The following is a 57671-nucleotide window of genomic DNA, read 5'->3' as shown; positions in this document are numbered from 1 at the left end:
GCTAAGGAGAAAGCGTGAGGACATCTCCCGTATATTCCTCCGTCTTTGTCAGATGATAGTCTCCTTCCACCCAACTCGTCAGTTGATCATGGTACCAATCACTCCGGAAATGGCCAGATTGTCCTGGTCCAACGACGTGATACGCTTCATTCGTATCCGTCATATCGATAACGAAACGCCAGGAGGCCCCATGGTTGACAAGGCCTTGACGGTTGAACCCGGCAGCTCTTACAGTCACGCGACTGCCACTGACAGGATAAGGATCACCAGGGTTCAAGAAGCGTTCAAGGAAACCGATGCTTGATAAGGGGTGCGTGAATTCCACAGCATGGGCCTCTCCCCATTTCCATTCCGAAGGATCTTTCCCGTACTCTTCTGTCAGCTCTGCAAGCATCTTTTGGAACGCCTCCGAAATGACAACCTCCAATCCGCCGGCTTTCTGTATCCAGCGTGATTCCTCTCCCATTCTTAACAGTTCATCTGTCGTTTGACCAGAACCTGTGAAGAAAGCCTGCATCGAAGCAGGGAGATCCACATTATAAAGTTCCTCTTCAATTTTAGCCATCCAGCGATGAAAGACCAGGGGTTGAGCAAGATCCCTGTCATCCTCCCGATTCCAATTGTCCAACAAGCGGATCACTTCTTTTTCAAGATTTGTCACCACTTTTGTATTTTTCATCAACAAGGGTAAAAACTCTTCCGCCTGCAGGTTCTTTACATCCATTTGCATCGTTTGAAAATCTTCTGTCCTTAATTCATCCTTGCCCTCGAGCATCTCGGTAATCCGTTGATACCTATAGGGCTGGGCCCAGTTATAGCTGATATGGTAAGGATAATCCTCGCTGGTAATCTTGTTGTTGGCTGTGGCAATGGCCCCTTCGTCAGGATTGATTGTCATCGGCAGTTCCTCAAAAGGAATGAATCCCTGCCATTCGTCTTCTGCCTCCCATCCTTTCTGCGGAAGCAAAGCATCATCGGGGTCGTTGTAAATCGGAATCTGGCCATTTGCTTTATAGGCAATCGTGCCATCCTTACTGGCAAAAACAAAATTTTGGGCCGGCACCAGAAAATTCTCCAACCCTTTTTCAAATGACGCCCAATCAGATGCCCGGTTCATCTCGAGCACAGCTTCAAGTTCTTTCGTCGCCTCAAGAGCCGTCCAGCAAAGGGACAAAAGGGTGTCATTTCCAGGTTCAGCTGCAAAGTCACTAATGATGGGCCCATGACGGGTCTCCACCACTTCGATTTCCTCTGTTGATCCGCCTTTGACTTCAATCGTTTCTGTCCATACCTCCGCCTCTTCCCATTCACCTTCATATAAAAATTGCTTTGGATTCTGGGGATTTCTCTTTTCTAAGTAAAGCTGTTGTACATCGGGTCCGACATTCGTTACCCCCCAGGCGATATCTTCGTTATGTCCGAGGATGATCCCTGGAATTCCCGCAAAAATAACTCCCGATACGTTATATCCGGGTGCGTCCAGGTGCATCTGATACCAAATAGACGGCGTAGCCATACTTAAGTGCGGATCATCAGCAAGCATCGGTTTCCCAGAAGCGGTCCGCTCGCCGCTCACTACCCAGTTGTTACTGCCATTGAATTCATTTGGGATCACCGCGTGGGTAAGATTTTTTTCAATATCGACAGGTTCATGGTCAGCAAGCACAGTCGGCGCTTCGTCAGGGTATGTTGGAAACAACTCATAGGCTTCCTCTTCGGAAAAATTCTGAAGCAAAAAATAGTTGAACGCTTGACGTTCCCAGTGGCCGCCAAGGTCAAAGGCCATGTATTTGCCAATGGTCAGAGAATCAAGCGGCGTCCAAGGTTCTGGATCGATCCCCATCATCGCAAATTCTGGCGGCAGGGCTTCCTTCTGGATAAATGTATTCACTCCATCAGCAAATGCCTGTAAACGTGCTACTGCTTCATCGGAATAAATAGCAAGCGATTTCTCAGCTGCTCTTCTCAGGCCGAGTGTCCGGAAGTAACGATCCTGATCGACAGTCACTTCCCCTACCACTTCACTTATGCGCCCGGATGCCTGCCGTCGTGCCAGTTCCATCTGAAAGAGCCGGTCCTGTGCCTGCACATACCCTTGAGCCCGGAACAAATCCAGCTCATTCTCTGCTTGAATATGTGGAACCCCCTGCTCATCCCTCGTCACGTTTACTTGTGCCTGTAGTCCTGTAAGCTGGGTCTCCCCCTCTACTTGCGGAAGACTCCTAGATGTATAAACGTTTACAAATAGACTCGCACTAGCAAGCAGGAAAACAACAATGCCTCCCATCCACCAGACCACTTTTTTCCAACGCGGCTTCGACCTTTTCCCTTGATCTAACCTTTTCGCCGTTTCCATTCCCCCATCCCCCTGACGATTATCTATTTATATTATCTTATTTTCAATAAATAGATTAAATGATTTTCGAAACGGGTATGAACCGTATGTGTTCTTATATGGAGGTGAAAGAATGGAAAAAATGAAAATAAGTGATACATCCATGGAAGCAAGCCGTATCGGTCTTGGCACGTGGGCCATCGGGGGATGGATGTGGGGCGGAACCGATGAAAGAGAATCGATTCGAACGATCCATTCCGCTCTCGATCAAGGCATCAATTTTCTGGATACCGCCCCTGTGTATGGTTTCGGACGTGCAGAAGAAATCGTTGGCAAAGCGGTCGAACAGTACGGAAACAGAGAAGACATCCTACTCGCTACAAAAGCAGGGGTGGATTGGAAGGATGAAACGGTGTTCCGGAATGGAAGTACGAATCGTATCCATCAAGAAGTAGAGAATTCCTTAAAACGACTGAAAACAGATTACATCGATATTTATCAGGTCCACTGGCCGGATCCGGTCACACCAATCCACGAAACGGCGGAAGCTCTCGCTTACCTCTATAAACAAGGAAAAATCCGCGCGATTGGTGTCAGCAACTTCTCGCCAGAACAAATGGATATTTTCAGGGAAGCTGCCCCATTGCACACCCTGCAGCCCCCCTACAACTTGTTCGAACGTGACATCGAGTCGAAAACATTGCCATATGTAGAGGATCACAACATCACAACCATATCTTACGGCTCTTTATGTCGCGGTCTCCTGTCTGGAAAAATGGCGGCAAACCGCGAGTTTGAAGGGGATGACTTAAGAAATAAAGACCCCAAATTCAAACCGCCTCGATTCCAACAATACTTGAATGCCGTGTCAGAACTCGAACAACTGGCCGAAAACCGCTTCGGAAAAAGCGTCTTACAGCTGGCGATCCGCTGGGTTCTTGATCAGCCCGGTTCCGGCATTGCATTGATGGGCGGCCGCCGTCCCGATCAACTCCATCCGGTCGCCGATGTTGACAGCTTCACCATTGATGAAGAAACGAACCACGACATTGACGAAATTTTGTTTAAACATATCCATGACCCTGTTGGTCCGGAATTTATGGCTCCCCCTGACCGCCAGGATGTAGAATGAAGGAATAGGAAGCGGATCCTCACGACCTGGGGGTCCGTTTTTGATGATAGATAAAGAGAGGACGGGTACAATGATAAAGGGGAAAAGTTTAGAACCTTTTATTCTCGTCTATCGTATAAAAGAATGAATCAAACCTCAGGAGGTACGTGCTTATGGATATTCTTATATGGGTGATCATCATCGCCTGTTTCATCGCAAGTTTTGCGAGTGTCATCTTCCCGATCATCCCCGCTCCCCTTGTCCTGTGGATCGGTTTTCTTACTTATGGCTTTTTCATAGATGGCAGGGAGCTGTCCATATTTTTCTGGATCGGTGCTGCTGTTTTGACAGTCCTGCTCATTATATCTGACATTATCGCCAACAGCTATTTTGTGAAAAAGTATGGAGGAAGCAAATGGGGCGAGCGGGCTGCCGCCATCGGAGTCATTGTCGGCTCTTTCATCATTCCGCCCCTCGGCATACTTATTGTTCCCTTTGTACTCGTCATCCTTGTAGAGCTCGTTCAAAAAAGAGCGGCGGAAGAAGCCTTTAAAGCAGCCGTGGGATCCTTTTTCGGATTTCTCAGCGGCACAGTGGCCAAAATCGTCATCCAGGCGATGATGATCATTTGGTTTTTCTTTGAAATATAGAGGATGACGTTGGAAGGAAAAAGCGCTCTGCATTGGGAGCGCTTTTTTCTCTACTTTCCCATTCCTTTCAAGAAATGAAGAAGCATCGTAATGCTTCGGTTGATTTCTGGATCTTTCAAAGCTTTCGCAAGGTCAAGAAATGAGGTGTGGTCTGTTGTTCCTCTTCCTTTCATGGTCTCCAAACCATGATTCAACCTCAAGCTCAATTCTCGTATTCCCCTCATATCGATTTCTCCTAGTAAGAATACAAGTTCCGGTAAATTGCGGAGCAGTGGTTCATACTGATCTTTATCGATTTCTTTCACCACATTCGCTAATGTTTCGTCCTTTGCTTTCACAAATGCGGTCATGGCATCAAGGCTCCCCTCATCATCCAGGGCTTTCAACAGCTCGACCCCTTTTAAAATCGAATCCTTATGGTCAGCTACCGCTTCCTTCACTTCCTGAACATCTTGTTCAACCTGGTCTTCTCTTGACACTTCGTACCTTTTAATCTTTGAAATAGCCTTTGCCATCATCGGCCCCCCTGACTGCCTGGGAATACATAATCTTCCCGCTGCCATTTCTTCTCCACTTTGACTCCTATTTGCGGAACAGGATTTCCCCGTCGATGGTTATTATACGGAATAGGTGATTTCCCTTTTTTCTTCAAGACTTTCATCTTCACAGCCACTTCCTTATAGGCGGGTGTATTGGTATCTTTGTCGACACGATTGTCGGTCAAGTAGTTGATGGCCGATTTCCCGTTGTCGTTTAACGGGAGAAACAATTCCTTGCCGCGGACACGGTCGGTGACGGTGACCACTCCTGTCGCTTCCCCTGATTCGGAAAGGAGCTTAACTTCGGCCCCTTCTTCAATGCCGCGCTCCTTGGCGAGCTCTTTCGAAACCTCAATAAAAGCACTCGGCGTCTTCCGTTTGATGCCGCTCGATTTATACGTCATATTCCCTTCGTGGAAATGCTCAAGCAGGCGGCCATTATTAACATGCAAGTCGTATTCCTCATCGGTGTCATACATCACTTCATATTTCAACGGATACAGTTTCGCTTTGTGATCATCGAAAGGAAAACCTTCCGTGAATAAGAGCGGCTGATCGGTCCCATCCTCGGCGACCGGCCACTGTAGCGAGCCATAGCCTTCCAACCGATCATAATGGACACCTGCAAACAGTGGAGCCAGACTTGCTGCTTCGTGCATAATCTCTGAAGGATGGGTATACCCCCAGTCACGGCCCAGTTCCTTCGCAATCAGCTGAATGATTTCCCAATCCGGCTTTGTCCCCTCCAAAGGGGCAAAACTTTGGTAAAGACGCTGAATGCGCCGCTCCGTATTCGTAAATGTTCCCTCTTTTTCAAGACTTGGAGCAGCAGGCAGAACAACATCGGCATATTCGGCCGTCTTCGTAAAAAATAAATCCTGCACAATAAACAGATCGAGTTTTTCAAAAGCAGCCGTCACGTAATGGATGTTGGCATCGACAATCCCCGTATCTTCTCCCATTACATACATCATAGAAAGGTCGCCCCTGTGAATCGACTCAATCATTTCATGATTATCCATGCCAGGTTCTTTCGGGATCACCGCCCCCCACGCTTTTTCATAACGGGCACGAACCTCATCATCGGTTGTTGGTTCATAACCGGGGAAGAAGTTCGGCATACTGCCAAAATCACTACATCCCTGGACGTTATTGTGCCCCCGCAAGGGATACGCCCCCGTCCCCGGCTTGCCGTAATTCCCTGTAATTAAAAGCAAATTACTGATCGCCGTACTCGTATCACTCCCAAGCATATGCTGGGTGACACCCATTGCCCAGCATACCGCGACCGTTTCTGAATGGGCCACTTCCTTGGCGACCCTTTTCAATTCCTCTTCAGGGATGCCCGTCAGATTGGAAGCATAATCCATTGTGAACGGCTCCAGACTCCTACGGTATTCATCGAATCCATTGACCCATTCCTCCAAGAATGGCTTATCTTCCCATCCTTGATCGAGGATGTATTTCGTTACCGCAGACAACCAGACGAGATCGGTACCAGTCTTCGGTTGATAAAAACGGTCCGCGCGTCTCGCCATCTCATGTTTTCTCAAATCAAACACAAACAATTTCTGCCCGAACAGTTTTTGCGACCGTTTCATTCGTGACGCCAGAACAGGATGAGATTCTGCGGTATTGGATCCGATTATCAGTGCAAGCTTACTTGCGGCGATGTCATCAATCGAACCGGAATCTCCTCCATAGCCGACGGTTCGGAACAATCCTTTCGTTGCGGGTGCCTGGCAATAGCGGGAACAATTATCCACGTTGTTCGTACCGATCACTTGGCGGGCTAATTTCTGCATGACATAGGATTCTTCATTCGTGGCTTTCGACGACGAAATGAATCCCAGATGGTCAGCCCCTTTTTCTTCTTTAATTTCAGTCATGCGATCGGCAACATAGGCAATGGCTTCCTCCCACTCCACTTCCTCAAAATGGTCCCCACGGCGGATCAAGGGATACTGCAGACGCTCATCGCTATTGACATAATCCCAGCCGAACTTCCCTTTTATACAGGTGGAAATTCCATTCGCCGGAGATTCCGCACTCGGTTCGACCTTGAGAATTTCCCGGCCTTTGGTCCAGACATCAAAAGAACAACCGACTCCACAGTAGGTACAGACGGTTTTTTCTTTTTTAATGACATGTTCCCGCATCGCTGCCTCTGAATCAGAGACAGCAAAAAGAGGACCGTACCCCGTCTCCACTTTTTTTGTGAGGTTGATCATCGACTTCAGGAGACCGGGCTCTGTACCAGTCATAAAACCAGCTTGCCCCTCCATGCCTTTTTCCATCATGGCATTACATGGGCAGACCGTGGAGCATTGACCGCAGTTGACACAGGAAGACTCGTCGATGGGGACATCATGATCCCAGATGACCCGCGGTTCCTGACGATCCCAGTCTATCGTGAGGGTTTCATTCACCTGCACGTCCTGGCAGACTTCCACACAACGCCCGCAAAGAATACATTGATCGGGATCATAGCGATAAAACGTACCCGATTCATCTTTCTCATAACTTGTCGGTTGAAAAGACTGGGACTGATGATCCAGTCCGAAGTCAGCCATAGTATTATGAATTTCGCAGGACCCGTTATTATAATCACAAACCGTACAGTACAATTCATGTTTCTCTAAGATGCGTTCAAGGGATTCCTTCTGAGCCTTATGTACATGAGGAAGTTTCGTCTGGACTTTCATCCCAGTCTTGATGGTCGTGCCGCACGCCCTCGTTCGTTCCCCATCGACCTGAACGATACATGTATCGCATGTCTGGATGGGACCGAGAGATTCGTTATAACAAATCTGCGGCACTTGTTCATCTGTTGAATTGATCAACTCCAGCAAATTCTGATCAGGTTCAGCCAAATATTCCTTTCCATTAATGGTCACGACTATGTGTTCATTCACTCGTCATTCCTCCTTCGTTACAGCTATACGACGGGAATGGGTGTAGACATTCATCCGCTTTCCACGCAGGAAACCGACAGCCGTCATATTCAAATCATCCGCAAGCTCCAAGGCTAAGTCTGTTGGTGCTGACTTGGATAACAAGATCCCTACTCCCATCTTCGATATTTTCAAAAGAACTTCCGAGGAAATCCTGCCGGTAAATAGAATCATCTTCCCTTTTCTACTTATATTTTCCTTTAATAAGTATCCATAGAGCTTATCCAGGGCATTATGTCGGCCAATATCTGTATACGCTTTCAAAATTCCTTTCTTACATGCGATTGCTGCTTGATGTACACCGCCCGTCCGCTGGAACATATCTGCATCGGTTTGAAACTCCTCCATCCGCCTGTAACAAAGGTCAGGAGAGAAAATGGTTTCATCCATCACCGTACGGGCAGTCATCGCATCACTCTGAAAGTAAAAAGCCCGGCTAGTTCCACAGCAGGAGCCAAGCCACCTTTTCTGCCCGCTGTGTGCAGGCGGGAGTTTTGTTGTCGTCTCGACATAAGCGAATCCACGGTTCTCATCAACCTCCAGTTGCTTGATTTCATTCACCCGGCGAATGATGCCTTCAGAAGCAAGAAAGCCGGTAACCAACACTTCCATATCCAGAGGCGTACAGACCATCGTCGCAAATTCTTTCTCATTGACGATAACCGTCAACGGATACTCTTCTGCAATCTCATCCTCCACAGAGGTCCATTTACGTTCTTGAAATCTATCCATCTGCCAGGATCTTGTTCTCACCCATTTCCCTCCTTCCCAAAGCTTCCTTTATACATTCCCGCCCCATCGATCAAACAAACACCCATCCACTAAACTGGGACAGGTGCCTGGCACGGACGGTTATTCTTTTATTTCGCTTTTGGATATTCGGATTCCTTCCTTGAGATCCTACAACGAATTAGATTTGAATCTCCTTCCATTTTCAAAAATTATTCACCTCTGCACAACGACTGGCCACATTTCCACTGGGTTCAGCTCATAACGATTATTTTCTCTGTACATAAATTGCTGCATCACCCATTCCCGTCTCACAGTCGCAAAATCATCATAAAAGGTTTGGATATATTCGTTTACCTCTCTTTCTTCGTACGTTTTCCCGTGTTCAAACCATTGCACAAAATAAGCAAGAACCACATTCTTTTTCTTCAACTGACGGGGCATCTGTTTCAATTTCCCATCCACTGTTACAAAATTCCGGGTGATTTTCGCTTGATCTTCCTTGTTCACTTTCAATTGTTCGGCAACCACTCGTTCATCATCTCCAATCCTTAGGATGGCAGTTGACATAAATTCCAATTTCCGCTCATCCAAATGAAAATAAATGGTATTCTTATCTCGTCGTGAAACCACAAGCCCTGTATCTCTCAACTTTTTTAAATGATGGGTGATCGTCGGCGGACGCAGTCCAAGCTTCCCGGCAATGGCCTGTCCGTGAAGGGGTCCTCGCCGAAGTAAAGCGATAATTCGCAGCCTAGTCGGATCACCGACAGCTTTATGAAAAGCCACCATTTTTTCTAATTGCATATCCCCACCCCTAATTCAATTAATATCTAATTAAACATTAATCTAATTAGATGGTCTAGTCAACCCTTTGTTCGAATGGATGGTCTATCCAACTATGAAACTTATTCGGCCTTCCTCTTTCTCTTCTGGCTGATCCCTTCGTATCATCTCTTAAGGATAAAGAAGGCCGCCAAACCTGAGGGTTGACGACCAACATCGACTATTCTTCTACAACATTTCCTTCAGCAGGAATGGGGTGAACTTTCAATATCCTTGCCAGATGCATCGTATTATAGGCAAGCATCTTCACATGTTTTTTAGTAAATTCATTTTTAATGCCATCCGCCTCTAAGTAAGATGGTCCTGGGCCAGCTTCTCCAAGCCAATAGGCATCAACGTTCGGGGGAATAACAAAACCAATATGAGATAAACCAAACAGAATGGAAGAAGCTGCTTTTTTGGCACCATCCTCATTGCCTGTAATGATGACACCGCCAACTTTATTATAAAAGATCCCCTGCCCCTTCTCATTGGTTTCTCCACTGCTTCCATACAGCCTCTCCATTGTTACAGCGGCCAGGCTGCTTTTTTCACCTAGCCATATGGGGCTTGCGATTAAAATGATGTCTGCTTCTTTCACTTTTTCAAAAATGACAGGCCACTCATCTTCTCCCCCTAAATCAGCGCTTATCCCAAAGGGGATATAATAATCCGCTAACCGTATCACTTCCGTTTCCACTTGTTCTTTCTCTAAAAGACTTGTCACTTCCCGACTAAGCCCTTCTGTATTGGATGGCTCCCTTTGGGTCGATTTTTTTAATGAAGTGTTCAGTACGAGTGCTTTGATTTTTTCCATCTTTCTCCCTCCTCGTACTTCCGCTCATTCCCGCATAGACATTTATTCAATCATCAAGTATCAGGACTGTATCATGTCCTTTAAAACAACACGGTCTATGTTTCCTTTCCCAAGCTCCCGCTCTTTAAAGTTTTCCGTATGCAAATAAGAAGTCAACGCTTCAGAAAACTCATGAATCGCAGGTATTCCATCGGCGAAAGCAGGGAGAGGAGCAGTGGCAACAATCGAAAAAGGAGCCATCACTTTTGATTTCATCACCTTCCCTCTCATTTTTATGTCTTCAGGTTTTTTTACAAATCCCTGCTTTAGAGAGCTGATCAGCAGAGCTAGTGAATTTTATGTTTAAATGCAAAAAACACGGGTATTATTCACTACGTAGCAGCTATTAGAAAGGAGAGATGAGAGATGAAACCAACGGTTCGCGAATACACGAATGATGAAACATTAATGAAGGATGTAAAGAGGTTGAAAGACGAAGGAATCGATAATCAGGACATTTATATCCTTGCTCACGATGACGACCGTACAGACCGCATCGCCAAAAACGTGAATGCCAACACTATTGGTTTATCTGAACAGGACACGAAACAGGTAGTCAGCAATCTCTTCAGTAAACAAGGTGATGAATTACGTACAAAATTACAGGAAATGGGCGTCTCCGAACAAGAAGCAGCAGAGTATGAAGAAGATTTAGATGAGGGAAAAGTTCTTCTCCTCGTAACCAATCCTGCGAAAGCAGAACCTTTACTATAAGAAAAAAACAGCGCACAGGTTTTCAACTTGTGTGCTGTTTTTTTATAAGCAGGAGAAATCCGCTGGGATGTGATTAAAAAGGACATTCGATTACGTTCCGCACCACCTCCAAGCCTGCGTGCTATTTTTAAGATGTGCCTAGTATTGCGATGATAACAAGAATGATCCAAAACCACTTTTATCTCCGGAGCCCTTTCAAACGGTCCATAAGGGAGCCTCCCCCAATAAGAGTGCCTATTTAATTTCCCCCCCCCTTTCTCAAATCATCATCCCCAAACATTTCGAAACTGTCTCCTTTTTTCAACAGCTGAACAAAAATAAACAAAAACCCCGTACGATTTTCTCAATCGCACGGGGGTTTGAATTAATGGGTGAGCAATGTTGGTCGCTTTATAAACAATAGGCTGACGACAATACTGCTTAATAGGAAAGCCGGCAGCATGTAGCCACCATTATAAACGAGTGAATACAACCAAACGGGCTGCCCTTCTGGCGCGAATTCACCGTAAAAAGCAATCCCTGCAAAAAAGTGTCCGAAAAACCTCAGCACACTGCCAATCAAACAGCCGACAATGATCCACCTGACCAACCGCTTAGACTCCTTCGATTTGATGGCTTCCCATAGGGGTTTCGCCACAAGCCCAGCTGCCCCGATGACCGTAAAAGCGACGACATAGTCAAGGAAAGCCTGAACAGGTGTCATAATATAGGCGCCTGTGAGAATTTGATAGATTCCTAACAAGAATCCCGTAGTCAGGCCGCCTTTCAATCCCCAGCGAAACGCCATAATGAAGACAGGGACCATTGCAAAAGAGACAGATCCTCCCTGTGCCCACAATTTAAAAGATAAAAATGGGATGATGTCCAGCAGTAACGCAAGGGCGGAAAAGATCGCAATCTCAACTGTGAATAAGACCCGATGATTTCTCATTTCAACATACCTCCTAAAAAAAGACACAAAAAAAGCAACACCTAATAGGGAAGCTTCCTGATGGAGGAATCCCAATTTTGCATTGCACCATCAAAAAAGCCGCCATCCCTACGCCAGTATTAACTGACAGGTTCGAAGGGTCAGAACATATCCGTTCACTCTCAGCCGGAAGGCTCCCCTTGAAGGCTTTATACCGTTTACTTTTCTTGATTTGCTTCCTATTATAATAAACTTTTTGCTAGATTACAAAACCTTTTATTTCCCGGGCAATCTATCATTTAGTATTGGTATACATTTCGAAAAACTCCAAACTTCGCTCCATAATCATTTCCTTATCTTGGTCCAATGTTGCGACATGATAGCTGTTTTCAAGATGAATGAGCTCTTTATGTTCCGAAAATACGGATTCAAAAATGACTTCCGAGTTATATGGGGGAACGACATGGTCCTCATCGGATACGAAAATCAAAATCGGACAGTGAATCTCGTCCAAGCGCTGTTTTACCTTATCCATCAAGGAAACAAGCTCACCGATCGACCTTACTGGCGTACGTTCATAAGCCAGTTCGACGGTCTCTGGATCTTTAATATCGATCCAATAGCTGCGATGAAACGGCCCTCCGCATCTGTCCTGTTTGCTAAAGCGGGAATATCTATGGCCGCATTAATCGGAATGACCCCTGCAATCCTCTTGTATTGACTGGCCATGTAAAGGGCGAGGGTCCCACCCATAGATAAACCGACAACGAACACCTTCTTGCATCGCTCTAAAAGCCACTCGTACGCGCTTTCCACAGACGCTATCCAATCTTGGTAACTTGTGGTTTCCATATCTTCCGGAGTAGTTCCGTGCCCTTTCAACCGGGGACAATAAACGGTATACCCTCCCCTTGCATAGGCTTCTGCTAATGGTTTTATGCTTTGCGTTGTTCCGGTAAAACCGTGCGAGATGAGAATCCCGACTTTATTACCCTCGAACCGGATTTCTTCGGCTCCATTCAGCACCTTTTCCATTCAACCCAGCTCCTTTAGTTTTTTCCTTCCCAAGAAGTTTTTGCAAAACGGTAGTCTCCAACCACTTCCATGGCAACAAGCGTTTGATCCATACATTGGTTCTTACACCCGGACCGATCGGATACCGAAGTTTAGCCAGCTCCTCTTTTTCCATAAGTTCAGTCATCAAGGTAGACACGTCCTGAGGATTTCCGTGGTCCTCTCTATTCAAAGCATTCCATAACCCCTTTATGTAATCAGAATAAGGGGATGCAGGATTATACACAGATTCCGGCAGTTCCAGTCCAGATGACCAAATATTCGTTTGATAAGAACCTGGTTCGATCAAAGCCACATCAATGCCAAATGGTTTCACTTCCAATCGCAGACTCTCAGATAATCCCTCCAGGGCATGTTTGGAAGATACATAGGCAGACAAACCAGGGAAGCCGATCAAGCCACTGACACTGCTGACATTTAAAATCTTCCCTCTAGCCTGCTTACGCATAATTGGCAGAACCGCTTTCGTTACGGCAATCACCCCAAATACATTCGTTTCGAATTGGCGCCGGTATGTGTCAAGAGGCACCTGTTCTAAGAACCCTCCGACAGCATAACCGGCATTGTTCACTAAAACATCCAGACGATTAAGCTCATTCACTTGTTCAGAAAAACGTTCCAACGACTGTTCATCCGTGACATCCAGCTGCCACACTTCAATTCTTTCCTTAACAACTTCCTCTAGTCGATCAAAAGCGAATGCTTTGTCCATATTTCTCATCGTGGCAATCACGTGGAAACCTTTTTCCGCACATTTCACGGCCGTATGATAACCGAAGCCGCTGGATGATCCCGTAATAAGTACGGTTTGTTTCATGGTCAAACTCCCCCTCGTGGTAATCCGTTCCCTTTATCTTTCGCGGTTACACATGGATTTTCCTTTTTCCAACACCTCTCTAGCCCTCTTTTCTAAAACTTTCAATAGATGTTGTCCTAGGATAATCGGAGTATCCGCCTGTACTTTTCGAATGCATGATGTATAGTTTCTGACATATTAATGTTAGAATGGTAAAGGTTATCGACCGAAATTTAAAAGAAAGGAAGTTTCATATTTTATGAGTACCAACATGAAGCTTCAGGCGCTTACCCCCTCCTACGACCCGTGGGAAGCGTACATGGATGTTGAAGAACACGGAAAAATGACGTTATCGAACATTGAATTTACGACGACAACGCTTTGCAACATGCGCTGTGAACACTGCGCCGTCGGTTATACGTTAGGTGCGAAAGATCCAGAAGCATTGCCGATGGACTTGATCCGCCAACGACTTGATGAAATTCCTCATCTTAGGACATTAAGCATCACCGGGGGCGAACCAATGATGTCAAAAAAATCTGTGGAGAATTATGTCGTTCCGCTCCTGAAATATGCGCATGAACGAGGCGTACGCACACAAATCAACTCAAACTTGACGCTTCCTTACGAACGGTACATCCCAATCATTCCTTATTTAGATGTTTTACATATCTCTCATAATTGGGGCACGATTGAGGAATTCATTCATACAGGATTTGCCCGTATGGAACGAAAACCTTCAGAAGAAAACAGGAAAAAGTTTTTTGACCGTATGGTCGAGAATTCCCAACGGCTTTCAGAAGAAGGAGTCATGGTATCAGCCGAAACGATGCTGAACCGGCGCACCTTTCCCTACCTGGAATCCATTCACGACCATGTGAAGGAAATGAAGTGTGCGAGACACGAGATACATCCGATGTACCCTGTAGATTTCGCCAGCAGTCTGGAAACATTAAGCCTTGAGGAAATGCGTGAAGGAATCAACCGTCTCCTTGACCATCGTGACGAAGACATGTGGATGTTATTCGGAACATTGCCTTATTACCCATGCAGTTCCTCTCAAGACGATTTAGACATGCTGAAACGCCTGTACAGCGAAAAAAATGTGACCGTAAGAAATGATCCAGACGGCCGCTCCCGCTTGAATGTTAACATTTTCTCAGGAGATATTATTGTCACTGATTTTGGGGATGAACCAGGCCTTGGAAACATTCAAAATACGAAACTCACGGACGCCTACGAGAACTGGCTTAAGACAGATACAGCCAAAAGCCTCAACTGCCACTGCCCGGCCGTCAAGTGTCTCGGACCGAATGTGCTCGTCAAAAACACATATTATGAGAACGTCGATTTTCAAAAGCGTCAAACGAACATCACCTTATAACAGGATAAGGAGGACGTTATGCCGACCTTTACGTACAAGAACCAAACCATCACTTACGATGTGCAAAGAAGCGAGGTCTCCTTTATCAAAATTTATCTCGATGATTTAAATGGAATAAAGGTTACCGCGTCTCCACAGAAAGACCAAGCTAAAATTCAGGCCTTCGTAGAGAAAAAAGCGGACTGGATTCTCGAAAAATGGCAGCAAACACATGAGAACCTCTATGTGATTGACAGCCTCGGACTTTCAGAAAACCAAAGAATTCCCTACCTCGGCCGCTCATACCAGCTGATCCTAGAAGGATCCGCGGAAGTCACCTTCGCTTTGCAAAAAGGAAAGTTCCGTTTTTCCTATCCAGAAAGCTGGACAGAACAAAAATCAGCCGATCAGCTGCGTACCCAAGCCAAACACTGGCTGTACAAAAAAGCCCATGAGAAATATAAAGCATGGACGGATTTCCAGGTGGAAGCTGAAGAAGACTACACGAGAATCGGGAAGAAGGAACAAGAAGTCATTCATTTGAACTGGCGGCTCATCCATACGTCAAAAGAAAACATGCAACAGAAGATTCAGGATTTATATGAAGAAAAGACAAGCTGACCATTACAAAAGGGAACGTCCAACCGTGGACGTTCCCTTTATTTTTCAAATTTCCATCTTGATTTCCCCAACATTTAAGCAGCCACCCGTGTACACTCATTCCATTCATCAAAGCAGCTGTGCTTATCCTAACTGGCGTTTAAATGCTTGACTGGCGAAGAAGTAAGCGATGACCATGATTCCGATGCACCAGGCAAGCGCAGTCCAAATGTCGTTGCCAACAGACCCTTCATACAAGAGGGCCCGAATCGCATTTACAATTGAAGTCACAGGCTGATTCTCAGCGAACGCACGGACAATTTCAGGCATCGTTTCCGTAGGGACAAAAGCCGAGCTGATAAACGGCAGGAATATCAGCGGGTACGAGTAGGCTGTGGCCCCTTCCATAGACCCCGCCTTCAATCCAGGAATGACCGCCAGCCATGTCAGCGCCAGTGTAAATAGCCCGAGTATCCCAGCTACCGCGAGCCAATCCAGGATATTGGCATTTGTACGGAACCCTATCAAGAGGGCAACGAGGATAACTATCACAACAGTAAGGGCATTGGAAACAAGCGATATCAACACATGTGCCCATAATACCGACGATCGCTTTATGGGCATGGTAATAAAACGCGCCATCAGCCCGCTCTTTACATCCGTAAACAGCCGTACGGAAGTGTAAGCGACACCGGATGCGATAGCCATCAGCAGGATTCCCGGCAATAAATAATTGACGTAGTTGTCCGCTCCTGTCTCTATAGCGCCGCCAAATACGTAGACAAACAGCAGCATCATCATAACCGGCGTAACTGCCACCGTGATAATCGTATCTGGGCTGCGCATGATGTTGCGCATTAAACGCCCCATCAATACCCCTGTTTTATTTTTCATTTACCTCTCCCCCTTTTTGCCGATGATCGCGAGGAAAATTTCCTCCAATGTCGGCTGCTTCTCGATGTACTCCATTTTCGCTGGCGGGAACATCTCCTTCAGTTCAGTGAGGGTACCAGTCGTGATGATTTTTCCGCCATGCAGGATGCCAATACGGTCCGCAAGTTGTTCAGCTTCCTCCAGATACTGGGTTGTCAGCAAGATGGTCGTACCACCACCGGCAAGCTCCTTAACAGTTTCCCAGACTTCCATCCGTGCTTCGGGGTCCAGCCCTGTCGTCGGTTCATCGAGAAAAATGACGGCTGGTGTTCCAATCAGGCTCATGGCGATGTCAAGCCGGCGCTTCATCCCGCCAGAATAATTGTCGGCCCGTCGGTTGGCCGCTTCTTTCAAGCTGAATTTTGCTAGCAGATGGTCAGCAACTTGGGCGGGATGGGAAACTCCCCTCAGCTTGGCGATCAACATCAAGTTTTCCCGCCCTGTGAGCATGCCGTCTAACGCTGCGAACTGCCCTGTCAGGCTAATACTCTTGCGAACCTGATTCGATTGACGCTGAACGTCAAAGCCACCAATACCCGCTTCGCCGCCATCAGGCTTCATCAATGTTGAGAGGATGTTGACCATCGTCGTCTTGCCCGCTCCATTTGAGCCCAGCAGGGCAAAAATTTCACCCCGCCGCACCTCAAAATCCACCCCATCTAATACTTCCTTGTCTTTAAAGGATTTTTTTAACCCTTCTACAAAAATCGCTGCATGATTCATCCATTTTCCTCCTTTATAAAAACCGCAGAAAGGCCGCTTTGTGAAATCGGAAATAGAGAGCTTTGTCAGATAAGCGATCTATTGCTCACCTTCAGACAAAGCGGAGTAGTTATCCCTTCGAGCGCCTTTCTGAGCTAAATTTTATTTCCCACTACTAAGTGTTACTGGTAATCTGTATAACTTACTACCAGGTTAAAAATAAAACTGAATAGTAAAGGCGGCCTTTATATCATGACCAGCTATTCAGTCGGTGTTATATCTCAACGCTTCATGATCCTATCTTCAAATCTTTACAATCCTTGTAGTAAAGAAACCTAGAGCGATCTTTTTCGGTCGTTACGTGCTAAACAAACCCCTGGGATTTCGCAGATTAGTCACGACCAATCGAATCGTTCAACTTGGTGCGGTACTTATCTTTCCAGGTTTTCTCATCCTTCAACAGCTCATCACAGAAATCGGCTACGTCCTCACCCGTGAGGTCCGTTACTTTCTTCCCTTCCGCAGCTCCTTCTTCGAAGAGGTCGAGAATACCGCCAAAGATACGGCTCATGGCCTTCCAATCGGAGGGACCACCAGTGGTCCACATATACTTTTGAATCGCTTTATAAGCGTTGTGATACTCACTTGGAAGTGCCTTCGCACGTGCCTCCATGGCCTTCCATTCCCGCTTGTCATCCAGACTCCCGATCATTTTTTCAAAAATACCCATATGATTATTTCTCCTTCTCATGTTCGTTTTTTAACTCGTTTATTTTACTTGAAACAAATTCCCACTTTTGCCAAAAGATATTAAGGTGCTCTCGACCTGCGTCGTTGAGTGTATAAAACTTTCTCGGCGGTCCCATAGTGGATGGCTTTTTCTCGATATCAACAAGATTGTTTTTCTCAAGCCGCATGGTAATCGTATAAACTGTCCCTTCCACCACATCAGTGAAGCCAAGTTCTCGCAGCTGTTGAGTGATTTCATAGCCGTAAGTTTCGCCGCGGCTGATGATCTCAAGTACACACCCCTCAAGCACCCCTTTCATCATTTCTCTGAAATTTCCCATGTTTACCTCCATTTGTGTTTAGGCTGTATTTGTATCACGTTTGTTTGTGTTACCGCTATTCATTCCTACCTTTGCCGTCACGATAACGTTCCTTCTATTGTTTCATATCCCTATCGACTTTTTGAGTGACCGATTCCTGATAGAAATCAGCAAACGTTTTTGAATCTCCAATCAGCTCATCGCAGAATTCAGCAACATCTCTTCCTGTGACTTCAAGCACATCCTTCCCAGAAGCCGCGCCTTCTTCAAAGAAGCTAAGGATTTCCGATAACAGTCCGGTACCTTCGTATAATTCAACAGGCCCGATTTTGAAGAGATATTTTTGGATCTCTTTATAAACCATTTGGTAATCTTTAGGAAGTGCTTTGACACGCAAAACATGGGCTCTCCATTCTTTTTTGCCTTCGATGATTTTTTGGATACTCATTTCAGTCCTCCTAATTTTCTTGCTACATTCTTGTTAAGCTGGTCACGCCATTTATCTCGATAAGTTTTTGCACCTTCGTCACCAACAAGCGCTGCGCAGAAGCCTTTGATATCATCTCCTAGTACTTCTTCGACGCTCTGGCCGTCTGCTGATGTAACTTCAAGCAGTTCAAGAGCGCTGTCAAGAATCGGCATCAGGTTACGACCTGTGAAATCTCCGTGAATCCAGAGATGATTATTCATTTCTTTCCAAGCCGTTTGATATTCAGCGGGCAAGACTTTCACTCGTTCTTCAAAAGCTTTCATTTCTTTAGTCATATCCCTGCCTGTTATTTTTTCAAAAAAGTTCATTGTGGTCTCCTTTCTTTTTTTATTTGATTCGTTTCCTTGAGACAGCTTCTCTTTTCGCATTTCCAGATGCTCTTCTCTCCACCGGATTGTATTTCTCTAGCCGCATGATAATCGTATCAACGGTTTCTTCGGTCACAACATTGAAGAAAAGTTCTTGTAGGTTTTGCGTGATTTCATCACCGTAAGTTTCTTTCCCTTTTACGTCACCAGTATTAAGTAATACCGATTACCAGTACATAGTATTACGAAATAGCATCCATGTCAAGGTGAAAACATGTGAGTACCTCAAAGGAATATCGCTCGTTTATTAAGATTTATACTTAAATAAAAGTAAGCGTAAAATAACCCCACCTATGAAAAGGTAAGGGATTATTTTACGCTTACGGAGGAAGAGCCAGCGTTCAATGCTGACTCTCTTAATGTTTCCTATTCAATTAAAACTCTGAGTTAGTGAACCGTGTAGTTATGTTATACAAAACTTCTAAAAGATGAGATTGTGTGAAGCCCGGGTTAATGTTTGCTATGACCATTACTCCTTTACACTACTGGAAATAAACATGGAAGCATCTTGATTCATAAAAATACGATTTCCATGATAGAATGTCTTAACTTCATTAGATTTGAACCCGACTTCAGATAATCTTTTTTTCAGTTCATCATGTGAAAAACCGTTGTGAACGTTTGGATGATTTATTTTCCCGTTCTTATCAAAATCAACAATAATAAGCTTACCCCCCTTATTCAATAGGTTGAACAAGGCTTTTAAGATTATTTTCGTATCAGGAATATGAAGAAGAACGAGTGACATTAAAACGATGTCTGTATTAAGTTCAGGAGTTTCTTTAGTAAAATCAGTACAGAGCACTTTTGCATTAGTAATCCCCTGGCGAGAAAACTTAGCTTGCGCAACATCCAACATCTGTTCTGAAGAATCAACTAACAAAACAGAATCTACTAAATCTGTAACTTCTAAACTAACTAGACCCGTCCCACTTCCATAGTCTAGTAAAGATTTTGATTTACTATTTCGTAATTCTTCTCTTACTTCATTAACTATTATATTGGCTAATTCGATTCTTTCTTGTGTATCATATTTTTTTGCCATCTGTTCAAAAACGTTCTTCTTCATATTCGTCCCCCAGTCTAATAATAACGAAAGCTTTTAAGATGGATACCATTTTATCAATGTTCGAAACCTTAAGGGAAATATCCTGCTTCCCTACTTCACGATCCCATCCCATGGGCTCCTTTTTGGTTCAAAGGAAGTCCACCCATCAACCATCAGAACTCCTTCATCTTCCTTTCATTATGTTTTTTCTTTTTTGTGCTTAGTTCCATATATGGATAATAGAACGGCTAGTACAAATATAGAAATAATCGTTACACCCTTTGGTATGATGGTATACCCCAACAAACTAACTAAAAGTAGGATAGACAGTAAGAAAACAGCAAAAGACATGATTCTTAACTTATTCATTCAATACCACCCCTTTATTAGCTTTTTGAAAATAGTGACCAATTATGCCACCATATCGAAAAATTTGGTTCAAAAACTAAACCTTTACATCTGGCTTATACCATCAATTAGAAACCACAAGAGATAGATGGTCATAGACAAGATAAGCGTAGAAAATACCAAACGATTCCACTGTTTTTTTATTAGACAATAAATGGAGACAGCCACCCCTATTCCCGGTATGCCAACCCATACTATATCTTGAACGAACATACTTTTTGAACCAATAACCCCAAGAATATTAGTAAAAAACATTAAAAACCAGATGATTTGTAAAATTAATGACGTCCTTAAAACTATGTTATATTTCGTTATTATCGTTATTCCCTCCTTATTCTTTCATTCCATTCTCTTATATAATATAGACAAGGAAACAAACAAAACCTGTAATAGAATAACTTATTAAGCCTTTTCTTATTTGTTCTTTCTCCATGTTTGCCTTATTTTGCAACCATTTTATGTAGTCAGAGACAAACCAAAGGACCAAAAATAGAGCGATCCCAATAAAATTTTGTTCTAACATCAGGACAATAGAAACAATAGTTAATATAGCTAAGCCAGCATTCCCACCTATTATGCGGATAAGTTTCCCCTCCTCTGGCTCTCATACTTGCCAATCCTTTCTATATTAGCAATTTCTCTTAAACCTTTGATTTACAGTATGTATTAGCTAACTGTCACATATGGCTGCTACAGGAATGCCCTTTTCAAAACAGACATCAACAAGTTTCTTTACCTGTTGATTTTTTTCTTCTTTCCATCCAGTTCCACCAGGTATGATCAACATCTCAAATGTCAACTTAAATAAGAAGCTTTGTAAGCTATAATCGGGTATAACCTTTAACCCACCCATTGAAGTTTTTGTATTGCTATCAATCGCAATGGTTTTAACCTTATAACCCGATCCTGGTTTATTTAATTCTGCAGTGACATAGCCTGCTTCCCAATCAGCAAAACCATCTGTAATAAAAACTAAAACATTTTTCATCACGTATGTCCTCCCTCCTCCATGATTAGTAACTAAACCAATCCTTCCCTGCCAATTATTTCAAATTGGTGCTGATAACTCAATCTTTTATTTCGAGTGAAAAAGGTTTCTGGTTAAAGATAAGCCACCGATTACATAAATAAAAGCTGAAGACCATTACATTGGTCTTCAGCTACATGCCCTATAACGCCCATTTAGTATTCACCTAGAAAAGGAGTTTTGATTGGATAAGCCACCGCAAAAAATATTAAAAGAAAGTCTTTTTATATTTTTATTAACTCATTTAATTCCTCTATTAAAATAAATTCCTAGGAGTGTTATGGATATTTACATTATATAGGATGGTTAACTATTTAATGAACTAAAAGAACGAAAATATCGACTAAAAAAGGTGCCAATAGTAAAAAGCCTAACATACCAATTCCCAGTAAAAGAGGCGTAGTCAATGGCCTGGGCTCATTTAACTTATTTAGTTTTTCATTCATTGTCTTTAGTTCGTCTAGTATTTCTTTTTCACGCTCTTCAGACATACAATCCTCCTAAAATACCGTATCCTTACAAAAATATGTATAAAGAACAATTGCCCTTAATACTGAACACTTAAAATGGAGATTATTAATGTGCCCCATATATTTATTTTATTCTATTAACAATTTCCTCCACAAATTCAATGTAAAATTCCCCTAATGGATTGGTTAAGGAAGTGTCTTTATATGAATATCAGAATTAAAAATACCAAATTTATACCATAAATAATTGAACTAGCCATTTTCCGACCGCTCCACTGCGCTTCGATACCTCTCAATAAGATACTTAAGAAAACGATGGTTATAAGAAGTTTGCTGGAAAAAGTCACACCAGCGAATCCTACTAATAAAAGGGAAATATCCCCTGCTGCATAATCACTCTATCAATGTATTGTAACATTTGCAGGCTTTTTTCAATATTCCTCCCCCTCAAGAAAAGCCTGGTGTTCGAGCATAATGTTGCTCCTAAGAATATCTACAAGAAATGGGGATGGTGAGTTTTAATCCTATAAATCTAGTTACACGAATGAAGGTTAGCCGAATAATGGCTAACCTTCTTATGTTAAAGTATACTAAAAGGGAAGATGCCCGGCCTGTTCAAAAGAATTTGATTTTAAACAAAAAGACTAAAAGCTAAACATACGGCGAAACCGACGAATGCAACAATGGTTGACATAACCGTCCATGACTTAAGTGTCTGGCTCTCATTCATGCCAAAATACCGGCTAACCATCCAGAAGCCAGAGTCATTGACGTGGGAAGCGATGGTCGCACCGGAGGCAACGGTTATGACAAGGATTGCCATCATTGGTTCACTTAAGTCGTAGGTAGCAGTCAATGGAGCAACCATACTAGAGGCTGTAACCATGGAGACTGTTACGGAACCTTGAGCAATCCTTATTAAAGCTGCTGTGATAAAGGCAAATATAACGATTGGAATATCCGTTTTCTCCATCGCATTTGCCAGGATATCTCCGATACCAGAGGCGATGAGCATTTCACCAAACACCCCGCCTGCCCCCGTAACTAGAATAATAATCCCCGCAGGTTCTAATGCTTTTGTAGTAATCTTCTGAATATCATGTTTAGAGTATCCCTTTCTAATACCAAAAATATAGAGGGTCAATAATGTAGTAATAGTCAGAGCGACGAATGGATGACCGATAAATACTAGTATATTTCGAAGCGTGTTCTCTTCCGCTAGTAAAAGGTCAGCTAATGTATTGGATAAGATTAAAACCAATGGAAGTAGAATGATAGAAATTACATTAATGAAGCTAGGTAATTCTTTCTTAAATGGGGGTTGCTCGCTTTCTTGAAGATCAGCAAGACTTGCCGCTTGTTCCCTCATCGCTTCGGGAACACCAATATAAATTTTCTTTGAGATATAACTCCCAAAAAACGGTCCTGCCAAAATCATGGCTGGAATCCCAGCTAAGACGCCAAATAAGATTACCCAGCCTAAATCAGCACCTATAATAGACGCGGCAGCAATTGGCCCTGGTGTTGGAGGAACCATTCCATGTGCAACAACCAGACCAGCTAGCAAAGGAATACCATAATACAGTAATGATTTGTTTGTTTTTCTTTGTAAACTATACAAAATTGGGATTAAAATAACGAGCGCCACATCAAGAAACACGGGGATCGATATAATGATACCAGCCAGTCCAAGTGCCCACGGGCTTCGTTTCTCACCAAACTTATCCAGCATAGTTAACGCCAAGCGTTCAGCACCACCAGAAACATTTAATATCTCTCCAAACATAGCTCCTAATCCAATGATGATTGCAATAAAGGCAAGTGTTCCTCCCATTCCTTTTTCAAATGTAGCTATAATATCTTCGGGTGACATTCCCACTGCAAGGCCGACAAGAAAACTAACTACTATAAGCGCAATGAAGGCTTGTAATTTTGTCTTCATTACGAGAAATAACAGCACAGCGACCCCCAAAACGGCAACGATCACCAACCATGAAGAAGATGCCATAGAAATTCCTCCTTATACGAAAACGATTGGATATTCATTTTCTGATCCTTCTAGGCGGTACTTAGTAAAAAATTTTTCTCTTCATTAATCCTCTAATTATAGAAAAGGAAAGCATTCATCTATCATAAATGAAGCTTTCCCTATTAGATTTCCTCTCTTAAACCTTATATAAGAGCTGTATCGTTTATCCTGGAATTATGAGTAAGTGTGTTATTGTTTCATCACCACTGCTTGATAGGGAACATCCGCATCCATCTTCACTTCTATCGGAACAACACCTTCTGCAGCATCCGTACAGCCTACTAAGCGATTGGATGGCGCAATAGTCTTTTGTCGCTTTTTCATCGCAGCTTTTCGTTGTTGACCAAGTCTTTCCCTCTCTTTTTGCAGTTGACCTTGATATGGAACAATTTCTCCTTTGATAAACGCCTCTTGATCTAGTAAATCAATTTGTTTTTTACGGAAACCTAAATATAATAAATCGCCTTCTTGCAGGTAAAGCAGATCACCATCTTTGTAGGCCTCTGGTGTCATATGACCGATAGCTGCCCCATATGATACGCCAGAGTATCGCCCATCACTAATTAATGTAGCTAAGCGTTTTAATTGTCGATTCGCATTAATGTGCTGCATTGGTGTAAACATCTCAGGCATGCCAAAGGCTTCAGGTCCCTGGCCGGCTACAATAATAGCCAGTCTCAAGATTTCTTCTTGAACCATTCGATCGAATAACTCATTATAGGATAATGAGGAAGCTTTCCAATACGTATTCGGGCTATTATGAGCCCACATTTGACAAAGCTGTTCTTGTTCAAAACACTTATTATCCTTTAGTTCATCCAGGAGGTCGGCATTTAAAAGTTGTTCGTTTGCTTTTATTTCGTTTTCAAAATAAAGCACAAAAGAAACCTTCTTATCAAAGTGGTCGAGCTGAGAGGTTGACATCCCGCTTATCTTCACAACAGCGCTTTCAAAAAAGTTGCCACGCAACACATCAACACCACTAAAATTACGACGAGGAGTGCTAAGAATAATTGGATTATCTGTCACACCATCAGCGCTTAACCCGGTTGTATCACTAAGCCTTTCCTGCCACGTTTGCCCAACAACGGTCTGCGCTTCAATATCCATAGGTACATCATTTTCCAGCAGCTCATAAAATAATGTCTCCATTCCTCTAATCATTCCTGCACATGTCTGCTGAGCCAAAGCGTATATATCCCGGCCTTCTGTTAAACTATAATCAAACAAATCCGGGATTGGATATTCTTTATGGATTTGCTCTACATCCCATAAGGAAAAGTCATAACCGGCATAGATCATAGCCCCGACAATATGCATCATTAAATTAGAAGACCCGCCCCCGGAGCTATGTATGCGAATGGCATTTTTGATATTTGCACGGACTAATTCTGATACACTGCATTCTGGACGGTTAACGATTGAAAATAGGGATTCGATGGCTGGGTTTAATTGGTCTGTAGTTGGAGGTTCTATCAATAACTCCAAGTGGGGATGGACAAGGCCGAAGCCTGCCATAATATCACGAGAACTATTTCCAGTTCCATGAAAAGCACAAATCCCTCCGGCGCCATCACAAGTATTAATGGCCAATTGTTTTTCAAATTCTTTTTGTTCTTCACTGGTAATAACCTCACACTCAACAGCGCGAAGCAAGACACCTTGGAACTGTGTGTTTGAGCTGCATTGGAGTATATAATCAAGTGCATCATGAAGGTCATCAGCTATACTCTGATACCCTTTTTGTACGGCTTTATCTGCGACCGAACGCAGGTTTTCTTGTAATGCTGGTGGTATTTCTCCCCCTTGTAAGACGTGAGAGGGTGCAAAGGAGGCAAATACCGGTGCTTCCCCCCGGAGACGACGGGTCCGGTCTAATAAAGCTAAACCACTTAAAACACCCAATGGTTGCTTGTCACACCCTTGGATGACAAACGCTCCATGATAACTATGTGCCTCCATTTGGTTCACGACAACCTGTGCAATGGCATTTCGACTTTGCAGCGAGTAAGACATCCCCATATTATTTTGTGCTGTACCATCACACAATACTGGTGTACTAAAGTAGAATGGGACCCCGCCTTCCTGCCATATCTTAATCGCAGCTTTCGATACGGTTTGCATATCCAGAATATGAGCCGGATGATCGGAAGAACCTCCTATGATAGCAATTCTTGGGGCATTCTTTTCCAACCGATTATAAATCTCACCTAATGTCCAATCGGCCTGTATGTTTTGGTCGCCTAATTTACTCTTGGCATTATCCAATAAACCAGCAACGGTAATCGGCTCATTCGCCTTTCCTTGAACATTATGTCGATAAGGGTTAATAGGATTATCAACTTTTACCTTAGGCTCTGTATTCGTTCTTCTCATAGAATCAGCCTCCAATATGTTTAGTCCTTTAAGAAAAAGACATGACTCCTCAAAAGCTATGCACACATAAAAATTTAATCCGTTTTTCCAGGAGAGTACCATGCTAAAGAGACATATCTGGAACAATTAAATCTATCGATTTACCGCCCCAGTTAGCAGAATGGTACCATTGAAAATGACAGAATCAACTACGATAAAACTTGATTGCTATTGGAAATATAAAAACCATAAAGTACCAAAACATTACCTGCAATCCACATTAGTTTTATATTATAGAACTTAGTTCTGTTACATGTTCATGAAAAGTCTTTTTAAACGACTTTTAGTTTATAAGCTTTATGACCTGTATCCCATCTCCTTAGAAATCTGTTCGGCTGTCTGTTCCATTATAGGAATGATACGGTTAAGCTGTTCATCATTTAACTGCGGAGTAGGCATGGAAATACTAAAAGCAGCAATGACCTTATTTGTGTAACTGTAAATCGGGAAGGCAATACATGATATTCCCGGTTCATTTTCCTCTTTATCAATTGCATATCCCTGTTTTTTGATTTTAGCTATTTCCTCTAAAAAATCCTCTTTGTTCGTCAAAGTATTAGTCGTACGTTTCTCAAATATATATCCATCTAATATTTGATTCATTTCTTCTTCTGTTCTAAAGGCAAAAAGCACCTTCCCAACCCCACTGCTATGAAGGGTAGCCCTCCGGCCAATACGAGAACCCTCCACATTACCTGATTTACCTTCTACTTTATCAATGTAGACAGCTTCTTTTCCCTCTAAAATCACTAGATGGAGGGTGTGTCCCGTTTTCAAAGACAAATCCAATAAATACTTCCTTGCAATGGTGCGAGTATCCAGGTTATAAGTAACAAAGTTTCCTCTTTCAAATAACTTTAGACCTAGCTTGTATTTTCCGTTTTCCGTATTCCTTTCTATATACCCATACTCTTGTAGAGTTCGGAGTAAAGAATGAACCGTGCTTTTATTAAGGTGCATACGTTCACTAATTTCAGTGATTCTCAACTCTGGTTCCTGTACATTAAATAAGTCTAATATTTTCAGCGCTCGTTCAACCGATTGTATGATTGGCATTTACATCATCCTTACAGATAGTTATGGAATTATACTATCACATCCTAACGATATAAGGGGGATTATTTGATCAAGATTATAATAGAAAGCCAGCCTTTTTAGGAAAGAGAAACATTACCTTTTACTGGAACAGCAAGCCCTTCAGCACCTTTTTCCGACATTTTCAAATGGGGGGCATATCGTTGAATCATCTCTAGTCCTATTCTGGCACGGCGGACACGTTCTTTGGATAAAGCCATCGACTTATCTTCCAAGTGGGTACCAGAAGGATAAATATTGGGAGCATTTCTTAAACCGAATTTAATATATACCGGTGCTGCTACCCTGATAATTTCAGGAATATCAAAGTGACGAATAAATCCACCTAGTTCATCAGGAACTTCTACGTAAATATCCAAAGGTATGTCTACTGCCTGCCGAATGGCAGCAAGCCGAGGAAGTGTTAAATCAGTAGGAACATTAAAGGTACCAGCTCCTATACTTTCAATTAATCGGATGGATACAGGGTTGGACTGTCCCATTTGTACAGAAACCTTTACTATCAAGTCACTCGGAAGTTCCCCTAACTTTTTATATTCATTTACTAACCACAACAGTCCCTCATCACTAACAAGAATACTCCTTAATCCTGCCTCACATCCTCGTTTAATATCTTCAATAGAGTAGACAAGCTGATCGATCCCTTCGACACGCTGGCCTAACACTTTTCCTCCACTCGACCAGGGCATGGCTGAAAGATCCCATGTCCCGCGTGGACCCACAAATAAACTTACTTCCATATTTTCACTTGCACCGATTCCTACCATATCCTTTAGTTCACTGTCTGTTAGAAGCATAATTCCACTTCCCTGAGACACTCGATGAATTGGTACATCATAATCTTCTGCCGCATCAAGCACGGTTTCAAAGGATTTAACACCTTCCACACTAGGTATTTCTATTCGATATTGAGCTCCATCTGGGAAGGTTTTTGTTGAAGTTGGGATTTCATTAAAATCACTTCCCGGAAATCCGAGTTTTTCAATGATTTGCCGTGTTTTCTCCATTCCAATCACTCCTTAATAAAATTGAGTTTTAATACAATTATTTTCCACATTCCCGCCATTGTTCTACATTATAAAACTAAGTTCTATAATATTCATATAGAATATTACACGAAGGTAGTTGGAGAGTCAATAATTTTCTGATTTTTTCTAAAATACAGACAACCTTCTTGAGGGTTCCGTTAAGTTAGCAGAAAAAGATTATAATCGGGAAGACTTGATATCAAGGGATATGGTTGAAAACGAGGACTTAAGTAATCACTATTGTATTACAAGAAAGCAGAAGAAAGGCAATCCGATATTATTTTCACGGGCTTTTTATTGAAAATCCAGGGTTGATTTAATTATAATATTCACGCATTTAAAGAGGATCTCAAAGAAACGGTCGACTCTATATGGAAAACAAATTTACTAAAAGCCTGTGTTTTTACGATATCTTTATGGTTGATAAAGCTTGTGGGAATGACCCCATATTCTTGTGGCAATGTAAACGGTTTTATATTTTTACTTTGGTTAAGATTGTCAACTACTGACCTAGGTAAAAGTGAAATGCCCAGTCCAGCTTTAACACATCCTATCACACCATCTAAGGTGTTCAATTCCATCACCTTAGGTGTTCGAATTCCTTTAGACCCCAACCATTTTTCAAATGTATCTCTATAAAAACAACCAGATTTGAACACAATGAAGGTTTGATTTTTCAGTTGTTCAAAACTGGTACTAGAAAGGACAGATTCCTTTGTAACCAAAACCAACTCCTCTTCGAAAACATTAATCTTTTCCAGTTCCGGATGATTAACTTCCCCTGCTACAAAAGCACCTTCAATCTTACGATTTAAAGCTGCTTTTATAAGTTCCTCTGTGGTTCCGGTTTGAAGAGACAACTCCACCTGCGGGTACTGTTCATGATAGGTCGATAAAATACCTGGTAATCGTGTAGCTGTTGTTGTTTCCATTGAACCAATGGATAATGTCCCTTGAGGTACACTGGAGTTCTTTAGCGTTTTTTCAGCATCCCCCATCAATTGGAGCACTTGTTCAGCATAATTTAAAAGAACTTTTCCAGAAGAGGTCAAGTCCACACCATGTTTATGACGATAAAATAGCTTGGTATTATAAATTTTTTCAAGTCGCTTAATTTTTGCGGTCACATTAGATTGGACAAAGTTCAGTCTTACAGCCGCTTTCGTAATATTGGCTTCCTTTGCAACTTCCGTAAAAACACGAAGATCTTCCAGATTCATCTCTAAAACCCCTTCAGATTAGATATCAATATTTTTGATGGTAACTAACAAAAAACATCATTTTACGTGTTAATTAAATCCAATTATAATCATAGTAACGCATTTTGGAAACCTTTCATTCACAACCCTTAGGAGGAATGATGACATGTGGCACGAAAACAGGTTTACTAAGAAACTTGGCATTCAATATCCAATCATACAGGCAGGAATGGCCGGGGGGATTACAACACCGGGATTAATAGCTGCCGTTTCCAATGCTGGAGGGCTTGGTACTCTAGGCGCAGGTTATATGAGCCCAGAACAGATGACGAAAGCCATTCGAAAAATCAAAGAATTAACGAATCAGCCCTTCGGAGTAAATATTTTCATTCCGGAAATGCCGGAGGTGGCCGAAAAGGAAATTGAAAAAGCAAATGAATTATTACGTCCTTTTCGCGAAGAATTAAAATTAAAGGAACCGGAAGTTACTAAGCCAACGACCAATCTTTTTGATAAGCAAATAGAAATTATTTTAGAAGAACGTGTGCCTGTTTGCAGTTTTACCTTTGGCGTCCCTTCCAAACAACGGGTTCACCAGTTAAAGCAGGAAAATATTGTGGTTATGGGGACAGCAACAACAGTCAAGGAAGCTATAATTAATGAAGAAAACGGATTGGACATGGTTGTGATGCAGGGCAGTGAGGCCGGCGGACATCGTGGAACCTTTTCGGGATCATATGATAAATCCATGATTGGAACAATGTCACTTGTTCCACAAGCCGCCGATCATGTCGACATTCCTGTCATAGCCGCAGGTGGAATTATGGACGAAAGAGGCGTTTTAGCAGCTCTCACACTGGGAGCCGAAGCCGTCCAAATGGGAACCGCTTTTCTCACCAGTATGGAAAGTGGAGCGAAAAAATTACATATAGAGAAGATATTGGACAGTATCGAAGAACAAACAGTTATTACCCAGGCATTTAGTGGTAAACCGGCAAGAGGTATTCAAAATGAATTTATCACGAGGATGGCTCCATATGAACAAAATCTACCGGGTTATCCGGTGCAAAACATACTAACCAAAGAGATTCGTAATGAAGCAGCAAAGCAAAATCGACCGGAATGGGTTCATATTTGGAGTGGCCAAAGTGTGCGATTAAGCAAAAGACAACCCGCTGGTGAGATGATTAGAGACATCGTTTCTCAAGTCGATGTTCTTTTGAAGAATCGTTAGGGAACAGAGGTGAATGCATGAGCCTATAAGCCCTTAAAGCAGGAATAGCTTCGTTAATAATTGTAATGGGAATTGGGAGGTTTGCGACTAGCTGTCATTCCCTCCTGCTTTATATTAGCTATCATCGCTAATAAATTCGATCATATCAAAACCTAGTATGGTGCATTCGCCGCCCAGATCATCGGGGGGCATTTTGCCAGTTCTGACGCATAGTGCTGTGGGTATTTTTTGGTTCCCTCTTGTTCAGTGGAACATTTATGGGAATTGTAACGTTGATTGTTTCCAAAGGGAAAAGTATGTCCTTTCAAGAAAGTAACAAAACGATTGGGTATTTAACAGCCTTATGAGCCCATTATTGCAGAGATCTTAAAAGTCCATTCAAATAATCATAGTAGCTCACTGATTTTTGCTGCTATAATATTACTGGGTCTACTTTTGCTAGGCGTTGGCCAATTAAATCAAAGGTTTAAGGCGATTCTATATTTTAGTTCGTCTGGTTAATTAAAATTTCACGCAAAGATTAATGTTTGGAAACAGTTTCATCTAATCCCCCTAATAATTTGGACGTTTTTCATATGGATGGAGACTCCGATGATAGACTCTGAATGATCTTCCTCTACACTCTTAATGACGCCACCGGCTATTTCGTTATTCATCAACCACCTTGATTGATTGCCCTCCCTGATAAAACCTAGATAAATCCTTCTGTGATGACACCCATACGGGACCTCTAACTTATTTTCTTCAAAATATCTTCTGCTTCCCATTACCTGAAACAGCTTCCAACTTTGGCTTTTCTCACAAACGATCCTATTGATCAACTCCAATGAGCCAAGGGAGGGAGTCCAGCTGATGACGAGTGTGATCGGACCATACGAATCGATGGCATTTGTTACTAGATTTTCAAGTAATGCATGATCTCTATAATCTACCATTAAACTGTTGATTAACCCTGGGTATTGTGATTTCGCTCTCATGTTTTCGTGTTTGCTTTTGTTCCTTCCAATGACAGACACGACATATCCATTGTCCGCAAGCCAAAGCGAAACATCGGTTAACACCCCCGTACCGCCAATTACCAGCGCGTGTTTTCTTTTCATATGCAACCTCCTTGTTTATAGAATACAAATGGATTCGTATTCATTCATCGGGTCAAGGTTTGAAATGATCCACTCCTTTAGATGGAGAAGAAGAAGATCACGATGATACAAAAAAGGTGTACCTTATAATCAGGCACACCTTCTTCCATGTAGAGCTTTACATACCATGTTGGATATTGAGTAAGGAAGGTTTCACCAAAACCTTTGCTAAGATAATAAATAATAACATTTCTTCACAAGAAGTCCTGGAGAAAGTTGGTTTAGAACTTAGAAGAAAGAGATACTAGGGAGAAGCCCGCGTTTCTATATAAGACTTGATTTCTAGATAAACTAAATTCATTATTCAATACAATGGACTGTTGAGCTTTTTAAATTTATAGATACTTTTACTTAATATTGGTAACTGAATTTTCTTTATATAATTAACACAAATATTAAAAATAGACTGAAACCATAAATGAAAAAACTAGCGATTTTTCTACCGTTCCACTGCGCTTCGATTCCTCGAATTAAGGTGTTTGATAAACAAATAGTCATAAGGATTTTAATGGAAAGGTTTTTCTCAGTAACACCCACCAATAATAAGTAAATAGCTCCTACTAAAAGAATCACTATATCAATGTAACGTAACGTTTGTAGTCTTTTTTCCATAATGGCCACTTTTTTCTTCAAGAAATGCTCCTTTTAGATGAAAACTTGAAATCGAATTAATAGGTAAACTCTCCATCCCTAAGTACCTAAACCCACTCTCATGTTAGGATTTCACTTGTTGAATATCGGACAATTTTTGTTTCTCGTTACTTTCCTTGACTTTTAATGTATTGCAAAACACAATTTAGGGAGTTGTTAAGGGACTATTTTTTAGTTCTTAACCTCTTTACACTTCATATAATTGATTAGCATAATAGACACCTGAGGTAACTTCAGTTAATCTATCGAGCATCACAAGCCTTTGGGGTGAATATACAGACGGATCTTCAACTCTAAATGCTTTCAATTTTACTGTATTACCTAAAAATTCCGTGTGTTTTTCTTCTATAATTGATTTTTGTTGTTGCCATTTATAGAAAAGCCACACATTACCTAAAAGTGAGATAGCTATTAAACTAATAATAATTTTATTTTTACTCATCAGTTACCTCCTTTATGGTTTACGGTGGCATAAGGATCCAATAACGCTATTACTTTACGGGTTTTTCACAATAGTCCCTTTCCACTAGGATTTGATTCTATGATTCCATTTTTCCACATAACTTAAAGCTTGCTCAATGGTGTTTAACAAAGTGGTCACTTTCAGTGGTTATAGATATTAAATTCTTTTGTAAACCATTTAATTTGCCATAAAAGGCAAGAAAAGCATACCTAATACAACGCTTAATAATAAAGTAATGACCCAGTCTTTCCTCCTTCTCATATTAAGCAAAAAATTTAATATAGAACCTATGAGAAAGCATCCTAAAAATCCAAATAAGAAAATGCCATGTAATCCATGCACACACCTCTTTTAAATATTCATCCCTAATTTGGCAAAAGCCCCCGTTTATGGAAGACTTGGTTTCAAGATAATCTATTATTAAATAACTACACGTTCTTAACTGCCAACTTCAGCAGGATCTGTAAACAACCCTCTTTAAATCCAGTTAGTAGCTAAATTTGTTTAGATAGCCAAATAAGGAAGACTCCGAATAAGACAGCCATAAATGAAATTAATAAAAATATACCTCCAAGTAATATGGAAGGAATGAGATAACATGTAGCAACTACTGCTATAAACCAGCCAATTACAAAGGAAAAACTTGATAATAAATCCATAAAGTTTTTCAAAAACATCTCCCCTAAAACCTGATTCCCATATTTATCAAATATTCTAATTTACCTTTTCTACTTCAAACTTTAATCGATTTATATCCCAGACATCTTCCTCATAATTTTTAATAACCTTCACCTCTACTTTTTGCCCTTCCTCATATTTTTTTGGATTGGAAACTCGTATAGTTTTTGCATTTGGCTTCTTTTCAAATTCATATAACTCTGTAGAAGATCCTGCATTGCCAACTGTTGTCCATGCTTCAATTTCGATTTCCATCTCTCCACTTTCTTTGTTAATTCCTGTTATGTCCCCTTGAATAAAAGTCCCTTCTTTCAGGGAACAACCCATCAAAATAATAGGTAAAGTTGCACTAATGAAGAACATCTTGCTTTTGACCATTTAATAATCCCCCCTTGCTCAGTCAGTTAAAAGTCTACTGTTTGATAGTCCCTCTTCTTAAAAAGGATATCTTTCTCGCTTTCTTTTAATGAGACTTCACCAGTACCAATTATTTCAAAACTAACAAAGGGACTCAATCTTTTTCAAAATAAAGAGGCTTATCTTTACTGCAGATAAGCCCCCAATTCATTAATGTGGTTAAAACACCGGTATAAAGTTTTCATTTCCCCAATCTACTTTTTTTGGAAGACCCATTCCGAGACATTTGCATTGACGTTCCCTTCACTCTACACTTTTACTTTATTAAGAATTATTTATTAGCCTAATTTTGAACAGGAATAACCCCCACCATCCTAATAAAAAGAAATAGCCAATTATTACGAAAATAGACCAAAAAGCACCATGTTGTAATTGACTAACTAAATATTCAAATTCATTCAATCCTCTTGAACTTCCAATACTATTTATCAGAGTAACTATCGGAACTGTAATAGTAAATAAAACGACAACAATGGACCAAATTTTATTATCCTTTTTTACAATACTAAATACTGCAGTACCTAAAGTCGTAATAAAAAATAAGTAATATATTGCCCAGATCCAATCAGCCAATGTCTCCCATTGCATACCATTCCCTCCCTAAAACAGCGCCTGTATTTTGTATTGCTTGCAGGATTTCACTTTTTTAGTTTCTCAAATTCCTGTACAACTAACCCTACACTACCTTTCAATAAACAACTTTCCGGGATAACTCTCAACAATTATTGGTATAGAGGACAATTTATCTATCTAAAGAAAAGCCTCCGTTTCTTAAATACTTAAATTCGAGATATCTCCCATTTTACCTTTAACTAACGCACTAATTAATAGTAAATATGAGTATGCCTGCCCTCATCAAAGTCATTGAAAATAAATCCAAAGGCAATCCAGACACTAGAAAAGCTAATATTGATCTTGTTAAAGCTTTCAACTCGCCCCTCCTTGCTGAAGTGCTCCCCTTTGTAAATCTACCCGGTTCTTAACTATGTATTTAGCGAATGCTTATATCGCAAACGCCCCCCCGTTAGCTAGAGGTTCAAATTCAAGATAAAGATACCTTACTCTACTAAGTTTACATTATTGTGAACCTAATATTTTACTTCCCATCGATTACATCTCTCTAGGCTTATTTTCGGAAAGCTGAGGATACAGCTATTGTAAATAAAATAAAGAAAACAATACCGACTCCAATCAGTATATCCATTAAATTCATAACGTCTCTTCCCCCTTTACCTTAAACAATCGCCCCCCGATGGCTTAAGACTTGATTCCAAGGTATTTTTTGAAATGGCCAATACACCCTTTATTCTTATAGGTTTAAACGCGATAAACCTTTTAGTTCCAGATTTGCCCCTCGAATGATACTAATAAAAGCTCTTATTAGAAGAATTTCCAGTGGAATCCGAATTCCAGAAAACTTCTTTTTATGTTTGATTCATGCATGTAGATCGTAAACCCCAATCGCCTCTTACAATAAAAGAAAAGCCTCTCAAAAGTTTATGTACTCTTGAGAGGCCTGTATATTTAGTAAACGATTCCAGTCAAAATGCAGCCAAAAATTAAAGAACTTGATTAACATCTCAGAAGGTTGTTTGAATAGGTTCGATTGCAATGTACCATTTTTTTATTAATTGAAAGAAGGGGAATCTTAATGCATTACTTGCCCACCAGTAACATTAATTGATTGCCCTGTCATGTAGGAAGCTTGATCAGAAGAATAGAACACAACAGCATTGGCGACATCTTCATAAGTGCATCCCCGTTTCATCGGTACTTTATCCACATAAACCTGCTCAACTTCGTCTTCAGCTATACCCAATTTTTTAGCATACGAGGGAATCAAGCTTTGGAACATTGGAGATTTCAATAAATTCCCAGGCATGATACTGTTCACTCGTACCCCATGCTCCGCTAAATCTAAGGCGAGACTTTGGGTTAAGCCCACTCCTCCAAACTTAGAAGATGAATACCCCGCATTATGCTTACTACCTACTTTTCCAGACTTAGAATTGATCTGTATAATATTCCCTCTCCCTTGTTCAATCATCACTTTCGCTACTTCTCTAGCACATAAGAAATATCCTGTTAAATTCACATTCATCATAGCGGCCCAGTCTTTGAGCTCAAAGTTGGTGATTTTTGTACTTTTAGCAACCCCTGCATTAAAGACTAATAAATCGATTTTCCCATAAGTCTCTTTTACCGTGCTAACCATGTTCTCGACACTTACTTCGTCTGCTACATCAATTTGGACAGCTATTGCTTCTCCATTTAATTCATTTTTGATGTTACTAGCAACCTTAGAAGCTGTTTCCTCATTAATATCTGTAACCACCACTTGATAACCTTCTTTTGATAAACGATAGCAAAGGTGTTCTCCTAAATTCTGGCCTCCGCCCGCTACAATCGCTACTTTATTTTCCATTTAATATTCCTCCTTTTTTATCTAATGATTTCTAATACATCACCATGATGAATTTCGGGTACTTCCATATCTTCTAGAGACAATGTTCCAGGTAGTTCCGGTTCTTGGCTGCCATCAAACTTTAGAGTAATATGACCTAATGAGGCTAAGTTTTTGTTAACGGCACTTCCAACGCCAGTAATTTTGTAAGCATGGTCATTCACTTTTAACGTATCATTCGCTTGAATGTCTTCCTTTAATTGATTAATCTGATGAGATACACAAAACTCTTCAAGTTCGGCAGGCGCTCCTTGTTTAAAAAGAATAATCATCTTTTCTTCATAAAACTCCGTAACCATTTCTCCTAATTCGGTAACTTCTGTATAATAGATTTGCTTCATACTTCTCTCTCCTTATTCGTTTATTCATACATGCCAAAGCTAGCTAACCATGCTACAAATACCGTAGGTGCCCCTGTTAAGAAGCGTCCATACAATACTGCCGGCACCCCGACTTCGACGGTTTCCGGTTCTGCTTCTGCTAAACCTAATCCGACAGGGACAAAATCTGCAGCTGCTTGAGAATTAATGGCAAATACAGCTGGAAGAGCGAACTGAGGTGGAACATTTCCTCTTCCAATTTCCACACCAATTAACGTACCGATGACTTGCGCTATGACAGCTCCTGGTCCCAGAAACGGGGAAAGCAATGGAAAGGAAACAATAGCCGATAGGAGCAATAGACCCCAAATATTTCCTGACAATGGAGCTAATAGATTAGCAAACACATCCCCGATTCCGGTCTCCAAAATAAGACCGATTAGCATCGATACAAAGGCCATAAAAGGTAAAATGGTTTTGAGAACGGTGTCGATCGCATCCCTTCCTGCTTGATATAAGACGCTAATCACATTTCCCATCATGACGCCCACTTTAGTCATGATGCCGTTAGACGACTGTTCACTAACCTTTTTACTTGAATCATACTTTCCAGTAGGTTTTTGTACGGCGACTTCTTCTTCCAGTGTATCTGTGCTTGGTTTCATCTCTTCTAATTCGCTCACACCTTCAGAACGATCGATGGATTCAATGTTGCTTGGTGTGACACCAGATACATAAATATCTTCTTTGATATACTTCGCCATCGGACCACTTTGCCCAGTAGGCATCACATTTATAGTCGGGATCCGTTTTTTTGGATATAATCCAGCTCTTAGCGTTCCGCCACAATCAATAATGACACAAGCTATTTCCTCTTCCGGGACAGAAGTTTTAAATCCATTCACCAGTTCAGCTCCTGTTAACTCAGCTATACGTTCAGCAGTTGATGAAATCGGTCCACCGGTGATATTGACAATCTTATTTTTCGTTTCCGTAGGTGTGATTTCCAAAGGACCTCCAAATCCTCCTGATCCTTTATTGACTTTTACTGCTTTATATAGAGTATTAGACATGGGCATTTCATAGATTCAGAGAGAGTGGTTTTTAATTTTGTCTTTTGCTGCTTCTCCACAAAAGTGACACAGATGTCGGTCACCCATCCTCGAATCATATTCATAAGCAGACCAACTAAAAAGTAACGTAAGGCTAACTCCGCGGTAGAGAAACCTAATTGTTCAATACCGGCAGCCACCCCCAAAAAGACAAATAATTCAGCTGGGTTTACATGGGGAAAGAGCCCATTCATAGAATGGGTGGAATAACTTGCTGATGCATAATATCCAGGTTTAAATTTCTCAGGAAGGAATCTTCCAAGAGATAAGGTCATAGGATTTAACAAGAAAAATGTTCCTAAAAGGGGAAGCACTAAATACCTTGTAAAAATGTTCCCCGAAGACTTCATGGCCAGTCTCTCAATTCTTTCTTGTCCCACCATAGCTACTACTGCGTTCATTGCTACTAGCAGCATAATAAGGAGGGGAATAATATCGGTAACAAACCCCATAAACGTTTCTCCGCCTCGTTCAAATAACCCAATAAAACCTTCTGCAGCGTTAATTAGGAAATCCATTATAAACGACTCACCTCACCTTTCTTCTTAAATAGATTTAATAGTCTTTCAAAAGGACTAGCTTGCTTCGGAGGTTCTCCACCAGCTTGGACAATTCTGTATGTATGCTGAGCATCCCTAATCGCTTTTTTTGTAAATCGATCTACTTCATCTAATGTTTTATCATCGATTTCCAGGAGAAGTTTCCCATTCAGTTTTTCAAAGCTCTTAAATCGAGCAAAAATAGTAGTCCCTTGCATTTTCCTTGTTTCTAAAATTCGTGCATTCTGATCAATTCTCATCAACAAAACGACACCCGTAGTCACTAATCCTTTACTTCGTCCAATGGAAACTTTATGTTGAGATCGCATTTCATTATAGTTTTTATTAAAGTCCATTAGCTGTCCGTAACCCAGAATGCTTTGAAGGATAAACATGATCGCTACTAGACCGAGTAATGTGAAAATCAATTCTCTTTTTCATTCCCTTCAGAAAATTCCAAAATTGATTTAGCTGTTATGTCATTGGTTACGAGATGAGAGAGATATCCTCCTCTTAGCGCCCCGACAATTGATTCTGTTTTCTCTATAGACTCCGCCACACCTATGGAATAGGAAAGGCTTTTTAGTTTTTCTAGCGTAATGGCAATCGTCCGATCATCAATCTCTCCCACAATTTGTTCTCCATTAATGTCATAAAACCTTGAACATATATCACCAATAGCACCTTGGTCATTCAAATAATTGAGATCGCTTTCCCCAAAGAACCCAGAAAACACAAGGTTGGAAGAGCTCACTGGTGTACCAACGCCCACAACGGCAATCGTCAAATTCTCCCACAAGTTAATTATGTCTTGAAAATATTTTGATTCTACGATTTCTTTTTTACTCTGAGGGGAAGGAACAATAGCTGCTGCATCGATAAAATTGGCATGTCCTCTATAGGCTTTGGCATAAGAGTAGACAATTGTATTCACGTGGTGTTCTACAGGCATCTTTCCTGGTCCTCCGACTAATGGAACGAACTCTACGTCTCTATTTTTCGAGCCTCCTAAGGCATCCACCATTTTTCCAAGAGTACTGCCCCACGCAAAGCCAACGACATCATCGTCTTTCATAATGCTGTCAATTAAGTGAACGGCCGATTCCCCTAATTTTTGTTGTCGTTCATCTTTCGTTTCCGTTTCTTCTGCAGGAACAACGATTACCTCTTTCATTCCAAACTTATCTTGTAATTGCTGTTCTAGATTGACTTGTTCTCTGTAGTCTCCTTTAATTGTAATTTGAACAATTCCTTCATCTCTTGCCTTTTGAAGCAAACGGGTAATTGTGGTGCGATAAATGCCTGTTTTCTTAGCAATTTCATTTTGAGTCATATTGTCTTCATAATACATTTTCGACACCTTTATTAATCGACGCTGGTCACCCCAATCCATTCCTCACTCTCCTCCCTTAGCACATTTGTGCAAAAACTTAATCATATGTGCTCAATAAGTTAATGTCATAATAAAGGATTTATGTAAGCGCAGTCAATAAAATATAAGAACATTAAAAATTTTGTGCATAATTTGCACGATTGTGCAAATTCTCCAGTAAAGAGTCCATTATCTTAAAGGTAATTCTTGAAGCAAAAATAATTTTTAAGTACTAAACTAAAAAGCCTGTCAAAAGTTCACTAAGCTTTCGACAGACTTTCAATATTCAATATTTTAAAAAAATCTCGCCAATTCATAGGTTTAGGTTTATGGTCAACCACCCATGATAATTTTCCCTACGATTAATGCCAGAAATAACTGGCATTTTTTATATAGTTAAAATGAGCAAAACACCAATCAGTGGATTATGAACAAATATGCGAAGTGATCAGTAAATATGTTGAAGGTCTAATCGTTGGCAAGAAATAAATTATGCAACTCGTCATTCTTTGAAGACACCAAAACCCTATAGTATAAAGGATTTGTAATTTTGCATATAAAGTGAAATCATTGGCAGTTCCCCCCCTATACCATGCGTCTATTTTTGAAACTTTAAAGGTTCGCTAGAAAATAGAAAAATAGACTCCTATACAAGCAACTGCTATAAAAAAACATAGAATGATCAGGAATTGAAAAATAAAGGAGAGATGATGAATGAGTTCATGTCATTCAAAAGGAAAAGGTAATTGCGTCCGAGAAGTCCTCGATGAAATCATTAAAGCGCAAGATGAGGTGGCGAGCCGAGACAACTGCTGTGACGTAAGTTGTGAGCGTTCTATTCGTGAATTGCTCTCACCGACAGGGAATGGTAATGGCCCAACAACCGTTCCATTCATCCTGTACTGTAAAGATTGCAAACCTTTTATCGGAAGTTCAGTGGTTCGGCGTCAACTAGATATGTCTCCAAACTTTGCTCTAGAATGTTTGGAATCACCGATTTTCAAAGCGAAAAAATTCGTAGATGGGAAGAAAGACTGTGTCAAACTTGAACTTTTGATTCCAGTTACTCAAGGCGGATCGCAACCTGGTCCATCCGGAAAGGGGAACCGTGTTTGCGATTATTTCCCAGGTAGCAGTGTAAGAAACCTTCGTTCTACAGGCGTTTGTATCACAGTAGACCTTGACTGTTTCTGCAGCATTACTTGCTTGGAGCCTACAACACCATTGATGGCTACTCAAGAAGAAATGAATGACGCTGTCTGCGATCGTCACGAAGACTAATCATAGAAGAAGTGTGCATGAAATTCTCATGCACACTTTTTTGATGAAACTAGAGGAATAGACTACTTATGTTTTATTATCCTAAAAAACCTCTCAATAGATTACTTTAACTACTGAGCGGCTATTTCTTGTCCCTATTATTTGAAAGAATCCAGCCAAAACTAATTTCCAAGGGTACAAAACCCTATCATATCAAAGGTTAAGGCGGTGTCCTTTGAAAATTTCCCCATTAAGGACTAGTTTTTTGAGAATTCCTTTTTATCGTTATGATCAGTCAGTTAATAACCATTGTTCCGCCTAATATTTCATCCATTGGAGCCCAATGGACACTTGTAACAAAGAATAACTAGAATTAATATGGGACTTCATAAATAAGAGTATAGAGATTGTTAATGGGAAACAAATAATTAAAAAGTGGCAAAAAACCACCAAGGAGTCCTTGGTGGTTTGCTAATGTCTTAAATCTTTTCCCTAAATTCCTTTCCAGATATCTGAAATTCTAAATCAGCTACATTTTCTATAAATTTCTTATCATGGGTTATAAATAAAATAGTTCCTTCATAAGCGGATATAAAGCGTTCTAAAGCCCCGATCGCTTGGATATCTAAGAAATTTGTCGGTTCGTCCAATAATAGAATATTGTATTCTCTTAAAAACAGGAGACAAAGCTGCAGGCGGATCGCTTCTCCGCCACTTAACGAATTCACACTTTTTTGTATATCAGTTCCGACAAACATCATGGAATGGAGGACACTCCGCAAAAAGCCCTCCTTATATTCTGAACGTTTTTTCAAAAACTGGATAACCGACTCATCACTTGTAAATTGATAGCTTTTTTGACGGAAGTAACCAAACTCCGCCTTAGGTGATATCGTCAACCCCGCGCCTCGGTTGAAAATATGCTGAAACAGTGTACTTTTTCCACTCCCATTACTTCCGGTAATCGCAATCTTTTTGCCTAATGGAATTTGAAAACTTACGTCTTCCAATAACACTTCACCGTTCATTTGGAGCGATAATCTGTCAGCCATAATAGGAAATTTATTGTGCAGCTCCAAGGCTTTTGACTGACGGAATACAATCGTCTTTTCTTCTTCTACCGCTTCTACTTCCTCAAGCTTTTCCTTGCGGTGTTCTATTGCTTTTGCGGCCCGCTGCACCGTTTTTTGACTGGTCCCTTTTGACTTCGTTTCAAACATGCGATTCGCTTTTGCCTTAGATTCTTTCTTTGACATGGAAGCATGGTCCGCAATCTTCTTTGCCTTATTCATTTTTTCTTTTGCTGCTTTTTCCAGACGTTCCTTATCTTTCAAATATTGTTCATGTGCCTGGTTTTGTTGTTCCCGTTCTAACTGCTTTTGTTCCAAATATTCGCTGTAATTACCTGAATACACGTGCACCTTTCCATCATTTATTTCCCATATGGTGGTCACAAGTTCATCGAGTACAGCGCGATCGTGGCTAATCATCACTAATGCCCCATAGTAATAACGAAGTTCCCCCAATAAAGACGAAATGCCATCCTGATCCAAATGGGTCGTCGGCTCATCAATCAATAGACTCTCGTAATAATGCGTAAAAAGTTGAGCGAGTTTCATCCTCGTCTCTTCCCCTCCACTGATGGTTTCCGAATGTTTGGGCACGTGCCACTTTCCTAACAGTTTAGGGGTAGCTTCTTGTCTAGTTGGTCCTTCTACCTGCTCAAAGTAGCCGTAGTCTACATGACGAGCCACTTCTCCATTTGTAGGGGGCACGATACCTGCAAGCAACTTTAACAATGTACTTTTTCCTGTACCATTTTTACCAACGATTCCTATCCGATCAAATTGATGGACAGCTAAACGATCAATCTGCAATATTTCTTTATCTAAATAAGTGACTTCTATATTTTTTAATTCAAAACATAATTGTTCCATCTTTGCTACCTCCCGAAATATACTTATTTCGTATCGATAGCTAGGATCGATACGAGCTTTAATGAAAGCTCATATCAAAAAAATAATAAAAATTGCACTGTGCCTCCTCCTTTTCCACTCTTAAATCCGTGATAAATTGTCTATTCTTTATTTTTTAATTTGGGCCAAAAATGGCGTTGGACATATTGAACCATTGTTCTAAAAACTATCCTCCACTGTTCTTCTGTCAAGGACTTTATAGTAGTGTCATAGTTTAATTTTACATTCTTTCTCAAGTGTTTCATTTGTGGGGGTGTAAAGATTCCTCTTAATACATCATCGGCTTTAGCATCTGGATACTTCATGGCGTACTCCGCTAATCCCCTAAATGCTTTAGCTTCCCTCCGTTCAAGATAAGGCTTCTTCTTCCTTGTAATTTTAACCATGGCAGAATCCACTTTCGGCGGCGGAGAGAAATTATATTTAGAAATACTTTTTACATACTGAATATCAAACCACATTCTCCATACTAACACGTAGGAATTCTTAATATATTTCGCTGTGAATCTCTTAGCAGCACCTTTTTCCATAACAATAATACCTCTTCGGAAAGATGATGACGGGTTAGTCAACAACATCTTCATGATAGGGGTAGTAATTGAGTACGGAATATTAGAAACTACTACGAAAGGTTCCCTCGGTAACCGGATATTCAAAATATCCTCATGAATAATCTTAGTATTCGTATCATAAAAAGTTTTCTGCTTAAGAATATCTACAAATTCAGCATCATATTCCACCGCTAATACTCTTTTTGCTTTCTGGTTTAGATCGGTCGTTAGGGCGCCTTTACCAGCTCCTAACTCTAAAACCGTTTCATCATTTATATTTGCTCTTGCCAAAATTTCATTGATTATCTTTTTGTTATGCATTAAATGTTGCCCTGAGAAGTTCGAAGCTTTACCTCGAACTGATCGCTTTTTGTTATTTCTATTCCTTCTCATCATTATCCATCCTATCTTCACTTCTTAAATTTACAGGATGTTTGAGACCCAGAATAAACGGGTCAGATAATGATAAAGTTAATGTTGGTCATACCTATCCATTTAAAATTTCCTATAATAACTAATATAGGAAATTTTTCCATAAAAAAAGAAAGGTAGACATAGTCTCCTTCCTTTTCAAGTCACATAGTTGTGATAGAAAGATTATTAAAAAAGGACAGACTTATCCCGTTTACTCTGCGAACACAAACAGAGCCTTTGAACATATTAGATTCCTTAGTTCAAAGTAGGGAAACGAAGTCTCATTGAATGGGTCATTTTTTAATAATCCTCCTTTAATTTAATTAACCCTTATATTACGCACTGTTTAAAAACTTGTCAACTACGTCTCTTGAGCTATATTTTTTTTGCTTACATTAGCCATTCCTCTATAAATGGAGCAAAATTTGAAACTTTAAAAGGATTTTTTCTAAGTTAAAGATTAGAATACGGATTAATACGGATTGCTAGCCGCATCTATTGTAGAAAGAGTCATTGTATGAAGTTCATAAACACCATTATTAAGTGCTACTTAAACAATTCTAAGAAAGTTAATAAGGAAATTGGGGCTTACTTTAACATTTGTGGATATTCATCATAATCCCAGCACCTTGTTAACTGTTATATTAAAAATACTAAGGATTATCTCGAAAGTGAGTCTTACAAAATCCTGCTCCGTTAGCAAAGAAGCGATAGCTAATGTGCAGCTATCGCCCCTCCGTTTCAATAAGACTTGATGCTGATATAAAATCTATCTGCAATAATGTAAAACGCTTCGCCAAAATCACTAAATGACGTGATATACCCTTGGGCATGGTTAAACTGATCAATGTCCCCAATCTCGGAAGGAATTGTGGCTGCAATCTTTCCACCAATATCAGGGATATTGATCGGATAATTCTATTAACCTCTTCAATTTCTAAGTTACAACACCTGCAGGTATTTTCAAATAAATCAAAATCAAGTTTGAAACTTCTTTTTTGAAAATTCCATTGATTCTTAATTCATTTTCCTGTATTGTAAAACGCAAGCGAAATAATAAACATCTAATTTTCAAAATGAATTCTTTATTTAATCCCTGATTTAAGCATACGTCTCATATAAAGTGTGCAACTCTTTTTTCAAAAACCATATAATAGTAAAACTTATCCAGAGAGGTGTAGGGACTGGCCCTTTGATACCTCAGCAACCAGCCATTGGCACGGTGCTAAATCCAGAAGGTAGTAGTTATACCTTGAAGATAAGGAGATTCTTTATACATAAAGGACCCCCTTATCCCAGGGAGGTCCTTTATTTTTTGCGTAGGGGATCATCACCATGTCACCTAATAGGTTTAAAATTGCGTAAGCCCGTACCAGCGAAAGTCAGCGTGTCTCTGTTAAAGGGGATTAGCTTTCTAATAAAAATACTATTACAAAGAAGAAAGGTTGTTGAATGAAATGAAAAGATCATTAGAACAAAGATTACAGGATGGACCAGTTATATGTGGAGAAGGCTACTTGTTTGAGCTAGAACGCCGCGGCTATTTACAAGCCGGGTCCTTTGTACCTGAAGTAGCGCTGGATAACCCGCAAGCCCTAAAACAGACGTATCGGGACTATATGCTAGCAGGCTCCGACGTGGTCTTAGCCTTTACCTATAACGGACACCGCGAAAAAATGAGAATCATCGGCAAAGAGGATCTATTAGAGCCGCTTAACCGCCAAGCCATCCATCTAGCCAAAGAGGTTGCTCAGGAGCACCCGGAGGAAGAAGCACTCGTAGCTGGGAACGTTTCCAACACCAACCTGTTCAACCCGGATGATCCTGAATCTGTTGAAAAAACAAGAAGCATGTTTGCGGAGATGATCGGCTGGTGTAAGGAAGAAGGCGTAGACTTTGTGAACGGCGAAACCTTCTATTACTATGAAGAAGCGCTGATTGCTCTTGAAGAAATTCAAAAACAAGATCTCCCTGCTGTTATCACATTCGGTCTGATGGGAGAAAATATTCTTCGAGACGGCTACGAAGTAGAAGAAGCCTGCCGCTTATTAGAAGAAAAAGGCGCTCTTGTTGTGGGGATGAATTGCTTCCGCGGCCCAGCGACAATGCAGCCGTATGTAGAGAAAATCCGTAATACGGTGGACGGTTATGTAGGTGCCCTTCCCATTCCTTACCGTACGACGGAAGAACACCCTACCTTCTTCAACCTGCCGGACGGTAGCTGTGCTTGTACACTTCCAACAGAAACAACGTTCCCAACGTCCCTGGATCCGCTCTACACGAACCGGTATGAGCTTGCTGAGTGGGCCAAAGAAGCGCATAGTCTTGGTGTGAACTACCTGGGACTCTGCTGTGGAGCTTCTCCGGCTATGCTTCGTGAAGTGGCAGAAAGCGTCGGCCGTACAGCTGTAAACTCCACGTATTCGCCGGATATGGAGAAACACTTCCTATTCGGCACTGATGATACGCTGCAAGCTCACATTACATCTTATAAGACGAAAGCATAAGTAAAACGCCTGTCACGGACAGGCGTTTTTCAAAGCCTCATTCTTTTTTAGAACGGGACGGTTCCGAATCTCCTTAGTCAAGATTCATCCCCGTTAGTTAAAGACTTGGAATCGAGATACATCTATGAAAAAGGAATACTTTCCTATCATTTAATTAAAATATTTCTTAATACATTTTGTGTCCCTAATAACTTCTATCTTGTCTGTATGTATGCCATAATTATTAAAAAAATTAACTTTACCAATGTTTTCAAAGTATCTGTTCCATTTAAACATTTTAAAAAATATTTGTAATGTTGGCTCGTAATTTGATTTCTCTAGTCGAAGTTTTTGTTTAAGAAACCTCTTTATAATACGATAGGTTCTTATTGAATATCGTGTATCTAAAAAAATTATCAAATCTGCATTATGAAAACAATTGCTTACCCAATCCTCATTATGAACTCCTTCAATTATCCAACTCTCCAATTGTATTATACTATTTAGATACTCTTCTCTTTCTTGTTCAGTTCTTCTGATATCTCCAGAGTTAAGCCTTTTCCAAACTACATTATCTAATTCGTAATACGGTATATAGAACTTTGAAGACATTTCTTTTGCTAAAGTCGTTTTACCACTTCCAACAGAACCAATAATATGTATCTTTTTTGGAATTGTCATTAAGAAAAACCACCTAATCCAAGCTAATTTGTTTCTAAAGCATTCTATTTAAGTGGATGATTTTCCTTTTCTACATTTATTGTTTCAAGAGTGAGATCCGTAATTTTGTCTGGTGTGAAATAATGAGAAAGAGAACCAATCACTTTTTCAGATTTGTTGTCCCCGTTTATGTAAGACTCAGATTCGAGATATCTCTGTTCCTTTACTATAGCAACCGTTAGCTCTCGATTATAACCCGTTCTATCCCCAGCATCCTTATGAACTAGACAATCAAGGATATGTATGGAAGGACTAAACCACTTATAAATGAATTTTCTATAAAGGGGACGACGTGGGATTGCAGGGCTATAAACATCTTTACTGAGTCAATTATTCATGGTTCATATTCTTCACATTATTTTCTCACTATTGATTAAAGGACATCCCTAATATCCTTATGCATATAGATTTAGTAAACGTAATACACAATGAAGGAGTGAGTTGGAATATCGTTATCCCTCAAATAAGACACTTCGACCGAATAACAAAATTTGTTAAATGGATAAAGAAGGATGTGTATTTTGATGCCATCATCTAATTCTCTTAGATGGCCATATACTACCCAATTAAATTTTATGGCTATTGTTGATACGTTGATTCCCTCTAGTGTGGGTATATTTAATTCAGGATGGAGACTTCAATATGGTGGAGTGGAGTTATCTATTTGGGAGTATCTTCTAATGTCTTTTGACAACTTGCCCACCCCCTTATCAAATGAGGTCTCTCAACTGCTCGACTTATCAGCTTTATATACAAAAAAGGAACATTATCACTCTCCTTTTTTCATCTATAATCCACATCTCTGCAAGGGGATATTTTCAAAATTATCCAGGAAAGACAGATTAACGGCTATTACCCGTTTAGATAACCTAAAAATTCCACTCGATATTCTTCCAATCCCTTATAAAAATAATCCTGCCTTATTACAAATCACAATCGATTCGCTTTATCAATTAACTGTTTTTGGCTATTATTCCGAATGGTATGGGTATGGTTATACCCGGTATAATCCCCCGAGTTTCAGGTATCTTTGTACGTATCCAGTTACCTGGTCCTATACGGGTTATCCAGGACCTTCCTTTGCTTATAGGGATTTTAGAGGGTTTTTATTAAATAAGAGTAACCTGAAATCGGAGTGATTTAATATGAAAAGACCGGACGTGATTGTAATTGGTTCAGGTGGCGGCGGTGCCGTAATAGCAAAGGAATTAGGAGAATTGGGGTTGAATGTTCTTATGCTAGAAGCAGGGCCTTGGTATGGAAATATTAATTGGCCAAGTCCAAATATCGAGAAAGGTGGAGTTTGCAGCAGTAGTCCTGATGATTTAGATGTCAACCTCTTTAAGGAAAGTTACAATAAATTAGAAAATAATATGAATGATTTAATAGCTGGAAAACTACGTTGGGGACCTGCTAATCGAGAACATCCTCCTTGGAATAGATCATACCAACAAAGAGGATTTGCGTGGCAAATTTCGGGAGTGGGTGGTACTACTCAACACTATCTTGCAAACTCTCCCCGTGCATTTCCATCAGCTATTAATGGAAAATGGCCTCTAACCTATCGTGAACTAATTCCATTTTACGAGAAAGTTGAAGACGAATTACCAGTAGAATTCGCTCCAACTACATCAAAGGAAGAATTATTTTACTTTGGAGCAAAAAAAGCTGGTTGGAAACTTATAAATACTCTCAATGTGGTATCCCCGGGATTTCGTCCTCAACCTAATGCGATTTTCCTGCCCAATGCAAATCTTCTTAACCCTGCTTATTCAGAGAAGCAGTTATCATGGATGGAAGGTTGTACACTTTCTGGTCATTGTATAAATGGCTGTCCCCACGGTCCATCTGTTTCTAAAATTGCTAAGCGTTCCACAAATGTCAGCTATGTACCCGCAGCTTTAAATACCGGTAACGTGAAGATCCAACCTAATACATTTTCCTATCAAGTGGTCACTGAAAATGACCCTAAGGAAGGGGTAAGGGCAATTGGAGTGAAAGTAAGAAACACATGGACTGGTGAAAGGGACGAACTATCTGCTGACTGTATTGTTGTAGCAGCTGGTGCGATTGAAACTCCACGTCTGTGGCTCAATTCCTCCTTGCCTTATAATCGATGGATTGGTAGGGGGCTCGTGAATCATAATATGGATATGGTTACAGGAGTCTTTAACGAAAATGAATTATTTCCTATATTAGGAAGTAATGTAATAAGCCCATTTGTCGGTCATACATCCGGCGCTAGGTTAGATTATCCCGGGTTAGGATCCATACAAATAAATGGGGTGAGTCCAGGGTTGATGGCGAGCTTCACCTATGCTTTTAGTGAATCAGGAACTGAGAAGTCCCCTCATACTCACACCTCTGGTAAACAAGGACGTGTTACAGGGGAAGAATTAATTGAGTTAATGGCAGATTATCAAAAATCGTGTAGTATCTTAATTGTAACGGACGATGAAGTTGATCGGAAGAACCGTGTCTCAACTTTACCCGCCCAACTTGATGAAAATGGAGCCATACCATCGATACATTATACCCCTACAAGAATGACTCAAATAAAAAAAAGGAAATTAGTGAAAATAGCATCAGACATTCTTCTTCAAGCTGGAGCTAGAAAGGTAATCCATTCAAATTGGCCAAGCGGTTTAATGATACACATAATGAGTACAATGAGAATGGGGTATGTCGTAGATCAAAATAGTGAGTCATATCAAGTTGGGCGATTATTTATAGCTGATAATAGTATACTAACTAATGGACTAGGCGGTGCCAATCCCACTCTAACAACTCAGGCATTAGCGGTCAGAACTGCCGGTAAGATCTATAAAAAATACTTTTGATCTAAATATAGATAGCTTAATGAAGATCATTAAGCTATCTATATTTTATTATGGTTAGCCATCATTAAAAATAGACTGGGTACCATTCTAAACGGTCTAATTCTAATAGTTGAAAACTTGAGATCAAGGTAACCCCAATCATTCTTTAATTGTTTAAAGTGCGTTTACATAAAGAAGTAATGTATCCAATTTTAATGAACTATATTATCACATTTTTAACTAATTTAGTAAGAACATGTAGAAAGTGACCCTATTTGGTTAAGGACTCTGTCTCTAAGGCGGGATATCCTTAAATTTCTACTCACATTTTACCCACAGCACTTATGTACCCCTACTCCAGTATTGCCCCCCTCTTTTCTGAAAGACTAGCTAACGCCCCTTTTCTTGAACACTTAAAATCAAGATAAAGCCTAAATATACTGCATCCTTATCGTCCCTTTTCCATCTTGATAAGTTACTGTTGAATATGCTCCATTTACGAGTATATTTTGTGGAGGCATATGACCAATATCAGCGTCATATACAACTGGTACCTCTTCCCCGAACACATTTATCAAAGCATCCTCTACTTCAAAATCTTTCGTCGGTGAATACCCACTTGCTCTCCCTATAAGTACTCCATTTGCATTCTTGAACCACCCATTATATTTCATCTGCCACAAACACCTATATATTTCTGCAGCACTCCAATCAACGGATTCCAAGTACCAGATTACTCCCTCCTGTGCATGGTTATAAGTGAATTCATTCACTTTATCGTAAGGAGTACCAATCAAGGTTTGTAATGTATTCATGACACCGCCCAGCAGCCTTCCAGAAAATTCATGGGATTTCTCCCCTGTATGTGACTTCCACTCTGTTTCCGCATCAAAGTAAAAACCTGTAGCTGGGTTCTCAAATGTTTTTTTCCAAGAGGATTGATATTTATTTGAGGAGTACTGGATCACATCCTGACCTATACTACAGCCTAAAACTTCCGTCCATTTTGCAGTAAGTTCGTCCCATTCAGGAGCTGATAACTCATTGAAATTCGTTCCATGTGCTGAAGCATTACCAGTTATCGTCGTATATACTAACAGGATTGTGCTAATATCTGAATAACCAAGGATCCACTTAGGGGGCAGGGTCTTAATGTAATTCCAATCAATCATAGGTAGGATCTCCATGGCAAACTGTCCTCCCCACGGGGGGATAATTGCCTTAATATTCTCGTCTTCAAGAAATTGGGTCAGCTCTTTTGCTCTTATATGCGCGTTGGCACTGCTGGATTTCGTTTCTGTCCATATTGTGTTCCCTGTTTGGACTATGAACCCTTTATGCTCAACCTTTTCCTTAGCTTTATGTACTAGCATATGTAAATGCTCTTCTACTCCACTTGATGGAGCTGTGACAGCAAGCTTGTCACCCTTTTCTAGTGCTGATGGATACTTAACCATTCTTTTTTTAGTTCCCCCTTTTCAAACTCTGCCGAGATAATTATTACATTATTGCAAAAATGAACCATTATCAACCATTTTTGTAATAAAAGAAAGCGACTATCCTGTTGGATAATCGCCCCCGATTGAGGAAAACACAGTTTCGAGATAACGAGCCAATTAAAAGATTAATGTTGGTTATTTTTTCATTATTCATATTCCAAGATACATATTTATTTTACTTCTAAGTTTAAATCTGCTCGATCATGAGCATCTTTCGATAAAAACTCTTTTTATTTGGCTTTAATACTGAAATTGAAAAAATAATAGATGATAGGAACAATGCCAGAGTGACTATGGTAATTCGTAAGGATACAAGATCTGCTGCAATCCCAATAGCTAAAATAAGAATGATTGGAAAATACTTTGGATTAAATCGTAAATACTTGTCACAACGACCTTTTTGTCAGAGTGAGCCGCAACCGTATCACTTCTAAATCAGTGTTCATCACGTAGTATCGCCTTACAGCTCATATAGACCATCAAATATCCCCCACATCAATTCCAAATTGGCTAGCACTTAGTTGTTTCATCTTAATTGAATCGATGCTTTGTTTATTTTTCGAGCCATCTTTCACCATCGTAAATGTTTTATCTGTAAGAGTCATATGGCCGTCATCCGTTAATTTAGTTAATAAAGCAGACTGGTTAAAGGGTGAATGGGGGTGTTTCATTATTACTTCCTTCATATGGTTTAAATGTGACTCATTAATTTGCTTTAAAAAAAAGGAGTAGCTTGCTTCCAGTTTTCCACAACGATACTTTTCAAGAACATATTCACCCGCTTCAGTCTTATCATGTTTAACGCGGTATTCTCCCGTCAAGGAGGTCACGAATTCTCCTGAGAAAGGGATAGGTTGTAATGCGTGATTAGCCCCAAACCCAACATCTATCAAATACCGTTGATCATTTTTCTTTAGCACAATGGTCACATGCGTTTCAATGATTTCCGGGTGGTTTCCTGATACAGTTGCAGGAACCATCTGAACATCAAAACCATGTTCTTGTAAGAAGTAATAAAACATCGGATTCAGCTCATAACACAGCCCACCACGAGACTGATCGATGATTTTTCTTTTTACATTATCAGCATTAATCTCAATGTCTTTCCTCTGCATAATATCTATATTTTCAAAAGGGATATTCTTTGCGAATTGGAACATTACCTTGGGTAAATCATCAAATTGGACATCATGACTACCTTGATATTGAATTCGTTTGAAGAAATCCTCAATAAAGTGACCCATCATTTTCCCCTCTTTCTGAATGGATAAATTGCTATTTAGTGCCTGCTTCTATTTTCACGGTTTCTTCATCGTTTCGCTATACATACGCTCACTTAAGAACTATAAATTGAAAATTTTATTGATTTTCTTTGTCAGTAAAGGAGATAGTTATTTTATATAATGCCAAATCCTATTCTGCAAGAAACGCAGATCCTTATTCCGGTAAATGGCCCGAAAAGTCAAGAAAGAACACAATTCTTATTCCAGATTTGCCTCTGATTGAGGAAGACTCAGTTTCAAGATATTTTGTATAAATTATTAACTAGCGCACCTTTTAGCGCTGTAAGTGGTTGACATTCTTCCACTTTTATTCCCAAGTCACATGTTAAATCTGCGTGACTTGATTTCTTCTTATCCTTGAGTATCCTTTTTAGTAAATAGTTTTCCAATTGCCAATATAAGCCCTATAAAGAAATGTATTAATCCATTACTTACTGTAACAAGGCCTACAAAAGCTGCCATTATTGCTCCTCCTTGACCGGCGTTACCAGGTCCTACCAGGATTCCACCAACAGCAAAGCCAATCCCCACGCCAAGAATTGCTAATAAAAGACCAGAAGCCCAGAGGGGAAAATTCCCGCATCTATGCCAGCTGATTGCGTATATGTTTACTGGGATTAGCAATGCTGCAAGAAATAACCACATTAGTACATCATAGGCCATACAATCCCTCCTAAAAAATTCTTATGTTTAATATAATTAATATAGAAGGACGAGTACTCCCTTAAACAATAGCCCCTGTTTACGAAAGACTCGAATTCGATTATATATGCTGTTATTTCACTTTAGGACCTGTTTATTTAAGTACGTTCTTTCACAAACATAACCTATAATCTTCATTTGTTACAGGAATGCTGCCCAGTTTGTTTTCACTAGAACGAAACTAAGTATAATCCACCAGAAATCAGTTTTCTCTGTTTTTAAGTTGTAGACGAATTAGAATTGGAAATCTCCATCTTTCATTAGCAGGACTTCAGTTCCATCTTCTTCAATGCCCACTACTTTCATATCTTCGGTACCAAAGGTCACATTGACTAACAAAAGTGAAGCATTCAGACCCGCTGCCTTCAACTCTTCCTCAGATTGGTCAATCCCATTTTGAATGTTGGAAGGAGATGCATTTCCGATTCCAATATGACAGGACGTATTTTCATCAAACAAGGTATTGTAAAAAAGAGTATCTGCCTGAGCAAGAGGTGATTTATTACAGACCAATGCAATTTCACCTAGATAATGTGAACCTTCGTCTGTTTCGATGAGATTTTGTAACATTTCCTGCCCCTTTGCGGCATAATAGTCAGTAATCCGTCCATCTTTAAAAATTAGATAAAATTCGTCGATGACACTTCCCCCATAGATAAGAGGTTTAGTACCTACCAATTTGCCATTCACCTTATTCTTATGGGGAGCAGTAAATATTTCTTCCGTAGGAATGTTCGGAAAGAAAGGTATTCCATTTTTATCTATGACACCCCCACCGATATAGAGATGATTTTTAGGTAAACCAACTAATAAATCAGTTCCACGGCTATTTCTAAAATGCAGGGCTTCAAATTGGCTCTCATTTAAGATTTTTTTTCGAGACTGGAAGGCTTTATTATGACTCTCCCAATCTTTTATAGGATTTTTCCCATCTGCCCGAGATCCTTTTAAAATTAATTTCCATAATGATTGTAAAGCTTCTTCTTTACTTAGGTTGGGAAATACTTTAGTTGCCCACACAACGTTTGGGACAGCTAGAAGACACCAGCGCACCTCGTGAGACATAATCTTTGCATAATAACCCTCCAACTTGGTGCGGGAGGCCTTTTGAAAGCGGCTGATCCGTTCTGGGGAAACCTCCTTAAAGACATCTAAGTTTTCAGAAATAATATGGATGTAAGCAGCACCTGCATCGTCCCACTCCTTAAAACGGGCAGCCTGCCAATCAGGAAAGTGATCGATGACACTATCTGCTGCATTTAAGTAAAATTCTTTGGTAGACTGCTCATCTGTCCAATCTATAAATACATTTGAAGCTCCTGCCTCGTAAGCTACCGTCTGGATTAGACGTGCAAACGTAGCATTTTGTATATCACTATGAATAATCAATAATTGATTTTTTTGCAGATTTACACCAGCTCGTACAGCAAGTTCTGCATACTTTTTTAACTGTACTTCACTTATAAATTCATATATTCCTTTAATCATTTAATATCTCCCCTGTGATGTTCTTGTACAATTTTACTACAAGAACCCTGACCTACTTAAACTAACCTGATCCCGTCAGTTACTCTTTTAAGCAATCACCCTCTTTACTTGAAGACTTGATTTCAAGATATATGGAAGCAGATCTTTCATTTCACGTGATCTCAATAAAAATTTCAGACGCTAAATAGATAAATAACAAAAGTCGAGATGTAAATGGCATCAATAACTGCCAGATACAAGGCTATATTCGATTTTTTCACTTTTGCAAGACTATAATTAAAGATGCTGTCGTATAAACTTACGACAAACAAAATAAATGAAATACTGATGACAAATATGTTCTCTGTAATTAACATTGCAAGTAAATAAATGAACCATCTTCGCAAAAAGTTAAATAACAAAACAATAAAAAGCAAAGACATAGATTTAGTATCAACTTCCAACTCCTCATCAGAGGAAATATCGCTAAGTCCTTTTTTAATATTTTTGAAATCCCTTATGTAATCGAGGTTAATTATCAATACAATTAGAGAGTACGTCACAATATAAAAATATTCGTTACCTCTAATAATTTCCCACAAAGATAAACACCTCTCTTTCGATACTCATTGCACGAATCTGCCACTCCAGTTAAATAGCTATCTCTTATTCCCTATAGCTTATGTATTAAGTGCGTCCGTTTTTAAGCAAGCGCCCCGATTGCTTAGGATTTGTTTCAAGGTGTTTTTTGAAATAGCCAATACGCCCTTTACTCTTGTAGGTTTAAACGCAATAAAAGGCCCAGGACTTACTGGCTCTTTGTGGATTCATCCCTGGGATCAGGTAGTAATAAACGCTGATAAGACGCATAGAAACCCCAACGGCAACTTGAATGTACCCTATGTATGAACTCTTCTTTTTTTAAATTTTCAATACCCAGTACCAACATATATGCTCCTAAAAACATCATCGTGTATGGAATAATCTTAGTCGGTTCTCCGATTACTAATTTATACCAGCTAGAGAAATGACCAAAACTGACAATATAAGTGTATAAATTTTCAACCATACCACCTCTTTCAATCCTGGTAATATTGTCCAACACATATCTATCCATTTCAATATATTGTTTAATAATAAGAGCTTTTATCGAATAAGGTTAAGATGCACTACCTTTCTTAACATAATAAAAAGCCAGCACCAAACGCTGGCTTCGGACCTTCCCACATTAATCAAAATATCTTTATGGCTTATAAAGTCTTTTCCATTTTAATGTTTTTTTCTATATACCCTAACTTTTCATATAAATCTCGTGCTATGTTGTTGTGAGCAAAAACATGTAGACCTATACTTTTCAATCCGAATTTCTTAGCTAAGACTTCAATTTCTTGCATAGTTTTTTTGCCATAACCTTTACCTTGATTTCCTTCCCAAATGTTTAAACCATAAATAAACCCTTTTTCATTTGTTATTTGTGCAAGCCAGATCATACCAACTTCTTTACTTCCATCCCGAATTGTAAATAAGTGGTTGTTTTCCGTATCTTGTCCTTCAGGGAGCAACTTTTCATATTCTTCTGTTGCCTTGCTAATTGCCTCTTCCGGCTTCCAATTACCGGACTTTATTTGTTCGTCGGCAAAATGTTTAATTGCAAAACTTAGATATTTTTGAAATTCCTCTGAATTCATTTGGTCTAATCTCACCATCATTTTTCTCTCTCCCATTCGAATTATGTAATAAACGCGAGTGCTCTATTAGGTAATTGCCCCCGATACAGGAAGATTTGAAACTGAGATATTTAGAAGGAACGTTACTTTAAATCGCGTTCCATCCAAACATTCGGTTCAATGTACTTCTCTTCTCCCTGGTCCTATTTACTTCTAATGGTACGATCACTCTTTAGTACCCCTGGTTCCACAAAAATTGCTAGGAAAAATAAAAGTAGAATGATAGCTGGTATTCCAAAACTACTTAACATATTATCAACATCTCTAACTTATATTATCTTAGTGTTCAGCGCCCCCTAATTACTAGATACGGTTTGTTTATATGTTTTTTTCCTTTGATACGTAGATAATAAAATGGATAGGCTACACTTGATTGGACAGTTTCGTTAAGGTCCGGTACACTTTACTAAATATTTCAGTCGAGGAGAGCGGACCATGACCAAAAGAAACCGTCGTACGTTTACGGAGGAATTTAAGAAACAGATTGTTCAGCTTTATGAGAATGGTAAATCTAGAAAAGAAATTATTAAAGAGTATGAATTGACTTCTTCTTCTTTTGATCGATGGATCAGTCAGTATCGGCAATCCGGTTCATTTAAAGAAGAAGATAATCGCACACCTGAACAAAAAGAACTCATCAAGTTACGTAAAGAGAACCAGC

At 40.3% G+C, this 57671-nt stretch carries 52 protein-coding genes, 2 pseudogenes and 2 riboswitches; of the genes and pseudogenes, 10 read left to right on the top strand and 44 right to left on the bottom strand.

Features of this window, described 5'->3' with window-relative positions; translation table 11 throughout:
* Position 1: 1 nt before the first annotated feature.
* Positions 2-2356, bottom strand: coding sequence for a penicillin acylase family protein (locus tag BLW54_RS07455; RefSeq protein ID WP_074733768.1), 2355 nt, complete (start codon positions 2354-2356; stop codon positions 2-4).
* 112 nt (positions 2357-2468) lie between these two features.
* On the opposite strand from BLW54_RS07455, the gene BLW54_RS07450 reads away from it, so the two are divergent.
* Both BLW54_RS07450 and BLW54_RS07445 read left to right on the top strand, forming a co-directional pair.
* The gene (locus BLW54_RS07450; protein WP_074733766.1) at positions 2469-3467 is read left to right on the top strand and encodes an aldo/keto reductase; all 999 of its coding nucleotides are present in this window, start codon (positions 2469-2471) and stop codon (positions 3465-3467) included.
* A 152-nt stretch (positions 3468-3619) separates the two neighbouring features.
* Entirely contained in the window at positions 3620-4096 is a 477-nt protein-coding gene (locus BLW54_RS07445; RefSeq protein ID WP_035505784.1) for a DUF456 domain-containing protein, read from the top strand.
* Between the two features lie 50 nt (positions 4097-4146).
* On the opposite strand, the gene BLW54_RS07440 is transcribed toward BLW54_RS07445, so the two are convergent.
* From BLW54_RS07440 to BLW54_RS07415, 6 genes are all read right to left on the bottom strand, one after another.
* Complete coding sequence (locus BLW54_RS07440) at positions 4147-4614, bottom strand: helical membrane plugin domain-containing protein (RefSeq protein ID WP_244153494.1); 468 nt, start codon at positions 4612-4614, stop codon at positions 4147-4149.
* Complete coding sequence (gene fdhF / locus BLW54_RS07435; protein WP_074733761.1) at positions 4611-7550, bottom strand: formate dehydrogenase subunit alpha; 2940 nt, start codon at positions 7548-7550, stop codon at positions 4611-4613. Before fdhF ends, BLW54_RS07440 begins: the two co-directional genes overlap by 4 nt.
* 3 nt (positions 7551-7553) lie before the next feature.
* The gene (gene fdhD, locus BLW54_RS07430; protein WP_231622333.1) at positions 7554-8342 is read right to left on the bottom strand and encodes a formate dehydrogenase accessory sulfurtransferase FdhD; all 789 of its coding nucleotides are present in this window, start codon (positions 8340-8342) and stop codon (positions 7554-7556) included.
* A 192-nt stretch (positions 8343-8534) separates the two neighbouring features.
* Positions 8535-9125, bottom strand: coding sequence for a DUF2087 domain-containing protein (locus BLW54_RS07425; protein ID WP_035505789.1), 591 nt, complete (start codon positions 9123-9125; stop codon positions 8535-8537).
* Positions 9126-9324: 199 nt separating this feature from the next.
* Complete coding sequence (locus BLW54_RS07420) at positions 9325-9960, bottom strand: flavodoxin family protein (protein WP_035505791.1); 636 nt, start codon at positions 9958-9960, stop codon at positions 9325-9327.
* Between the two features lie 60 nt (positions 9961-10020).
* Positions 10021-10215, bottom strand: a complete 195-nt coding sequence (locus BLW54_RS07415; protein WP_074733759.1) for a putative peptidoglycan binding domain-containing protein — start codon at positions 10213-10215, stop codon at positions 10021-10023.
* Between the two features lie 150 nt (positions 10216-10365).
* Between BLW54_RS07415 and BLW54_RS07410 the strand changes: the two genes are divergently transcribed.
* Positions 10366-10713, top strand: a complete 348-nt coding sequence (locus tag BLW54_RS07410) for a YflT domain-containing protein (RefSeq protein ID WP_035505795.1) — start codon at positions 10366-10368, stop codon at positions 10711-10713.
* Between the two features lie 364 nt (positions 10714-11077).
* Here BLW54_RS07410 and thiT read toward each other — a convergent pair whose 3' ends face one another.
* From thiT to BLW54_RS07395, 3 genes and pseudogenes are all read right to left on the bottom strand, one after another.
* The gene (thiT, locus tag BLW54_RS07405; protein WP_035505797.1) at positions 11078-11644 is read right to left on the bottom strand and encodes an energy-coupled thiamine transporter ThiT; all 567 of its coding nucleotides are present in this window, start codon (positions 11642-11644) and stop codon (positions 11078-11080) included.
* An 88-nt stretch (positions 11645-11732) separates the two neighbouring features.
* A riboswitch (TPP riboswitch) is annotated at positions 11733-11834 on the bottom strand.
* An 84-nt stretch (positions 11835-11918) separates the two neighbouring features.
* Positions 11919-12658: pseudogene (locus BLW54_RS07400) on the bottom strand (alpha/beta hydrolase).
* Positions 12612-13514, bottom strand: coding sequence for an SDR family oxidoreductase (locus BLW54_RS07395; RefSeq protein WP_074733757.1), 903 nt, complete (start codon positions 13512-13514; stop codon positions 12612-12614). The pseudogene BLW54_RS07400 and the gene BLW54_RS07395 overlap by 47 nt, the downstream one beginning before the upstream one ends.
* A gap of 238 nt (positions 13515-13752) precedes the next feature.
* Here BLW54_RS07395 and yfkAB point away from each other — a divergent pair, with 238 nt between their 5' ends.
* Positions 13753-14877, top strand: a complete 1125-nt coding sequence (gene yfkAB / locus BLW54_RS07390; RefSeq protein ID WP_035505803.1) for a radical SAM/CxCxxxxC motif protein YfkAB — start codon at positions 13753-13755, stop codon at positions 14875-14877.
* An 18-nt stretch (positions 14878-14895) separates the two neighbouring features.
* The gene (locus tag BLW54_RS07385) at positions 14896-15477 is read left to right on the top strand and encodes a YgjP-like metallopeptidase domain-containing protein (protein WP_035505804.1); all 582 of its coding nucleotides are present in this window, start codon (positions 14896-14898) and stop codon (positions 15475-15477) included.
* Positions 15478-15600: 123 nt separating this feature from the next.
* Here the strand turns inward: BLW54_RS07385 and BLW54_RS07380 are convergent, their stop codons facing one another.
* The 15 genes and pseudogenes from BLW54_RS07380 to BLW54_RS07320 form a co-directional block, all read right to left on the bottom strand.
* Complete coding sequence (locus BLW54_RS07380) at positions 15601-16350, bottom strand: ABC transporter permease (protein WP_074733754.1); 750 nt, start codon at positions 16348-16350, stop codon at positions 15601-15603.
* Positions 16351-17112: an ABC transporter ATP-binding protein gene (locus tag BLW54_RS07375; protein WP_035505809.1), complete on the bottom strand. Its 762-nt coding sequence runs from the start codon at positions 17110-17112 to the stop codon at positions 16351-16353.
* Positions 17113-17482: 370 nt separating this feature from the next.
* Positions 17483-17821 (bottom strand): DUF1048 domain-containing protein, encoded by a 339-nt coding sequence (locus BLW54_RS07370; protein WP_035505810.1) that lies wholly within the window; start codon positions 17819-17821, stop codon positions 17483-17485.
* A gap of 4 nt (positions 17822-17825) precedes the next feature.
* Positions 17826-18161 carry a PadR family transcriptional regulator gene (locus BLW54_RS07365; protein WP_035505812.1) on the bottom strand — a complete coding sequence of 112 codons (336 nt, stop codon included), beginning with the start codon at positions 18159-18161 and terminating at the stop codon, positions 17826-17828.
* A 94-nt stretch (positions 18162-18255) separates the two neighbouring features.
* A complete protein-coding gene (locus tag BLW54_RS07360) occupies positions 18256-18588 on the bottom strand; it encodes a DUF1048 domain-containing protein (RefSeq protein ID WP_074733752.1) in 333 nt (110 codons plus the stop codon).
* Positions 18585-18938: a DUF1048 domain-containing protein gene (locus BLW54_RS07355; protein WP_035507552.1), complete on the bottom strand. Its 354-nt coding sequence runs from the start codon at positions 18936-18938 to the stop codon at positions 18585-18587. Before BLW54_RS07355 ends, BLW54_RS07360 begins: the two co-directional genes overlap by 4 nt.
* A gap of 529 nt (positions 18939-19467) precedes the next feature.
* Positions 19468-20067 (bottom strand): class I SAM-dependent methyltransferase, encoded by a 600-nt coding sequence (locus BLW54_RS07350; RefSeq protein ID WP_074733750.1) that lies wholly within the window; start codon positions 20065-20067, stop codon positions 19468-19470.
* On the bottom strand, positions 20048-20179 hold the full coding sequence (locus tag BLW54_RS21140) for a hypothetical protein (protein ID WP_279626538.1): 132 nt from the start codon (positions 20177-20179) through the stop codon (positions 20048-20050). Before BLW54_RS21140 ends, BLW54_RS07350 begins: the two co-directional genes overlap by 20 nt.
* Before the next feature lie 948 nt (positions 20180-21127).
* Positions 21128-21442, bottom strand: a pseudogene (locus BLW54_RS07345) (DJ-1/PfpI family protein); the annotation flags it as partial.
* 353 nt (positions 21443-21795) lie between these two features.
* Positions 21796-21972 (bottom strand): hypothetical protein, encoded by a 177-nt coding sequence (locus BLW54_RS20660; protein ID WP_155996967.1) that lies wholly within the window; start codon positions 21970-21972, stop codon positions 21796-21798.
* Positions 21973-22582: 610 nt separating this feature from the next.
* The gene (locus tag BLW54_RS07340; RefSeq protein ID WP_074733748.1) at positions 22583-23959 is read right to left on the bottom strand and encodes a GntP family permease; all 1377 of its coding nucleotides are present in this window, start codon (positions 23957-23959) and stop codon (positions 22583-22585) included.
* 210 nt (positions 23960-24169) lie between these two features.
* The gene (locus BLW54_RS07335; protein ID WP_074733746.1) at positions 24170-26356 is read right to left on the bottom strand and encodes a dihydroxy-acid dehydratase domain-containing protein; all 2187 of its coding nucleotides are present in this window, start codon (positions 26354-26356) and stop codon (positions 24170-24172) included.
* 336 nt (positions 26357-26692) lie between these two features.
* Positions 26693-27451, bottom strand: a complete 759-nt coding sequence (locus BLW54_RS07330; protein WP_074733744.1) for an IclR family transcriptional regulator — start codon at positions 27449-27451, stop codon at positions 26693-26695.
* Positions 27452-27549: 98 nt separating this feature from the next.
* The gene (locus BLW54_RS07325) at positions 27550-28497 is read right to left on the bottom strand and encodes a U32 family peptidase (RefSeq protein WP_181949654.1); all 948 of its coding nucleotides are present in this window, start codon (positions 28495-28497) and stop codon (positions 27550-27552) included.
* Between the two features lie 350 nt (positions 28498-28847).
* Positions 28848-29738 carry a LysR family transcriptional regulator gene (locus BLW54_RS07320; protein WP_074733742.1) on the bottom strand — a complete coding sequence of 297 codons (891 nt, stop codon included), beginning with the start codon at positions 29736-29738 and terminating at the stop codon, positions 28848-28850.
* Positions 29739-29883: 145 nt separating this feature from the next.
* Between BLW54_RS07320 and BLW54_RS07315 the strand changes: the two genes are divergently transcribed.
* Positions 29884-30951 (top strand): NAD(P)H-dependent flavin oxidoreductase, encoded by a 1068-nt coding sequence (locus BLW54_RS07315; protein WP_074733740.1) that lies wholly within the window; start codon positions 29884-29886, stop codon positions 30949-30951.
* A 539-nt stretch (positions 30952-31490) separates the two neighbouring features.
* Here the strand turns inward: BLW54_RS07315 and BLW54_RS07310 are convergent.
* From BLW54_RS07310 to BLW54_RS07260, 11 genes are all read right to left on the bottom strand, one after another.
* A complete protein-coding gene (locus BLW54_RS07310) occupies positions 31491-32051 on the bottom strand; it encodes a Rossmann-fold NAD(P)-binding domain-containing protein (RefSeq protein ID WP_074733737.1) in 561 nt (186 codons plus the stop codon).
* 414 nt (positions 32052-32465) lie between these two features.
* Entirely contained in the window at positions 32466-32723 is a 258-nt protein-coding gene (locus BLW54_RS07305) for a hypothetical protein (protein WP_074733735.1), read from the bottom strand.
* Positions 32724-32928: 205 nt separating this feature from the next.
* Positions 32929-33183, bottom strand: coding sequence for a hypothetical protein (locus BLW54_RS07300; RefSeq protein WP_074733733.1), 255 nt, complete (start codon positions 33181-33183; stop codon positions 32929-32931).
* A gap of 735 nt (positions 33184-33918) precedes the next feature.
* A complete protein-coding gene (locus BLW54_RS07295) occupies positions 33919-34260 on the bottom strand; it encodes a hypothetical protein (RefSeq protein ID WP_035510687.1) in 342 nt (113 codons plus the stop codon).
* Positions 34261-34563: 303 nt separating this feature from the next.
* On the bottom strand, positions 34564-34887 hold the full coding sequence (locus tag BLW54_RS07290) for a hypothetical protein (RefSeq protein ID WP_074733730.1): 324 nt from the start codon (positions 34885-34887) through the stop codon (positions 34564-34566).
* 1060 nt (positions 34888-35947) lie between these two features.
* Entirely contained in the window at positions 35948-36724 is a 777-nt protein-coding gene (gene srlD / locus BLW54_RS07285; protein WP_074733727.1) for a sorbitol-6-phosphate dehydrogenase, read from the bottom strand.
* A gap of 17 nt (positions 36725-36741) precedes the next feature.
* Positions 36742-37104, bottom strand: coding sequence for a PTS glucitol/sorbitol transporter subunit IIA (locus tag BLW54_RS07280; RefSeq protein WP_074733725.1), 363 nt, complete (start codon positions 37102-37104; stop codon positions 36742-36744).
* A 20-nt stretch (positions 37105-37124) separates the two neighbouring features.
* On the bottom strand, positions 37125-38156 hold the full coding sequence (srlE, locus tag BLW54_RS07275; protein WP_074733723.1) for a PTS glucitol/sorbitol transporter subunit IIB: 1032 nt from the start codon (positions 38154-38156) through the stop codon (positions 37125-37127).
* The gene (gene srlA / locus BLW54_RS07270; protein WP_074733721.1) at positions 38129-38713 is read right to left on the bottom strand and encodes a PTS glucitol/sorbitol transporter subunit IIC; all 585 of its coding nucleotides are present in this window, start codon (positions 38711-38713) and stop codon (positions 38129-38131) included. Before srlA ends, srlE begins: the two co-directional genes overlap by 28 nt.
* A complete protein-coding gene (locus tag BLW54_RS07265; protein WP_074733718.1) occupies positions 38713-39162 on the bottom strand; it encodes a transcriptional regulator GutM in 450 nt (149 codons plus the stop codon). Before BLW54_RS07265 ends, srlA begins: the two co-directional genes overlap by 1 nt.
* The gene (locus tag BLW54_RS07260) at positions 39159-40127 is read right to left on the bottom strand and encodes a sugar-binding transcriptional regulator (protein ID WP_074733715.1); all 969 of its coding nucleotides are present in this window, start codon (positions 40125-40127) and stop codon (positions 39159-39161) included. The genes BLW54_RS07265 and BLW54_RS07260 overlap by 4 nt, the downstream gene beginning before the upstream one ends.
* A gap of 693 nt (positions 40128-40820) precedes the next feature.
* Here BLW54_RS07260 and BLW54_RS07255 point away from each other — a divergent pair.
* A complete protein-coding gene (locus tag BLW54_RS07255) occupies positions 40821-41387 on the top strand; it encodes a CotY/CotZ family spore coat protein (RefSeq protein ID WP_051744184.1) in 567 nt (188 codons plus the stop codon).
* A 458-nt stretch (positions 41388-41845) separates the two neighbouring features.
* Here BLW54_RS07255 and BLW54_RS07250 read toward each other — a convergent pair whose 3' ends face one another.
* Positions 41846-43303 (bottom strand): Msr family ABC-F type ribosomal protection protein, encoded by a 1458-nt coding sequence (locus BLW54_RS07250; protein WP_074733713.1) that lies wholly within the window; start codon positions 43301-43303, stop codon positions 41846-41848.
* A 140-nt stretch (positions 43304-43443) separates the two neighbouring features.
* Positions 43444-44289, bottom strand: coding sequence for a 23S ribosomal RNA methyltransferase Erm (erm, locus tag BLW54_RS07245; protein ID WP_035510670.1), 846 nt, complete (start codon positions 44287-44289; stop codon positions 43444-43446).
* 1178 nt (positions 44290-45467) lie between these two features.
* Positions 45468-45572: riboswitch (SAM riboswitch) on the top strand.
* Positions 45573-45764: 192 nt separating this feature from the next.
* Between erm and BLW54_RS07240 the strand changes: the two genes are divergently transcribed.
* Positions 45765-46814 carry a homocysteine S-methyltransferase family protein gene (locus BLW54_RS07240; protein ID WP_074733710.1) on the top strand — a complete coding sequence of 350 codons (1050 nt, stop codon included), beginning with the start codon at positions 45765-45767 and terminating at the stop codon, positions 46812-46814.
* A gap of 150 nt (positions 46815-46964) precedes the next feature.
* Here the strand turns inward: BLW54_RS07240 and BLW54_RS07235 are convergent, their stop codons facing one another.
* Positions 46965-47474, bottom strand: coding sequence for a P-loop NTPase family protein (locus tag BLW54_RS07235; RefSeq protein WP_035510669.1), 510 nt, complete (start codon positions 47472-47474; stop codon positions 46965-46967).
* A gap of 1184 nt (positions 47475-48658) precedes the next feature.
* Between BLW54_RS07235 and BLW54_RS07225 the strand changes: the two genes are divergently transcribed.
* Entirely contained in the window at positions 48659-50353 is a 1695-nt protein-coding gene (locus tag BLW54_RS07225) for a GMC family oxidoreductase N-terminal domain-containing protein (protein ID WP_035510668.1), read from the top strand.
* 410 nt (positions 50354-50763) lie between these two features.
* On the opposite strand, the gene BLW54_RS07220 is transcribed toward BLW54_RS07225, so the two are convergent.
* From BLW54_RS07220 to BLW54_RS07190, 5 genes are all read right to left on the bottom strand, one after another.
* Positions 50764-51789 (bottom strand): S66 family peptidase, encoded by a 1026-nt coding sequence (locus BLW54_RS07220; RefSeq protein WP_074733707.1) that lies wholly within the window; start codon positions 51787-51789, stop codon positions 50764-50766.
* 521 nt (positions 51790-52310) lie between these two features.
* On the bottom strand, positions 52311-53078 hold the full coding sequence (locus tag BLW54_RS07215; protein WP_081867027.1) for an arylamine N-acetyltransferase family protein: 768 nt from the start codon (positions 53076-53078) through the stop codon (positions 52311-52313).
* A gap of 387 nt (positions 53079-53465) precedes the next feature.
* On the bottom strand, positions 53466-53777 hold the full coding sequence (locus tag BLW54_RS07210) for an inner-membrane translocator (protein WP_074733705.1): 312 nt from the start codon (positions 53775-53777) through the stop codon (positions 53466-53468).
* A 273-nt stretch (positions 53778-54050) separates the two neighbouring features.
* Positions 54051-55304 carry an aminopeptidase gene (locus BLW54_RS07205; RefSeq protein WP_074733702.1) on the bottom strand — a complete coding sequence of 418 codons (1254 nt, stop codon included), beginning with the start codon at positions 55302-55304 and terminating at the stop codon, positions 54051-54053.
* 1229 nt (positions 55305-56533) lie between these two features.
* Positions 56534-56992, bottom strand: coding sequence for a GNAT family N-acetyltransferase (locus tag BLW54_RS07190; protein WP_341853310.1), 459 nt, complete (start codon positions 56990-56992; stop codon positions 56534-56536).
* Positions 56993-57445: 453 nt separating this feature from the next.
* On the opposite strand from BLW54_RS07190, the gene BLW54_RS07185 reads away from it, so the two are divergent.
* Positions 57446-57671, top strand: a 226-nt coding sequence (locus BLW54_RS07185) for a transposase (RefSeq protein WP_139254133.1), incomplete at its 3' end; no start/stop codon positions are given.

The sequence above is a fragment of the Halobacillus karajensis genome, from assembly GCF_900108515.1.
Taxonomy (GTDB): Bacteria; Bacillota; Bacilli; order Bacillales; family Halobacillaceae; genus Halobacillus; species Halobacillus karajensis.
This window is presented reverse-complemented; position numbering and strand designations above follow the sequence as displayed.

Coding starts and splice junctions, on each gene's coding strand:
- BLW54_RS07455 (WP_074733768.1), bottom strand. CDS start 2,356: ATGGAAACGGCGAAAAGGTTAGATCAAGGGAAAAGGTCGAAGCCGCGT.
- BLW54_RS07450 (WP_074733766.1), top strand. CDS start 2,469: ATGGAAAAAATGAAAATAAGTGATACATCCATGGAAGCAAGCCGTATC.
- BLW54_RS07445 (WP_035505784.1), top strand. CDS start 3,620: ATGGATATTCTTATATGGGTGATCATCATCGCCTGTTTCATCGCAAGT.
- BLW54_RS07440 (WP_244153494.1), bottom strand. CDS start 4,614: ATGATGGCAAAGGCTATTTCAAAGATTAAAAGGTACGAAGTGTCAAGA.
- BLW54_RS07425 (WP_035505789.1), bottom strand. CDS start 9,125: ATGCAATTAGAAAAAATGGTGGCTTTTCATAAAGCTGTCGGTGATCCG.
- BLW54_RS07420 (WP_035505791.1), bottom strand. CDS start 9,960: ATGGAAAAAATCAAAGCACTCGTACTGAACACTTCATTAAAAAAATCG.
- BLW54_RS07415 (WP_074733759.1), bottom strand. CDS start 10,215: ATGAAATCAAAAGTGATGGCTCCTTTTTCGATTGTTGCCACTGCTCCT.
- BLW54_RS07410 (WP_035505795.1), top strand. CDS start 10,366: ATGAAACCAACGGTTCGCGAATACACGAATGATGAAACATTAATGAAG.
- thiT (WP_035505797.1), bottom strand. CDS start 11,644: ATGAGAAATCATCGGGTCTTATTCACAGTTGAGATTGCGATCTTTTCC.
- BLW54_RS07395 (WP_074733757.1), bottom strand. CDS start 13,514: ATGAAACAAACCGTACTTATTACGGGATCATCCAGCGGCTTCGGTTAT.
- yfkAB (WP_035505803.1), top strand. CDS start 13,753: ATGAGTACCAACATGAAGCTTCAGGCGCTTACCCCCTCCTACGACCCG.
- BLW54_RS07385 (WP_035505804.1), top strand. CDS start 14,896: ATGCCGACCTTTACGTACAAGAACCAAACCATCACTTACGATGTGCAA.
- BLW54_RS07380 (WP_074733754.1), bottom strand. CDS start 16,350: ATGAAAAATAAAACAGGGGTATTGATGGGGCGTTTAATGCGCAACATC.
- BLW54_RS07375 (WP_035505809.1), bottom strand. CDS start 17,112: ATGAATCATGCAGCGATTTTTGTAGAAGGGTTAAAAAAATCCTTTAAA.
- BLW54_RS07370 (WP_035505810.1), bottom strand. CDS start 17,821: ATGGGTATTTTTGAAAAAATGATCGGGAGTCTGGATGACAAGCGGGAA.
- BLW54_RS07365 (WP_035505812.1), bottom strand. CDS start 18,161: ATGGGAAATTTCAGAGAAATGATGAAAGGGGTGCTTGAGGGGTGTGTA.
- BLW54_RS07360 (WP_074733752.1), bottom strand. CDS start 18,588: ATGAGTATCCAAAAAATCATCGAAGGCAAAAAAGAATGGAGAGCCCAT.
- BLW54_RS07355 (WP_035507552.1), bottom strand. CDS start 18,938: ATGAACTTTTTTGAAAAAATAACAGGCAGGGATATGACTAAAGAAATG.
- BLW54_RS07350 (WP_074733750.1), bottom strand. CDS start 20,067: ATGAAGAAGAACGTTTTTGAACAGATGGCAAAAAAATATGATACACAA.
- BLW54_RS21140 (WP_279626538.1), bottom strand. CDS start 20,179: ATGGGATGGGATCGTGAAGTAGGGAAGCAGGATATTTCCCTTAAGGTT.
- BLW54_RS20660 (WP_155996967.1), bottom strand. CDS start 21,972: ATGTCTGAAGAGCGTGAAAAAGAAATACTAGACGAACTAAAGACAATG.
- BLW54_RS07340 (WP_074733748.1), bottom strand. CDS start 23,959: ATGGCATCTTCTTCATGGTTGGTGATCGTTGCCGTTTTGGGGGTCGCT.
- BLW54_RS07335 (WP_074733746.1), bottom strand. CDS start 26,356: ATGAGAAGAACGAATACAGAGCCTAAGGTAAAAGTTGATAATCCTATT.
- BLW54_RS07330 (WP_074733744.1), bottom strand. CDS start 27,451: ATGCCAATCATACAATCGGTTGAACGAGCGCTGAAAATATTAGACTTA.
- BLW54_RS07325 (WP_181949654.1), bottom strand. CDS start 28,497: ATGGAGAAAACACGGCAAATCATTGAAAAACTCGGATTTCCGGGAAGT.
- BLW54_RS07320 (WP_074733742.1), bottom strand. CDS start 29,738: ATGAATCTGGAAGATCTTCGTGTTTTTACGGAAGTTGCAAAGGAAGCC.
- BLW54_RS07315 (WP_074733740.1), top strand. CDS start 29,884: ATGTGGCACGAAAACAGGTTTACTAAGAAACTTGGCATTCAATATCCA.
- BLW54_RS07310 (WP_074733737.1), bottom strand. CDS start 32,051: ATGAAAAGAAAACACGCGCTGGTAATTGGCGGTACGGGGGTGTTAACC.
- BLW54_RS07300 (WP_074733733.1), bottom strand. CDS start 33,183: ATGAGTAAAAATAAAATTATTATTAGTTTAATAGCTATCTCACTTTTA.
- BLW54_RS07295 (WP_035510687.1), bottom strand. CDS start 34,260: ATGGTCAAAAGCAAGATGTTCTTCATTAGTGCAACTTTACCTATTATT.
- BLW54_RS07290 (WP_074733730.1), bottom strand. CDS start 34,887: ATGCAATGGGAGACATTGGCTGATTGGATCTGGGCAATATATTACTTA.
- srlD (WP_074733727.1), bottom strand. CDS start 36,724: ATGGAAAATAAAGTAGCGATTGTAGCGGGCGGAGGCCAGAATTTAGGA.
- BLW54_RS07280 (WP_074733725.1), bottom strand. CDS start 37,104: ATGAAGCAAATCTATTATACAGAAGTTACCGAATTAGGAGAAATGGTT.
- srlE (WP_074733723.1), bottom strand. CDS start 38,156: ATGTCTAATACTCTATATAAAGCAGTAAAAGTCAATAAAGGATCAGGA.
- srlA (WP_074733721.1), bottom strand. CDS start 38,713: ATGGATTTCCTAATTAACGCTGCAGAAGGTTTTATTGGGTTATTTGAA.
- BLW54_RS07260 (WP_074733715.1), bottom strand. CDS start 40,127: ATGGATTGGGGTGACCAGCGTCGATTAATAAAGGTGTCGAAAATGTAT.
- BLW54_RS07255 (WP_051744184.1), top strand. CDS start 40,821: ATGAGTTCATGTCATTCAAAAGGAAAAGGTAATTGCGTCCGAGAAGTC.
- BLW54_RS07250 (WP_074733713.1), bottom strand. CDS start 43,303: ATGGAACAATTATGTTTTGAATTAAAAAATATAGAAGTCACTTATTTA.
- erm (WP_035510670.1), bottom strand. CDS start 44,289: ATGATGAGAAGGAATAGAAATAACAAAAAGCGATCAGTTCGAGGTAAA.
- BLW54_RS07240 (WP_074733710.1), top strand. CDS start 45,765: ATGAAAAGATCATTAGAACAAAGATTACAGGATGGACCAGTTATATGT.
- BLW54_RS07235 (WP_035510669.1), bottom strand. CDS start 47,474: ATGACAATTCCAAAAAAGATACATATTATTGGTTCTGTTGGAAGTGGT.
- BLW54_RS07225 (WP_035510668.1), top strand. CDS start 48,659: ATGAAAAGACCGGACGTGATTGTAATTGGTTCAGGTGGCGGCGGTGCC.
- BLW54_RS07220 (WP_074733707.1), bottom strand. CDS start 51,789: ATGGTTAAGTATCCATCAGCACTAGAAAAGGGTGACAAGCTTGCTGTC.
- BLW54_RS07215 (WP_081867027.1), bottom strand. CDS start 53,078: ATGATGGGTCACTTTATTGAGGATTTCTTCAAACGAATTCAATATCAA.
- BLW54_RS07210 (WP_074733705.1), bottom strand. CDS start 53,777: ATGGCCTATGATGTACTAATGTGGTTATTTCTTGCAGCATTGCTAATC.
- BLW54_RS07205 (WP_074733702.1), bottom strand. CDS start 55,304: ATGATTAAAGGAATATATGAATTTATAAGTGAAGTACAGTTAAAAAAG.
- BLW54_RS07190 (WP_341853310.1), bottom strand. CDS start 56,992: ATGATGGTGAGATTAGACCAAATGAATTCAGAGGAATTTCAAAAATAT.